We start from the raw sequence: 55227 nt of genomic DNA on the forward strand, positions 1-55227 counted from the left end.
ACGCCATGGTCCACGGTGGCCCCTATCCGGCCACCTCTGACTCGCGCACCACCTCGGTCGGCAGCGCCGCCATCCACCGCTTCCTGCGCCCGGTGTGCTATCAGAACCTGCCGGACGCCCTGCTGCCGCAGGCGCTCAAGGATGGCAACCCGCTGAACGTCAGCCGCCTGGTGGACGGCAAGCGCGAGGCGTAAACCGCCTGGCACACGTCTTCAACCAAGGGTCTTGAACCGACGTAGTTGAAGACATCGCTGAAAACATGGCTGAACACGTAGCTGAAGCCATGGTTGAAGCGAACGGACGGAGGCGCCGATCATCGGCGCCTCCTGTCTCGTTTTCTTTTTCTTGTTCTTGTCATTCTGTCCTGGTCTTTCTGGCCCCGCCTTTCTGTCATCGTCCTTCGGTCCGTATCGCCTGATAAAGACCTGCAGGGAACGATGGCCTTGGCTCATGATTCAGCGACGGCTATTGGCACACTTACCCCCCAAATCACGTCGCTTATCAAGATAGCCTTGAAGACAGTCATCGAGACATCTATCCAGACACCTATCCAGACATCCTCCCGCTACCGTTCCCTCCTGCCTTTGCAATCACACCCAATCCATAATCGGTGACATTTCACGCTTATTCAGCGAATATTCTGGTCATTATTGCCGGCATGAAAAGCCCAACTTATTGGCCAAGACATCCCCGAAACATCCTTTCACGCCCACGATCATTCCTGCCCACGATATTGCTCAGGGCGCATCCTCTTCTCCGACCAGGCTGGCGACAAACTCGGTCAGCAGTTCAGGCCAGGGCTCGCCCTTGCGCGTGAGCACGCCGTAGTAGCCCAGCGGCTCACCGATGGTCAGCGGCAGTACCGCGAAACGGCCTTGAGAGAAGGTGGTCTTGACCACCGAGCTTGGCAACAGCGACAGGGTATCGGTACTCGCCACCAGCTGAAGCGAGGCCTGGGTGGAGGTGGTCTCGATGACGTTGCGCGGCGAGGCGACGCCGGCCTCGGCCAGGGCCGCCTCGAACAACCCGCGCATGGGGCTCGCCATGGGGTGCAGCACCCAGGGCCAGCGCACCACCTCGGCCAACTCAGGCGTCCCCTGACACAGCGGATGGTCGGGTCGTGCCACCACCGACACCGGCTCCTCCTTGAGCGGCAGAAAGTCGAACAGATGACGCTGGGACGGCTCGGTATAGCGGCCGATGACGGCGTCGAGCAGCTTGTATTCGAGATCCACCAGCAGTCGATCGCTGGAGTTCTCGATCAACGAGATCGCAAGCCGCGGCCGGTGCGACTTCAGCTCCGCCATGGCCCTTGGCAACATCACCGGGGCGGCACCGGGTACCGAGCCAAGCGCCAGCCGACCGTGCCCACCTTCGCGCAGTGAAGCCAGTTCTTCGACCAGCCGATCGGTGTCGTTGAGCAGACGCCGTGCATAGCGCAATACCGTCACACCTGCGTCGGTCGGTTCCATCCGCCCGGGCTCACGCAGAAACAGCGGTATTCCGAGAAATCCCTCGATGTCCTTGAGCATCTTGCTGGCCGCCGGCTGGCTGATGTTCAGCTGCCTTGCAGCCGCGTGCATGTTACGACTTTCGTCCAAGGCGACCAGCAATACCATATGCCTGATCCGCAGCCACGTCTTGGCGTGAATACCGCTGTCATGGGGCATGTAGCGCATCATCCCGATGATTGAAAAACACATGATAACCTGAGGTTATCAAATGGCCAAAAACTTGGATTGGCCGTTCTTTTAGCGCTCTGTTTAGACTGCCCTCACTGACAATAGAACGACGGGACAGCAGCGAGAGACAGCAGCAAGAGGTCAGCGAGATAGCAACCAGAGAGGCAGGCGCTTTCCGCAAGGAGCCAACCGCTGATCGACGCCCACAATGCTTTCCCTGGCCACTCGTCGGACAACCAACAATATTCACCACAAGGCCGCCAGCATGACCACCATCACTCGGGTCGACGCCCGCGATATCCGCTTCCCCACCTCACGCCAGCTCGATGGCTCCGATGCCATGAACGAGGCACCGGACTACTCGGCCACCTACGTCATCCTGCACACCGATCAGGAAGACGAGGGCCACGGTCTGAGTTTCACCATCGGCCGCGGCAATGATCTCTGCGTCGCTGCAGTCAACGCCCTGGCACCCACCCTGGTGGGCCGCAAGCTCGAGGACATCACCGCGAACATGGGCACCTTCTGGCGCGAGCTGACCAGTGGCGATAGCCAGCTGCGCTGGCTGGGTCCGGAAAAGGGCGTGATGCACCTGGCCAGCGCCGCCCTGGTCAATGCTATCTGGGACCTGTGGGCCAAGCGTGAAGGCAAGCCGATCTGGAAGCTGCTGGTCGACATGAGCCCGGAACAGCTGGTGCGCTGCCTGGACTTCCGCTTCGTCACCGACGCCATCACCCCCGAGGAGGCCATCGCCCTGCTGCGTCGCAAGGCCGGCACCAAGGGCGAGCGCGAGGCCGAGATGAAGGCCGAGGGCTACCCCGGCTATACCACCTCCGCGGGCTGGCTTGGCTATTCCGAGGAAAAGATGCGTCGACTGTGCCGCGAAGCCCTGGCCGAGGGCTGGCAGCACTTCAAGCAGAAGGTCGGTGGCGACATCGAGGAAGATCGCCGGCGCGCCGCGATCCTGCGTGAAGAGATCGGCGAACAACGCACCCTGATGATGGACGCCAACCAGATGTGGGATGTGGACGAGACCATCGTCAACATGCGCCGTCTGGCCGAGTTCAATCCTCACTGGATCGAGGAGCCCACCAGCCCCGACGACATCCTCGGTCACGCCGAGATCCGTCGTCGCCTCAGGGGCGGCCTGGAAGGTGGCATCGGCGTCGCCACCGGCGAGCACTGCCACAACCGGGTGATGTTCAAGCAGCTGCTGCAGGCAGGCGCCATCGACTTCTGTCAGCTCGACGCGGCGCGTCTGGGCGGGCTCAACGAGGTCATCATCGTGGTGCTGCTGGCGGCCAAGTACGGCGTGCCGATCTGCCCCCACGGCGGTGGCGTGGGCCTATGCGAATACACCCAACACATCTCCCTGTTCGACTACATCGCCGTCTCCGGTTCGCTGGAAGGTCGCCTGCTGGAGTACGTCGACCACCTGCACGAGCACTTTGTCGACCCGGTGCGTATCCGTCAGGGTCGCTACCTGGTGCCCGAGGCGCCGGGCTACAGCATCACCATGAAGCCCGAGTCCCTCGAGATGCATCGCTACCCCGAAGGCGCGGCCTGGCAAGACGCCTGAGCCGCTCCACCGGCCAGCGGCCCCGGGATGAAACGCTTCCCGGGGCCGCTGGCCAGCACGCCAAGCAAGGGCCAGAGCGCTACGCAATGGCCAGCACGCCACGCAAATTGGAGAGAAGCATGACAACAATCACAACGTCCGTCGCCCCCTTCACCCGTCGCCGCCTGGGCGCGGCCATCGCCGCCCTGACCATCGGCAGCCTGACGCTGGGTGGTGTTGCCACCGCCCAGGCCGCCAGCGAGATGCCGCCGATCCCCGAGGTCGACGGACCCGTGGTCGAAGGTGACGGCAACGACTACACCCTCAAGTTCAGCATCGGCACCACCCAGTCCGGCGCCCAGTACCGTGGCCTCGAGTACTTCGAGGACATCGTCGAGGCACGCAGTGACGGCCATATCCAGGTCGAGCTGTTCCACAGCGCACAGCTTGGCGATGACCTCCAGGCGGTCAGCGCGCTGCAGTCCGGCACCCTGGAGATGACCGCGCCGTCCACGTCGCCGCTGGTCAACATGTTCCCGGAATTCGCGGTCTTCGACCTGCCGTTCCTGTTCCCCACTCCGGAAGTGGCCGACGAGGTGCTCGACGGCGAGATCGGTGATCGCATGCTGGAAACCGCCAGCACCAATGGCCTCAAGGCCCTCGGCTGGGCCGAGAACGGCTATCGCCAGCTGACCAACAGCCAGAACGCGGTGGCCTCGCCCGAGGATCTGGATGGCCTCAAGGTCAGGACCATGCAGAACCCGATCCACCTGGATATCTGGAAGACCCTGGGCGCCAACCCGACGCCGATGTCCTTCGCCGAGCTGTTCACCGCTCTCGAGCAGGGCGTGGTCGACGGCCAGGAGAACCCCTGGATCACCATTCAGTCGTCCAAGTTCAACGAAGTGCAGGACTACGCCACCGAGTCCAACCACGTCTACACGCCCTTTATCACCCTGGTCTCCGAGCGCTTCTGGAGCCGTCTGCCCGAGGGCTATCAGGATCTGCTGTCCGACGCCGCCAAGCAGATGGGCGACTACCAGCGTGAAGTCAGCCGCACCCTCAACGACCAGATCAAGCAGGAGCTGATGGACGAGGGCATGAACATCACCGAGCTGACCCCGGAACAGGTGGCCACCTTCCAAGAGACCCTGTCGCCGGTCTATGACGAGTGGCGCGAGAAGATCGGCGGAGAGCTGATCGACGATATCCGCGCTGTTTCCCAGTAAGCCCTAGCCCGACCCCGCCGCTGTCGGCGGCGGGGTCGTCGTCACCACGGAGGTGACCCATGACCACCCTATCCTCCACTTCCACCCCGGGACTCCTGGGGTGGTTGATTACCACGCTGCGCATCGCTGTCGGATTGCTGGTGCTCGGCGTGGTGTTCTGCGTGACCGCCAACGTCTTCGGTCGCTTCGTGCTCAATACCTCCTACGCCTGGGCCGAGGAGCTGTCCCGGGTGCTGTTCATCTGGCTGGTACTGCTTGGCGCCGGGCTCGGCAGCCTCGAGAAGGAGCACGTGGCGGTGACCTACTTCAAGGACCTGGCCCCGGCCGGGCTGCGCCGCATGCTGGGACTGACCGCCGTGGCGGTGATCTACCTCGTCTGCATCTGCATCCTGCTCGGCTTCAAGGAGCTGATCTCCGGCTATACCAGCGCTACCCCCATGCTCGGCATCCCCAAGACCTGGCTCTATAGCGCCATGCCGGTGATGGCAGGGCTGACCCTGATCGCCAACACCCTGGCCCTGGTGGCCCTGCTCAGGAGGTCCGAACCATGATCCTGTGGAGCATCCTTATCGGGCTTGCCATCTGCATCGTCATTGGCATGCCGATCTCGTTTGGCCTCGGCGCCATCAGCCTGTTCATCTTCTTCTATTCCGACTATTCGCTGTCGCCCATCGTCGCCCAGGCAGTCAACGGCCTGGACTCTTTTCCGCTGCTGGCCATTCCGCTGTTCATCCTGGTCGGCGAGGTGATGAGCGAGGGCGGCATCGCCACCCGCCTGGTCCGACTGGCCAGCGCCATGGTCGGCTTCGTCGCCGGTGGCCTGGGTCAGGTGGCGGTGATGACCTCGATGTTCTTCGGCGGCATCAGCGGCTCCGCCGTGGCCGACGCCTCGGCGGTCGGCAGCATGATGATCGAGCCGATGAAGCAGCATCGCTACAGCGCGCCCATGGCCACCGCCATCGTGGTCGCGGCCTCGGTGGTCGGCATCATCATCCCGCCGTCGATCCCGATGATCCTGTTCGGCGTGGTCACCAACACCTCGATCTCCCAGCTGTTCCTGGCCGGCATCGTGCCCGGCATCCTGATCACCCTGGGACTGGCGGCCACCACCTACGTGCAGTCACGCAAGAACGGCAAGGGCCAGGCCTTCTCCTTCCCGGAGCTCGCCAGTGCCCTCAAGGACGCCATCCTGGCGCTGTTGCTGCCGGTGATCATCGTCGGTGGCATCCTCACCGGGGTCTTCACCCCCACCGAGAGCGCCGCCATCGCGCTGGTCTATGCCTTCGCGGTGTCCTTCTTCGTCTATCGCAGCCTGTCGCTCAAGCGCTTCTTCGAGCTGTGCGTGAGCACCGGTCGACTGACAGGTGTGGTCATGCTGCTGCTGGCCTTCGCCAGCGTGCTGGCCTGGCTTCTGACCGCCAACATGATTCCCCAGCAACTGGTAGTGAGCCTGTCCGCCATCACCGAAAACAAGCTTCTGCTGCTGCTGATCCTGTCGGCCTTCCTGCTGGTGGTGGGCTTCTTCATGGACCTGACCCCGGCCATGGTGATCCTGGCACCGCTGATGACGCCGGTGGTGGTCAAGCTTGGCATCGACCCGGTGTACTTCGGCGTGCTGATGTCCTTCATCCTGGGTATCGGCCTGATCACCCCGCCGGTGGGCACCGTGCTCTATGTCGGCTGTGGCGTCGGCAAGGTCGGCATGGAAAGCCTGGTCAAGAGCCTGCTGCCCTTCTACTTCACCCTGGTGGCACTGCTGGTCGTGTTCCTGCTGTTCCCGGGAGTGGTGCTGTGGTTCCGATAACCCCGAACTTGAACAACCCGGGCGGCCCCTGGCCGCCCGCCGAGCGGAGAAGCCCCCGATGAGCGCCAACGACGACCTGCTGACCTTTCTGCGAGAGACCCTGGGCAGCACCGGCGTGCTGACAGACGACCTCGAGCGCTATCGGGTCGACTGGGCCGGCGCCCGCGGCGGTCTGCCGTTGGCGGTGGCTCGCCCGGCGACCTCTGAGCAGGTGGCGCAGGTACTCGGCTACTGCCATCGCCACGATATTCCGGTGGTCCCCCAGGGCGGCGGCAGCGGCCTGGTCGAAGGCGCCCTGCCGGACAGCCAGACACCGGAGCTGGTCATCAGCCTGGAGCGGCTTAATAAAATTCGCTCCATCGATCCGATCAACTTCACCGTGAGCGTCGACGCCGGCTGCGTGCTGCAGACCATCAAGGACGCCGCCGAGGCCGAGGATTGCACCTTTCCGCTGGCCCTCGGCGCCCAGGGCAGCTGCCAGATTGGCGGCAATATCGCCACCAACGCCGGCGGCCTGAACGTACTGCGTTACGGCATGATGCGCCAGCTGGTACTGGGTATCGAGGTGGCGCTGCCGGACGGCCGCCTGCTCGACGACATGAAGGCCCTGCACAAGAACAACACCGGCTACGACCTGAAGCAGCTGTTCATCGGTGCCGAGGGTACCCTGGGCATCGTCACCGGCGCGGTACTCAAGCTCTACCCCCGTCCCCAGGTGACACGCACTGCGTTGATCGGCTGCCCCGACGTGGCCTCGGTGCTGAAACTCTACGCCCAGGCAAGACGCAGCTGCTGCGACCTGCTGACCGCCTTCGAGCTGATTCCGCGGGCCTGCATGGAACTTGCCCTGGAGGCTGATCCCTCACTGCCGGACCCGCTGGATGCGCCCCACTCGGTGTACGTGCTGATGGAAGTCGCCGCCAGCGGTCCTGCCGATCTCGACAGCATGATCGAAACGCTATTCGAGCGAGGACTCGAGGACGGCCTGCTGGAGGATGGTGTGCTGGCCACAAGCGATACCCAGGCGGCCCAGCTATGGCAGCTGCGCGAGGCCATGCTGGAAGGCCAGCAGCGCCGCGGCGAGCACCTGCGTACCGACGTCTCGCTGCCGATCTCCCAGCTTACCGCCTTCCATGACCAGGCGGAGGCGGCGATCACCGAGGCCTCGCCAGACTCTCAGGTCATCGCCTACGGCCACGTCGGCGATGGCAACCTGCACTTCAATATCCTGCCGCCGGCGCATCTGGACGACGACGACAAGCGCAGTCTGCTGCATGAGCTGGAAGAGCAGCTGTTTGCCATTGTCGCCGAGTTCGACGGCAGCATCAGCGCCGAGCACGGCATCGGTCGCGTCAAGCAGCCCTACTTCCTCGAAAGCCTGTCGGCGCCGGAGCACGACATCATGCGTGGCCTGAAGCGCCTGCTGGACCCCCGCGGCCTGATGAGCCCCGGACGCATCCTGCCCAGAATGCAGCGCTGAGCCATCGACTTCCCCTTTTCAACAGATAGAGGCCCTAACATGAGTCCCCGCCTTACCGCCCGCGACATCCTGCCCGACGACGCCGACCGTGCCCTGCTGGTCGGCCGAGTGTGGCGCGACGACCAGCAAGGCCCCGTCCTGGTAACCGTTCGCGATGGCCAGCTTATCGACCTGTCGGCCACCATCAATGTCATGGCCGACCTGCTCGAACGCGACGACGCCGCCGAGCTGATCGCCAACGCCGAGGGCGAGTCCCTGGGTAGCCTGGACAGCCTGCTGGAGAATTCCTGCCAGACACCCCAGCGCGCCCCTCACCTGCTCGCGCCCTGCGACGTCCAGGCGATCAAGGCCTGTGGAGTGACCTTCGCGGTCAGCCTGCTGGAACGCGTCATCGAGGAGCAGGCCGGTGGCGACGCCGCCCGCGCCGGCGAGCTGCGCGAAGAACTCAAGCGCGTGATCGGTGGTGACCTGTCGAAGATCCGTCCCGGCTCCGACGAGGCCATGGCGCTCAAGGCCGAGCTTCAGTCCCGTGGCGCCTGGTCCCAGTACATGGAGGTCGGCATCGGCCCCGACGCCGAGGTCTTCACCAAGTCGCAGCCGCTGTCCGCGGTGGGCCAGGGCGCGGCGGTGGGGCTGCACCCGTCATCGCGCTGGAACAACCCCGAGCCCGAGATCGTGCTGGCGGTGGATGCACAAGGCAACGCCCGCGGCGCGACGCTGGGCAATGACGTCAACCTGCGCGATGTCGAAGGACGCAGTGCCCTGCTGCTGGGCAAGGCCAAGGATAACAACGCCTCCTGTGCCATCGGCCCCTTCATTCGCCTGTTCGATGACCACTTCTCGATCGACGACGTGCGCTCGGCCATGGTCAGCCTGCGCATCGAAGGCAACGACGACGACTTCCTGCTGGAAGACCAGAGCGACATGCGCGAGATCAGTCGCGACCCGCTGGACCTGGTCGGCCAGACCATCGGCGCGCATCACCAGTACCCCGATGGCTTCATGCTGTTCCTCGGCACCATGTTCTCGCCGATTCAGGACCGCGACGGGCCCGGCCAGGGCTTTACCCATCACCTGGGTGATGTGGTCACCATCTCGACGCCTCGCCTGGGCGCTCTGGTCAATCGCGTCGAACGCTCCGACCAGCTGCCCCCCTGGACCTACGGTATCCGCGCCTGGCTCGCCCACCAGCGCGGCTGACACCACGCAAGACCCGCACGAACCGACATCTCCCTTCTGCCTCGCCCTCGGCGAGGCTTTTTTGTTTCAGGCCGCCAACTGTGCCATTACGCGCTGCTACTCAAGCATTTGCGCATGCGGTATGCGAGTTCCCGCGCCGGACATGGCGAGTGACATGGCTCTGACATATACCTTCAAGACCCCTCCCGCCGATGTCAGTCAGTGTTTCGACATATGACGGTTGTTCTTGCGCATGGCGCGTTGCATCGCGAACGCAAGGTCAGGAACAACGCAAGGCCAGGAACAAGACCGGCAACGTCATCGCTGCACTCGCGCGAGCGAGGGGACCAAGGAACATCGACCATCATCAGACAAGGGCCTCAAGGCCCGGATAAAGGACAGGGAGCAAGCCAAAGGCCACCCAAGAAGCCTGCGCCGCCCTTGCCGTGACTCGTCGCCGTCAGCGCAGCACCCGTGGATGGATGCGTCTAGGTGCGCCTCGGTGACCAAGGAGGACAGACCATGCTCAGGATTTCCCGTCTCACCGCCATCGCCGCCGCCATGGGCGCCAGCCTGATCGCCTTCGACGCGGTCGCCGAGACCTACTTCGAGATCACCGACGGGGAGCTCACGCGACCTACCGGTTTCCGCGAATGGGTGTTCGTCGGTACCCCGCTCACGCCCAATGACATGAACAACGGCAAGGCGCCGTTCCCTGAGTTCCACGCCGTCTACATCGATCCGGAAAGCTGGGATCACTGGAAGGAAACCGGTGAATTCCGCGATGGCGCCATCATGATCAAGGAACTGATCAGCGTCGGCAGCAAGCAGGCGGCCAGCGGCAACGGCTACTTCATGGGCGAATACATCGGCCTCGAGGCGACCATCAAGAGCAGCGAGCACTTCCCGGATGAACCCGGCAACTGGGCCTACTACAGCTTCTCGACGCCGGACCACTCGAGCCTCAAGGAGACAGCGGCGCCCTTCCCCACCGCGGCCTGCAACGCCTGCCACGCGGCGGCGGCAGCCGATGACTTCGTCTTTACCCAGTACTACCCGGTACTGACCGCCGGCAAGGGCGCCGGCGACGACGCCGGTGGCGGCACCCAGTCCCAGCTTGGCAACGACGGCTGATCGCCTGTCTGGCCCCGTTCCGACAGTCCAGGGCCTGAACCATCGGCCAGGGAGTCAGAGTCAGGAACGGGGACCATCTGGAATATGGTGCCTAAAGGTGCCAATGAAAGGTGCCAATGAAAGGTGCTATGTAGAAACGTGCGGTACGTGCACATGCGAACCGCAGCCGGCCGTATAGACATATAAACACCCGATACCCAGTAGCACGAAGGCCGGCAAGACAAGCACCTGGCACCACCGAGCATGAAGCGATGACGGTGACCCTGCGTCACCCTATGGCCTTGCAGGGTACGTCTACCGGCGAGCCACTGGATTCGCCCCGGAGTCCAGAAGTGGCATAGGGGCTGCCCCGAGAGAAGGATGTCTCTCGGCAGCGATATCCGCCATCCTTCTTGCGTTCCCTGCCCTCCTGGCGGCCCTCCCCGGCCGCCTTTTTTTATGTTCTCGGCGCCCTCTTCCCGCGGACCAGCGATATCCGTCCCCGCTCTTTGCTATCAGCCATATTCCGCTACCCCGGCACTCTTGATCCCTTGCGACCAAAGTCGGCCCTTGGCGCCAATTGCAATCCAGCCAACCTGCGCCATACTACGGATAACGTCATGCTAGCAGCCTGTCATACCACCTAGCGAAAACCCGCGGCACCAGCAGGCTTCAGCTAGAGGGAGAGCACCAGGCCTTCGTCACTACGACACCTGATGTTTCGCCGCCATGACAACAACCTCGTCGCCCCTGCCAACAGGAGACATCATGCGTCTGTCAGGAAAGACCGCCTTGATCACCGCCGCCGGCCAGGGCATCGGTCGCGCCACCGTCGAGCGCTTTATCGCCGAGGGCGCGGAGGTCCACGCCACCGACCTCGATCCGGCCAAGCTTGAGGATCTGGCAGATCGCCGGGGTGTCCGCTGCCACACCCTGGATGTGACCGACCCTGCGGCGATCGCCGAGCTGGGGGCGAAGATTCCGACACCGACCATCCTGTTCAACTGTGCCGGTTACGTGCATAGCGGCAGCCTGCTGGAGTGCTCCATCGAGGACTTCGATCGCTCCATGGCGATCAACGTCACCGCCATGTACCACACCATCTCGACCTTTCTTCCCGGTATGCTGGAGGCCGGTGGTGGCAACATCATCAACATGGCGTCGGTCGCCAGCAGCCTGAAGGGTGTTGCCGGACGCTTTGCCTACGGCACCAGCAAGGCCGCCGTCATCGGTCTGACGCGCTCGGTGGCGGCGGACTACGTGACCCACGGCATCCGCTGCAACGCCATCTGTCCGGGTACCGTGGAGTCGCCCTCCCTGGCGCAGCGTATTCGCGCCCAGGCCGAGGCTCAGGGACAGGACGAAGCCCAGGTGCGCCAGGCCTTCCTCGACCGCCAGCCAATGGGACGCCTGGGCAGGCCCGAGGAAATAGCCGCACTGGCCGTCTATCTGGCCTCCGATGAATCGGCGTATACCACAGGCACCAGCCAGATCATCGATGGCGGCTGGCTGGCGTGACGACACTGATCGACGCAAAGCGATGACATCGGCGCGATATAACACCATCAACTCAGCAAAAACATCCATCCAATCAACGACAAAGGACACCCCATGAAACTGCTGCGATTCGGCGCCCCCGGCCAGGAAGCTCCCGGTATTCTCGACACCAACGGACGTGTCCGTGACCTGTCCGGCGTCATCGACGACGTTGCCGGAGAGGCCCTCGGACGTGACAGCCTGGCGCGCATCGCCGGCCTCGATCTGGAAAGCCTGCCCGAGGTTCCCGCCGACACCCGTATCGGCCCCTGCGTCGGTCAGGTCGGCAAGTTCATCTGCATCGGCCTCAACTACGCCGACCACGCCGCCGAGAGTGGCGCCGAGGTGCCGCCGGAGCCGGTGATCTTCAACAAGTGGACCAGCGCCATCTGCGGCCCCGACGACGACGTCATCATTCCCCGCGATTCCTCCAAGACCGACTGGGAGGTCGAACTCGGCGTGGTGATCGGCAAGGGCGGTCGCTATATCGACGAAGCCGACGCCCTCGAGCACGTGGCGGGCTACTGCGTGATCAACGACGTATCCGAGCGGGAATTCCAGCTCGAGCGCAGCGGTACCTGGGACAAGGGCAAGGGTTGCGACACCTTCGGTCCCCTCGGCCCCTGGCTGGTGACCCCGGATGAAGTGGAAGATCCCCAGGCGCTGAACCTGTGGCTCGAGGTCGACGGCAAGCGATACCAGGACGGCAATACCCGCACCATGGTCTATCAGGTGGCCTACCTCATCAGCTACCTGAGCCGTTTCATGAGCCTGCAGCCAGGCGACGTCATCTCCACCGGCACGCCGCCTGGTGTCGGCCTGGGCCAGAATCCGCCGGTGTTCCTGCGTCCGGGTCAGACCATGCGCCTGGGCATCGAGGGCCTCGGGGTGCAGACCCAGAAGGTCGTGGCGGATTCGGACGCATGAGCCAGCGCGACCAGCCCATGACCGTGGCGGTGTGCGTCGAACCAGGGCAGATGGCCCTGGAACAGCGCCCCCGCCCCGAGCTTGCCGGCGGCGAGGCCCTGGTGCGCATTTCGCGCATCGGGGTCTGCGGCACCGATATCCACGCCTTCGGCGGCAACCAGCCCTACTTCGACTACCCCCGGGTGCTGGGGCACGAACTGGCCGGTACGGTGGAGGCCCTTGCCGACGACGTGGACGAGGCGACCCGTGCCCGCCTCGAGCACCAGCCGGTGTACGTGATCCCCTACCTGCACTGTGGCGAGTGTCGCGCCTGCCGGCGCGGCAAGACCAACTGCTGTCAGGCGATGCAGGTGATCGGCGTCCATCGCGACGGCGGCATGGCCGAGTGGCTGAAGGTTCCGGTCGATCATCTGGTGGCCTGCCCGGCACTGGAACCAGACGAGCTGGCACTGATCGAGTGCCAGGCCATCGGTGCCCACGCGGTGCGCCGGGCCGCGGTGGAAGCGGATGAACTGGTGGCGGTGGTCGGCGCCGGCCCCATCGGCATCGGCGTCGCCCAGGTCGCGCGGGCCCGCGGTGCACGGGTACTGCTGCTCGATACCAGCGCCGAACGCCTGACCTTCTGCCGCGAAGCGCTCGGCTTCGAGCAGACCCTGGTAGTGGGCGAGGACGATCCGCAGGCGCGCCTGGCCAGTCTCAACGACGGCGCACTGGCCGACGTGGTGTTCGACGCCACCGGCAACCCGAGCGCCATGGAGGCCGGCTTCGGCCTGGCCGGACACGGCGGCCGCTACGTACTGGTCAGCATCGTCAAGTCAGACATTCGCTTTGACGACCCGAGCTTTCACGGCCGAGAACTGACCCTGCTCGCCAGCCGCAACGCCACCCGCGAAGACTTCGACTGCGTCACCGAACTGCTGGAAGAAGGCCGTATCCAGGTGCGCCCGATGATCACCCATCGTGCCAAGCTCGAGGCCCTGCCGGAGACCATGCCGGTGTGGTGCGGCGGTGAGGCCGGCGTGATCAAGGCGATGATTCACCTCGATCGATAAGTCGGCACCAGGACCGGCAAGCCCCCTTCGACGGGCACCGAACACTCTTTCACCAGGCGGCGTACGGCACCCACCGTCATCTGCTGCACCCGATCACCAGGCCGTCACGATAACAACGTCAACGCCTTTGCCGAGGACCGTCCCATGTCCACACAGTCATCGACCACCACGTCATCGACCACCGCTGCATCGAACAAGGCAGCGTCGTCCAACGCGACCATCGCCAGCGACCAGCCCGCCCAGGAAAGCCTGCGGGTCCATCCTGCCGACAATGTGCGTGTCGCCCTGCGCGACCTGCCCCAGGGGCACCGCATCGACGAGGGGGCCGACACCCTGACACTGGTGGAAGCCATCCGCCACAAGCACAAGTTCGCCCTCGAGGATCTGGCCGTCGGTGACACCGTCACCATGTACGGCGTCACCGTCGGCCGGGCCACCCGGGCGATCGCCCGTGGCAGCGTGATCCGCACCGACAACCTGGAGCACTTCACCCACTCGGATACCCCGGTCACCCGCCGGGAACACTGGCAGGCACCGGACGTTTCCGCCTTCGAGGATCACACCTTCGATGGCTTCCATCGTCCGGACGGTGGCGTGGGCACCGCCAACCTGTGGCTGGTGGTGCCGCTGGTGTTCTGCGAGAACCGCAATATCGAGGTGCTTCGCCAGTGTGTGGCGGACGCCCTGGGTGACGACCCTTTCCGCGACTACAAGCAGATGGCACGCCAGATGCTTCATGGCGATAGCCCGAGCCATGTGACCGAGCCTCCCTCCTCGCCCTTTCCCAACGTGGACGGCGTGCGTTTTCTGACCCATACCCTGGGTTGTGGCGGCACCGACGACGACGCCCAGGCGCTGTGCAACCTTCTGGCGGGCTACATCACCCACCCTAACGTTGCCGGCGCCACGGTGCTGAGCCTTGGCTGCCAGAAGGCCCAGATCGCCATGCTCAAGCAGGCGGTGGCAAGCAAGGACCCGCAGGGCCTGCGCCCGGTGCACTACCTCGAGCAACAGGCCAGCACCAGCGAAGACGCCTTGATCGAACAGGCCCTGGGCACCATCTTCGATGGCCTGCGCGAGGCCAACCAGGTGACCCGCCAGCCGGCGCCGCTATCGGCCCTGCGCATCGGGGTGGAGTGCGGCGGGTCCGACGGCTTCTCGGGTCTGTCGGCCAACCCGGTGGTGGGCGGTGTCATCGATCGCCTGGTTGCCCTCGGCGGCAGCGGCATCCTCAGCGAATTTCCCGAGCTCTGCGGAGTCGAGCACGAACTGCTGTCGCGCTGCGTCGACGACACCACCGCCGAACGTTTCTCGTCGCTGATGCAGGCCTACCAGCGCCACGCCGACGCGGTCGGTGCGAGTTTCTCGATGAACCCCTCGCCGGGCAATATCCGCGATGGTCTGATCACCGATGCCATGAAGTCCGCCGGGGCCGCCAAGAAAGGCGGCGACAGCCCGGTGGTCGAGGTCCTCGACTACACCGAGACCGCCACGCGGCCCGGCCTGGCGCTGCTGTGCAGTCCCGGCAACGATGTCGAGTCCACTACCGCTCTGGTCGGCTCCGGCGCCAACCTGGTGATCTTCACCACCGGGCTCGGCACGCCCACGGGTAACCCGGTGGCACCGACCCTAAAGGTCGCCAGCAACTCGGACCTGGCCCGCCGCATGGCGGACATCATCGACTTCGATAGCGGAGCGGTGATCCGGGGCGAGGCCTCCATCGACGAGCTCGCCGATGACCTGCTGGCGCTGTGCATCGAGACCGCGTCTGGGCGCTACACCACCCGCGCCGTGGGGCTGGCCCAGCACGACTTCATTCCCTGGAAGCGTGGGGTGTCCTTGTGAGCGTTCCTGTGAAAGAGCCTGTGAGCGTCCCTGTGAGAGAGCCTGTGAGCGTCCCCGTGAGAGAGCCTGTGAGCTTCCCTTGAGAGAGACTGGCAACATGCAAAACGCAACCACCGTCACCCTGATGCAGTTCGGCATCGGCCGTTTTCTGCTGGCCCACGTCGACCTGTTCGCCAGCCAGGCCCGGGACGAACACGGCAGTGATATCCGTATCATTGCGGTACAGAGCTCGGACCGTGCGGCCGGGCGAACCAAGGCCCACGCCCTGGCCCGGGACCCGGTCTACCCGGTCAAGATGCGCGGCCGACGTGATGGCGAACTGATCGATACCACCCATCAGGTCGACAGCATCACCACCGCGCTGGTTGCCCGCGAAGCCTGGGCAGAAGTGGAGCGGCGTTTTCGCGATGAGGTGACCCACGTGGTCTCCAACACCTCCGAGGCGGGCTATCAGGTCCCGGCGGGCGATGGCCCACGGCGGAACTGCCCCGAGAGCTTCCCCGCCAAGCTGACGCACCTGTTGAAGACCCGCTTCGACGCCGGCCGTCCCGGCGTCACCCTGCTGCCATGCGAGCTTCTGACCGACAACGCCCTCAAGCTCAAGGACGTCATCCTGGAATTGGCACAGGCCCACTACGACGACGATGGCTTCATGGCATGGCTCGAGCGGGACTGCGTGTGGGCGGTGACCCTGGTGGACCGCATCGTCTCCGCCGAGCTGGATCCGGTGGGCGCCGTCTCCGAGCCCTATGGCCTCTGGGCGATTCAGCAAACGCCCGGGCTGGTGATGCCGTTCTCCCACCCGGACGTACATCTGGTCGACGATATCCGTCCCTTCGAGCGTCGCAAGCTGCACCTCTTGAACCTGGCTCATACCTGGCTGGTCGCTCGCGTCATGGATCTCGGTCTCGGCGAGGAGGTGACACTGGTTCGCCAGGCGATAGACGACCCCCGCCTGGGAGACGAACTGGAGAAGATGCTGCGCCAGGAGGTGGTACCGGTACTCGATCAGGAACTTCCGGGCATGGAACTCGAGGACTACGTCGACAGCATTCTGGATCGTTTCCGCAATCCATGGCTGGACCACCGACTGGCCGATATCGCCCAGAATCATCCCCAGAAGCTGGAGCGAAGGCTGGCGCCGGTGGTACAGATGGCCGCCCGCCAGGGTCGGGACGTACCACGCCTGGCCAGCGCTTTCCCCTCGACGGCTTCCGCGTCGACCTCGTCCCTGTCCTCGACCTGACAACGTCCTGGCCAGGCTGGCGGCTCACTCAAACAAGGCACCCTTCAATAACACGCCGCCGCCGGATGTCATCCGGCGGCGGCGTATGGCTTCGGCTCACGCCCTTGGCCCAAGGCCGTTCTCATTGCCCGGTGCAGCACGGGTGCTTCCGCTCCCTCAGGCTCAGGCGTCGTCCTGGCGACCCTTGAGGCGTTGCTTGAGCTGCATATAGGTGCCGTAGTGACGATCGAGGTGCCGTCGCATGGCGGCCTCGGCGGCTTCCGGGTCCCGGGCGGCGATGGCCTCGACGATCTCGGTGTGGGCCTCCAGGGCAGCCAGGTCCTCCCCGGACTGCTGCAGCGCCAGGGCGCGACGGTCATCGAGCCACTCGGATAGTGCCTGATGGATGGCGTCGTAGATGGGGTTGTGCCCGATACTCGCCAGGACGCCATGAAAGTCGTTATCGGCCCGCTTGACGGCGGCTTCATCGCCGATCACCGAACGCTGATGCGCCAGAGCGTCGCGCAACGCCTGGATCTCCTCATCGCTTGCGTGCTGCGCCGCCTGACGGGCCAGCGCGACCTCGAAAAGCGCCCGAGCCTCCTGAAAGTACTGCTGCCCTTCGGGTTTGGCCAACAACTGTCGGGTGACCCCGGACAGCCTCGCCATCACGGCCTCGGCGGTGGGCCGGATAACCCGTGCCCGGGTGCCGCTGTTGATCGCGATCAAGCCTAGCTGCTGCAGGTAGAACAGCGCCTCCCGCACCGCCGGGCGCCCGACCCCGAACTGCTCCATCAATTCACGTTCGGACGGCAATTGATCATTCTCGCCCAGCCGCCCTTCGAGGATTTCAGCCTCCAGTTGTTCGGCCACCTGCTCGGACAGCGTCTTGCGCTCCACCCGATATTTGCTCATCGACGCGGGTCTCCCTCGATCCATCACCCGGAGCGTCTCCGGGACACGGCGCACATGGTACTGCAAGGCGCACCCCCTGGGCAGCAAGGCGTCACTGCGGCACACTCACCCCCCGGGCCAGGCCAAGCCTCGACGGCGCTCGGTCAGTGCTCGGTCAGCGCCGTCAGCGCAAAGCGCTCGGCGATCTGGCGATACTGATCGCGCTGGGCATGGTCCAGGGGAATGCCGGTCTGCTTGCGCTCATCGCGGGTCTGCCACTCGCGATCCCCCGGCGCCAGCACCCGCTGACCCTCTAGCGGCGTCATCTCGCGCAGATCCTTGAGGTACTCGGCCAGGCGACGCTCGAAGGCGCTGCGCTCCTCGAAGGCGCCCGGGTCCATCACCAGAAAGAAGTGGCCGACGCCGCGCGGAGTCGACATGTCCGGCCCGCCCATCGGCAGCAGGCGAAAACCGTGGACCATGTTGGCCAGGGTCGAACTCAGCACCTCGACCATGCCACCGAGCCCGGCCCCCTTGAAACCGAAGCCGGCGCCACCTACCGGCAACAAGGCGCTGACCTGGCGGGCATCGGTGGTCGTGCTGCCGTCGCTGGTCGCGGCGATGTCCGCCGGCAAGGGCCGTCCGATGGCCGCATACTGCTGCACCCGATTCATGGGCACCGAGCTGGTGGCCATGTCCAGCAGATACGGATCCTCGCCGGCCACCGGTGCAGCGAAGGCGATCGGATTGGTGCCGTGGAAGGCCCGCTGACTACCGTGGAGCAGGACGAACGGATCGGAATTGCAAAAGGCCATGCCGAGCATGCCCTGCTCTGCCGCGGCGAGGGCGTAGCAGCCGGCGGCACCGAAGTGCGACGAGTTGCCGACCGCCACCGCACCGATGCCGACCTCCCGGGCCATGCTGACGGCATGATCGATGGCCCGATACCCGGCCAGGTGGCCGAAGCCATCATCGGCGTCCAGTACCGCAGTGCCGGCCAGACGCTGCTTGATGCTCGGCGTCGGGCTGCCCTTGATCCGCCCGCCTTGCAGGGCGTTGAGGTAGTGCGGCAATAGCCTCAGGCCGTGGCTGTCGGTGCCCATCAGCGAGGCCGTGACCAACGCCTTGGCCACCGCTTCCCGGGAGGCCTGATCGGCGCCGGCAGCCGCCAGCGCCTGTTCGATAAAGCGATGCAGATCCTTGTAATCGACCCGACAGGCCTCGTATTGACTGGCACTCATGGGGATTCCTTGTGAGGGGGATAAGGGCCGCAAGGCGCGCGCCGATCGCTCGGCGCCGCCTTGACTCGGCCATACCGCGTCACCGCCGCAGCGGCGACCCGGGACTCAGCGGTAGACCAGCGTCGGCAACCACAGCGAAATCGCCGGAATGAAGGTCACCAGCAACAGCGCCACCACCAGAGGGATCAGGAAAGGCAGGGTGCCGCGCATGCACTTCTCGAAGGAGATATGCGACACCCGCGACAGCACGTAGAGCACCATGCCCACCGGCGGGGTCAACAGGCCGATCATCAGGTTGAGCACCATGATCACACCAAAGTGCACCGGGTCCACCCCGGAGGCCACCGCTACCGGCAGCAGCACCGGCACCAGGATGGTAATGGCGGCGATGGTCTCCATGAAGCAGCCCACCACGATCAGCACCAGATTGATGATCAGGAGCACGGCAATGGGATTGTCCTGGAAGGGTCCCAGCAGTCCCATGACGTGCTGGGTGACCTGGTTGCTGGTCAGGATCCAGGCGAAGATCGAGGCGCCGGCAACGATGAACAGGATCACCGCGGTGGTCTCGATGGTTTCCATGCTGACCTTCAACAGTCGCCGCCAGGTCAGGGTACGGTAGACCAGTCCCCCCAGAATCAGCGCATAGACCACCGCCGCGATCGCCGCCTCGGTCGGGGTAAAGGCACCGGTGACGATGCCGCCGACGATGATCACCGGGGTCAGCAGCGACAGGAAGGCCCGCGAGAACGTCTTGCCCAGCACCGAGACCGAGAACCGTGCATCGCGCTGGTAGCCGCGACGCCGCGACAGCCAGGTGATCATCACCATCAGCGTCAGACCCATCAGCAGGCCCGGCACCAGGCCGGCGGCGAATAGCTGCCCCACCGAGACCGACGCCATCACCCCATAGATCACCATGGGCAGGCTTGGCGGAATGATCGGGCCGATGGTCGAAGACGCTGCGGTGATGCCGACGGCGAACTCCTGATCGTAGCCGGCGTCGCGCATGGCCTTGATCTCGATGGTGCCAAGGCCACCGGCATCGGCCACGGCGGCACCGGACATCCCCGAGAAGACAATGCTGGCACCGACGTTGACGTGGCCCAGGCCCCCACGCATCCAGCCCATCAGCGCCTTGGCGAAGTCAAAGATGCGGGTGGTGATGCCGCCGTTGTTCATCAGGTTGCCGGCGAGGATAAAGAAAGGGATCGCCAGTAGCGGGAAGCTATCGATGCCGTTGACCATGCGGTGCACTACGACCACGTCGGGCACGCGTCCTGTCAGCAGAACGTACATCAGGCAGGAGCCGGCCAGGCTGATGGCGATGGGCACCCCGCAGACCAGCAGGGTAAACAGGGCGGCAAACAGAAACGAAAGGTAGTTCTCGAAAAACGCCAGCGCGATGCAGCCGACGACCGCCAGTGCCGCCACCACCGGAGGCACTGGCGATCCGCGCCGGGCACTGATCATTGCTTCAGTCATGGGGTTGTTCCTTGTTCGTGGCGCTCAGTCGTCATCGTCGCGAAACATCAATTCGCTCTCGCCGGTGCGCCAGTGACGCACCGCCAGCTGGATCGAGCGCACCAGCATCAGCACCACCCCGAAGAGCACCACGTAATAGAGCAGACTCTTGGGCAGGTCCACCGACACCATCATCGAGTTGGTGCGCTGGGCCAGCTGCCAGGTGATCCAGGCCAGCATGCCGAGAAAGGCGATACGCACCAGATCCACCAGGGTCCACATGACCCGGGCGGTGGGCTCCGACAGGTAGCGATAGAAGAATTCCACGGCGATATGCGAGCCCTTGCGGGCGGCCATGGCGCTGCCGAGAAAACCCACCGCTACCAGCAGGTAGCGGGCGATCTCCTCGGTCCAGGCGATGGAGTTGCCGAGCACGTAGCGACTGAAGAACTGAACAAAGACGTCCAACGCCAGAAGCCAGAAGACCACCAGCGTCAGATAGTCCTCGATGCCGTAGTCACCCGGCCGGATCCGGTCGTCGTCATCGGGCACCTCGAAGGCGCTGGTGGTCTCGTGTTCGACGCCAGGGTCACTCACGTCAGATCGGGTCATGAAGGATCTCCCGAGGGAGGGCGCACGGCGCCCTCCCCTCCGTCGTTTACTGGCCGATAGCCTGGAGGCGATCGTAGGTTTCCTGGTCCCAGGTCGCCGCGTCACCGTTGTGAGCCGGCATCACTGCTTCGCGGAACGGTGCGGTGTCGACCTCGTTGACGGTGACGCCCTGCTCCTCGAACCAGGCCACCAGGTCCTGCTCCTGCTGCACGATGTCGGCGGTGATCTTCTCGCCGGCCTCTTCATAGACGTCGCGGAAGATCTGCCGATCCTCTTCGGACAGGCGATTCCACAGCGGACCGCCGGCAATCGTGATCAGGGAGTCGGTGATATGACCGGTCAGGTTGATGACGTCCTGCACCTCGTAGAAGGCCTTGGCCTTGATCGTGGGCAGCGGGTTTTCCTGGGCGTCGACGACACCCTGCTGCAGGGCCAGATAGACCTCGGCGAAGGCGATCGGCGTAGGATTGGCGTCGACCTGCTCGGGGAACATCATGTACATCGGCGCGTTGGGGACGCGGATCTTCAGGTCCTGCATGTCCTCCGGCGTATTGATCGGCTCGTTGGACGTGGTGTGGCGCTTGCCGTAGTAATTCATCGCCAGCGGCACGTTGCCGGTAGCGTCCTCATAGCCCTGGGCGATCTCGGCGAACAGGTCGCTGTCGACGTAGGCCTGCCAGTGATCGAAGTCACGGAACATGTAGGGCGCACCGGCGATGCCGATGGGACCGTAGGAACGGCCGGCGAACTGATTGCCGGTAAAGATGAGGTCGACGGTGCCGAGGCTCAGCCCCTCGTTGATGTCGGCTTCCTTGCCCAGTGAAGAGGCTGGGTGCACCTCCACCGAGTAGCGGCCATCGGTGCGTTTCTCGATCTCTTCGCCGGCCCAGACGGCCCACTCGTGGTAAGGCTCCGAGGTCTCGTAGACGTGGGCGAAGGTCAGCGTTTCCGCCTGGGCGGCCGCCGACAGGCTGACGCCGACCATGGCGGCGATCAGGCTACGACGAATGAAGCGGGCGGGCGGCTGGCAGTGATTGGGGCGCATCTTGTTGTTCTCCCGGGCTCTTGTGGCGTGTGGAGTGTGCAAGGTGGATGCACGCAATCGAATCGACAGGCTCCATGCCTGGGCGACTGTATACGTGTCATACCACCGAGACTGAATCTAGTTGTCCCCACTGGCCCATGCAAGGAAGTGACGACGAGACTTTGGTCGATGCTCCACCAACGTCGGCCATGAAGAGGCACCAGTGCAAGGGAGCTTTGCAGGCGTGTGCGGAAGATCATGGCGCCTACCCACAGGACCTGGGACTTATCCTGCATCGCCCTGACATCACCGGCCTGAGCCTGGTCCCGCAGACGCTCGCCCTGGACGCCAGCAGCCTGCCGTCAGACTCGCTGGCCGGCGAAACGAGGCGACCTCACCTATGCTCCAGTAAGCCACGACGCGATCCCCAGAGGATCCCTTCGACGAGCCCGGAGACACGCCGTGACCGACAATGCCTATCTTGCCCCTCGACTCACCCTGCGCGTGGGCGTGACCGGGCACCGCCCCAAGGACCTGGCGGAGGCCGACCATGATGCGCTGGGCAAGGCGGCTCAGGACATACTCGAACGCCTCGCCACCGAGACGCGCCGGCTGGGAGCACAGGCCGAACCCGGCCTCTATGCCGATGAGCCTGCCTGCATGCGACTGGCCAGCGCCATCGCCGAGGGAGCCGACCGGCTGGTCGCCGAGGCGGCGGCCTCACGTGGCTACGAGATCAACCTGATCCTGCCCTTTCGACGTCGGCAATACGCCGACGACTTCAATGGCGACGCCCTGGCCGACTACTGGCGCTGGTTCGAGCATCCGGCGGTGACCAGCTGTACCGAACTCGACCTCGGCGAGCCCTGCGATCAGCGGGAAGCCGGTTACGAGGCGGCCGGCCATCTGGTGCTGGCGCATTCCGACGTATTACTGGCGGTATGGGACGGCAAGCCCTCCCGAGGGCGTGGAGGTACCGCCGAGATCATCGACGAGGCACGCCTGCGTGGCCTGATCACACTGTGGCTCGACCTGCAGGGCCAGTTGCACCTGTGGGTCCCCCGAGAGCACGTCGTCGAGCCCCTGGACGACGGCGACTGGAAAGCCCTGACGCCAGGTGACATCAGCCAGCTACTGAACGACCGACTCGAACAGCTGCTGTTGCTGGGCCGCGGCCCCGACGACGCCAGCTGCCCGCTCAAGGGCCTTGGCGACTTTGCCCGCCAGACCCCACGGCCGCGCACCCGTCACTGTGTTCATGAGTGGCTGCGCGCCCTGCTGGTGCGCGACGTACCCTTCGCCACATCGGTCGACCTGGGGCTTGAACGTGAACGCAGCGGAGCCTGGAAGGAAACACTCAGAGCCGCACACCATCTTGGCGGTGATAGCTACGAGGCGACCCTGGACCAGCGCCTGCGACAACGCTGGATCGCCGCAGACAATCGCGCCATCGACTACGCTCACCGCTTTCGCAGCGCCTACACCACCAACTTCCTGCTGGCAGCGCTCGCCGTGCTGGTGGGTCTGCTGGCGGTGCTGGCGTGGGACAGCAAGGGCGTCAAGGCGCTGCTGGTCAGCATGGAGCTTGCGATCATCGCCAGCATCCTGCTCATCACCTGGCTCGGGCGTCGTGGGCAGTGGCAGAGCCGCTGGCTGGCCTACCGCAGCCTGGCCGAGGCGATCCGCCCGGCACGGCTATCGCTGCTGATCGGTACCTCACCCGTCGGCGCCGCCGAGCCGCCGGTGGACAACGGTCGCTTCGACTGGATTCCCTGGTACGTGCGCTGCTCACTGCGGGAAATCGGCCCACCCGACGCCGTCGTCTCCGGTGATAGCCTCAGGCGGGCCCTGGACGTGGCCCTGCACGAAGAGATCGACGGCCAGATCGGCTATCACCGAAAAACCGCCGAGCGCCTGGAGACTCAGGACGATCGCCTCGAGTACCTGGCGAAGGGGGCGCTCTGGCTGACGCTGGCCAGTGGCGTCCTGTATCTGGTGTGCTATCTGGTCTACCTCAACGGTCCGGCACTTCCGGCGGAGCTCTACAAGCCCGTAGCCACCCTGCTCGGCGGCTTTCTGCCGGTGCTGGGCGCGGCCATCTTCGGCATCCGCGCCACCGGCGATCTACGTGCCGCCGCTCAGCAGTCCCGGCGCATGAGTCAACGCCTGAAGCGCCTGGGCAGCAAGCTGACCTCTCGCCTGAACACACCGGAGCGCCCCGTGGTCCGTCGTCTGCTCGGTCAGCTGCAGCTGACGATGGCCGACGACCTCAAGGTCTGGAGCATGATCTACAGCGAGCGGGAGCTGGTGCCCGGATTCTAGGCCCGTCGGAAAAGTACCTGCTGACCTGGCCGCCTTGCACACGGGATTCATGATCGAGAGACACCAGATTTTTGCCGCTCTGATTGGCGCCGAAGCCGTTGCCAAGACGACAGCGGCTATCTAGGGTGAAGACAGCCCCCCGGCCCCTGCTGCACCACCGGGGCTTCTGAAGCGGTAGCCCCGATACAGGCGGAGGCCTGCATGGACCGAGATCGCTGGGAGACATTTCTCGAGAAGCACCTCACGCCTGCAGACCAGGCCTTTCCCAGCGTGCCGCCCGTCCCGGGGGACTGGAAGACGCTGTCCCCCGAGGACAGTCTGCCGCTGTTGCTGGACCTGACCCAGGCCCAGCTCGCCGACGATATCCGGCCCACCTGCGAGTGCTTTACCGCCCTGGCGATCCGCGCCATGCCACTGTTGTGCTATCGCCGCCATCTGCTCTGCGACGTCCTGCTGGAGACCGAAGAAGGCCCCGGCCTGTTCGCCTTCATCTATGGCCAGAGCGGTGTCTGGCCGCTGGACCTGACCAGCAAGGCGCTGTTTCGACTGAACAGTGTCTATGGCGATCCTGCCACTTCCCCAGCCGCGGCGCTGGAATACCTGCACCTGTTCACCGGGTTCATCATCGGAGGTGCCGAGAGCGGCCGTTTTCGTGTGCTGGAATCCGCCGACTATTTTCCCTGGGTCGATGCCGATCCGCCGCCTCAGGCGCTCGATGCGGTCCGTCAGGCGCTGTCCAAGGTGAGCTATCCCCCCCGTGTGGTATGCGCCAACGACGAAGCCGACGCGCCAGCCCCCATGACCTTGCACAGCGGGGATCTGGCTGAACAGCGCTCCCTCAACAGCGACGTCGACAGTCCGGTCGTCGCCTGGCACATCCAGGTACCGGTGGTCTACGGGCGCTCGCTGTGGGACTGCGACTTCACGGTGCTGCGCGACGGCGAGGTCCACATGGAAGAGGACCGCACCCTGCTCGACGATCTGCCGCTGCGACTGGAACGCTTTATCGGCGCGGTGCGCCTGCCCTGAATCAGCTTACCTGCGCTGAGCCCCCTTGCCTGCCCACGAGGACCCCACACCATGACCCTGGTACCGGATGATTCGCCTCTGCCCCCTCGTCGCCTGCCGTCATCGGTGGAGGGGGACGGTCTGCTGGTGGGCTGGTCGCTGGAGCAGGGTCAGCCTCATCAGCCGTTCGGTTTCCGCATCGGGGCGCCAAGCACCAACGCGAACCAGGAGCAGCTCGATCCGATCCTGTTCGAGGGCAGCGGCCATCTGATGACCATTGCCCCCACCGGCTCGGGCAAGGGAACCGGCTGCATCATCCCCACCCTGCTGCGTTATCCGGGGCCGGTGATCGTGGTCGACCCCAAGGGCGAGAATGCGGCGGTGACCGCCCGTCGCCGCCGCCAGATGGGCCACAGGGTCATCGTGCTCGACCCCATGGGCATCACCGACCTGCCGGCAGATCGGCTGGACCCCACCGACATCGTCATCCCCAATTCACGCACCGAGCTCGATGACATCGCCATGCTGTCGGAGCTGATGATGGAGTCACACGGCTTCGACGGCCGTGACCGCTTCTGGCTGCAGCGCGCCCAGCAGGTGCTCAATGGTCTGCTGCTCTACCTGATCCGCAGCCAGCCGGAACAGCGCAAGGGGCTGCTCGGCAAGCTACGCAAGATGGTCAGCCAGGATACCGAAGAGCTGGCCAAGCTGGCCGAGCGCATGCGCCAGATGCAGGATCCGGACCTGGAAGCCACCGCCGCCAGTCTGACTCTGCCGGCCGAGACCACCCTGGCCGGCTACATGGCCTTCGCCCAGAACAGTCTCGGCTTCCTGCGCGGTGAAGCGGTACTGGAGGCTACCCAGGACTCCACCTTTTCGCTGGACGACGTCACCCGCGGGGAACTGTTATCGATCTACCTGGTGATTCCCCCGGAGAAGCTCGAATCCCACGGCCGCCTGCTGAGACTGTGGATCGGCGTACTGATCGCGGCGGTGGTGCGCCGACGCCGGGCGCCAGCGCTGCGTACCCTGTTCCTGCTCGACGAGGCACCCCAGCTCGGTCCTCTGCCGCAGCTGCGACAGGCCATCACCCTGCTGCGCGGCTACGGCCTGCAGACCTGGAGCTTCTGGCAGGACATGAGCCAGTTGCGACAGCTGTATCCCCAGGACTGGCAGACCATGCTCAACAACTGTCGGGTGGTGCAGTCCTTTGGCGTACCCAACATGAACGCGGCGATGGACCTGGCGACCCTGACCGGCTTCCCGCGCCCGGAGGAGCTGCTCGACCTGGATTTCGACGAGATGCTTTTGCTGATCGCCGGCGACGAGGCACGCCTGGCCAGGCGACCGGAATACCGCAGCGACCCGCTGTTTCGTGGCCAGTTCGACCGCAACCCCTTGCACGACAGCAGCCGAGAGATCATGCCCCAGGCGCTGCGTCCGCAACGTCGTCTGCGCAGAGTCAGTCCGGCACGGCCAAAGCCTACGCCACCACCGGTGGTCGATCCTGCCTTCCTGGATCGACTGCTGGCGCAGTGGGCCTGACGCCCGGGACAGGACCCAGCCCATGAGCGACGTCTCCCGCGAGCCCCCGAACGCCACAGCGACCGACCTCCCCCCTCCCGGGACAGCCGGTTCATCCGGTTCATCTGAAAACACCTTTCCGTCGCTGAAACACCCCAGCATCTTTCTTGCGTCACCCGGTGACGTGGCCTACCTGCGCCGCGCCTGCAGGGACGAGATCGAGACGCTGCATCACCAGGCCGCCGACGATCACGGCCTTCGGCTCTACGCCTGGGAGGTCGATACCGCCGAAGACGGTTTCGATGATGCGGTGCCGGCCCAGCAGCAGATTCCCCACCCCTCGGATCCCCTCTGCAGAGGGGTGATCTGCCTTTTCGGTGAAAAGGTCGGTAGCCCTCTGGCAAGCCATCACCCCATCGATGACCTGCGGGTCCTCGATCCCATGAAGCCCGACGACGGCGGCGATAGCCCAGGCCTGGTGATTCCCTGGGACAACGCCTGGGCCGACCGTGGTGGATTCGCCCTTACCGGTTCCACCTTTGAACTGCTGGCCACCCTGGCCTACCGCGAGCGACAGCGCCAGGAGGCATCGGCAGGATCTCGCGCACTGCCACTGCTGCTGTGTCTGGTCGGGCCGAGGGACCTGCTGGACACCACCGAGCCACTGAAAGCCGCCTGGGGCAACTATCGTCACTTTCATGAATGCCAGGACAAGTGCGGAACGGATTCAGCCTGCATCACCAGGCGACTGGAAGACCGCACCCAGCAGCTCAAGCAACTGATCAATCTGGTTGCCTTCGTGCAACGTCGCGGCCACGTCATTCGTGTCATCGATTCTCAGGACGCCTTTATCGGCGAATTGAGACGTTTCATGGAGCGGGACCTGAACCTGGCCCTGACGGCGTCGGACCGAGACCCCTTCAAGGGTCTGGAGTCCTACGACGTCGGGGACCACGCGCTTTTCTGCGGGCGCTCCGACCAGCGAAGCACCTTGAGAGAGGAACTCAAGCAGCGCTGGAACCAGCAGGACCGGGTCCCCGTGGTCTGGGTCGAGGGCGGAAGCGGCTCGGGCAAGTCGTCGTTCCTGCGTGCCGGCATCATCGGTGCCCTGGTAGCGGACAGCGCCGATCATCGCTGCCTTGATTGCATATTGCGCCCTTCCGACCTGGCCCCGGATAGCCGAGCCACGGACGCAGGAAGCGGCGACAGATGCGTGCTGACAATGCTCTTCGACGCCATCGTGAAACGCCTGGAAGGCGCCGGCTGGTGCGATGAACCAACTGCCAGGAGAGCTCGCCGTCTGCTGGGAAGGACGTCAACGGACCTGCGTATCGAAGCCCTGAACGAGGAGTTGTGTCTACTGCTGGACGCCGCCGCCACGCGCCTGGCTCGACCTCCTCGTCTGCTGCTGGGGTTCGACCAGTTCGAGGAGATCGTCGACGCTCTGTATGGCGAACAACAGGAAGCCGAGTTCTGGGATCCGCTGGTGCAGTGGCTCCACGCGACCCATTCATGCCGCGCCCTGGCCCCGCGTCTGGGCATCTTTGTCACCCTCCAGGGAAACCGTCAGGAGCTGGTGGAGCGCGACAGTCTGCTCAACGAACTCCATGCCACTGGCCAGGTAACGAGGATGTCGTTTCCTCCTGACAACAGTCTCGACGAAATTATTCGCAAGCCCTTTCGGCTGACCGGACGCCTGGCCATCAGCGACGCCCTGGTAGCCCGGCTCAAGGACAATATCCAGCGGATTCGCGGCCATCATGGTCGAGGCGACGCCCAGGACAGCCTGCTGCCGCTGTTGTCACTGGCGCTGCGCAATCTCTACGAGCACGGCCTGCGGCTTGCCGAGGAAGCCACCATCGCTGACTCGGCGTCCCTGGGTGACGCTATCACCACGAGCTTTGGCCGCAGTGGTGACCGCCAGGACGACAACGACATCCAGGGGCTCGGCACCAGCGCCACAGCAGGCTTCACCGAGAGCGCGTCTGGCTCCGAGGCCTTCCAGGCCACCGGTCACCCTCGTCCCCCCGACGGGGGCGACCGCCAGCGGGAGCCCCCCCTGTGGGTACTGGACACCGCCAACGCCGAGGGCCACGACAGTATCGAAGGCGCCATCACCCAACTCGCCAATGAGGCCTTCGAGCAGGCCAAGGCGGCGTCCGGCGCACTGTGGTCGGATAGCGTCGTCGGTGACCTGCTGCGTCGCCTGGTGGATTGGCGCCAGGTCGGCGAAAAGCATTTTACGCTACCCGCCACGGTCTTCCCCGCGGCGGATGCCACAGACGCCTTTCAATTGGCCCGGGCGTTGCGCGAGCGGCGCCTGCTGATCGATGAACGCCACGGGCGTGTCCGCCTGGTCCACGAAGCGGTACTCCACCACTGGCCCCAGGCCAGCGAGTGGCTGGAACGGGAGCGCCCGGTACGCGAATGCGTCCGCCAACTGGTGGGGGAAGCCGAGCACTGTCTTGCTAGCCCGCCGGACGCCGCGCGCTGGAACGCCTATCGCCTGCTCTACCTGGATCGCGCGGCCCGGGTGCTGGCGATCTGGCATGATGTGCTCGGCGAAGGCCCGCCAACGACCAAGGAGCTTGCCCGCCTGCGGGAGTTCTGCCTCACCCTGCTGCTGCTGGAAGCCGATCCTGCAGCGGTGGTCACCCAGAGCCCTCGCAAGCCGACACACCTGATCCTGGCCACCTTCTACCAGCGCGCCGATATCATCGCGGCAATGGTGGCCAGAAGGCCCGAGGCGGTCGATCTACCGCGCAAGGATGGCCGCACCGCGACCTTCTGGGCGGTCTGGAAAAACCGCCTCGACCTGTTGCAACCGCTGCTGGCGGCCGGTGCCGATCCTGACCACGCCGATGAGGACCACTGGCGCCCCGTACACCTGGCGGCACAGGCAGGAGCCGTCGACTGCCTGCAGCGTCTGGTGGAAGCAGGGGCCAGCCTGGACGCACAGCAAGCGCCCCACGGCCAGACACCGATGCACCTGGCCGCGCTCGCCGGCCAGCACAGGGTGCTCGACTACCTGATACAGCAACGCGGCCAGAGCCCCGACCTCACCAACGCCAACCGTCAGACCCCGCTGGAACAGGCGATCGCCAACGATCGAGCCGACACCATCAGCCACCTGATTGCCCTCGGGGCTGACCCGGCAGCCCCCCATCAGACGCACTGGAGCTATCTGCACTTCGCCGCCCGCGGCAATCATGTGAAGGCCGCCGAGGCGCTGGTGGCCCAAGGACTCGAGATCGACGCCAGGTTGGCCAACGACGCCACGCCGTTGCACCTGGCCGCCTACAATGATCATCCGGAAATAGCCCGCTGGCTGATTGAACGCGGCGCCGACCTCGGTGCCCTCGCGCTCGCCGCGGACTGGGGCAAGGAAAGCAGCGCCCGGGAACGGCAGGATGCCTGGCGCAAGGAAGGCGCAAAGGGAGTCCCGTCAGGCAAGCTCGGCGACTTCGAACACACCCCCTTGCACATCGCCGCCGCCCGCGGAGCCACCAGGGTGGCCGAGCTGTTGCTCGAGCACGGGGCCGATCCCGCCGCGGCGATCGGCGACGGCCGCACAGCGCTGCACCTGGCCGCCGAGCACGGCCACCCGGATACCCTGGCCCTGCTCTGCCATACAACTGCCACACTCGACGCCAGAGACCATCGAGAAGACACCAAGGCAGAGCAACCGATCCATCAGACCGCGCTGCAGGCATCGGTGACCGGTGGTCATGTCGCCTGTGCCGAGGTACTGCTACGCGCCGGCAGCGACCCGAACACCCAATTGCACTGGCCTGGTCGCAGCCCCTTTGCCGGCTGGAACCTGGTGCACCTGTGCGCCGATCAGGGACATGCCGAGCCAATCAGGCTGCTGGCTCGCCACGGGGCCGACATGCAGGCCACCACCCCGGATGGCCGCACGGCGCTTCACCTGGCCGCCCTGGCCAATCGAGCCGAGGTCGTCACGGCATTGCTGGATCTCGGCGGCGTATCGGTGGATGTCCTCGACAAGCACGCCATGAGCGCCCTGCAGCTCGCCTGCCTCAAGGGCGCGAGCGAGGCGGCCAAGGTCCTGCTCATCGGGCAGGGGGTCATCGAGCAGGCGGACATCGAGCAGGCAACCGAGCCAGGCGTTGCCACAAGAGGAAGCGCCAAGGCGCCCCTAGCCCCCACTCTGCTCCACCTGGCCTGTGTCGGCGGAGCGCTGGACCTGGTCGAGACGCTTATCATGGCGGGGGCAGACTGTGACGCCAGCGACGCCGAGGGCTGGCACCCTCTGCACCTGGCCGTACAGTTCAATCACCAAACCCTGGTCGAACGGCTTGTAGCCGCCGGCGCAGAGGTCGATGCCTGCGCAGAACAGCCAGGCGTCACCGCCTTGCAACTGGCCGCCGAAGGCGGTTACAAGGACATCGCTATCGTGCTGGCAGACGCCGGAGCCGATATTGACATGGCCACTCGTGACCGCGATGCACCGGTGCTGATCGCGCTGTCACTAGGCCAGTTTCCACTGGCGCTGGCCTTGATTCAGCGAAACGCCGATGCGGCCATGCGAACTCGCGACGGACGCAGCGTCGCCCAGGTATACGCTGAACGTCTGACCCGGACATGCACTCGCGACGACGCTGGACGCGCCCTCGAGGACGGCCCGGTGGCCGACCCCAGGATACTTGCCTGGCTCGAAGGCGCGGGTCAGTCCACCGCGGTTATCGAGAAAGCGGTGGCGGCCTTGCGCGCCCCTGCGGCGGATGGGGACCAGGAACAGTGCGCAGGCACCTCGCCCAACGACATGGACCCCGATCCAGCGATTGCCCGCGGCGCTCTCGCCCCGACCCTGGAAGGCAACCCCTGGCAGTACCCCTGGCGGCGCTGCAGGCCGGCATTTGTCGAGTCCCACTGGCCCTGCGGCAGCCGTATTGATGGAAAGCATCTCGCCGACAACAGACTGGTGGCCGACGCCTGCCGACTGCCCTGGTACCCCGACGCCACCCTGATACGCCTGCAACATCCCGACTGGATGCAGGGCCTGGCGCTGTACTTCGTCGAGGAAGGCGCTGCTGGAGACCACGTGCCGCGCCCGCTGACCCGGCTGACCGGTACTGCACCGCCGATCCACGAGTTGAACGCTCGCCAGCCGATCCAGCTTTGCGCTGCCAATGCGCTCGGCTACCTGCGCTTCTTCTGCTTCTTCGTCAGGGGGCCGGACGGTCCCTTCTATATTGTCGATTCGCTCGAGGATCCGCTGCTCCCGGTCCATCCCGATATTCAGGCCATCGTCGCCGGAAGCTGTCACGCGCCGCGCCAGGACCCGGCCGATGACGAAGACGTCTATCGCTACCTGGCGACGCTCTACTATGCCGACGCCTTTTTTCTCGCCCGCTTCATGCTGAGCGCCAGCGGCAACATCGAGATGCTCGATGACGAACCCATCGCTGCCGGATTGCCCGAGCGCATCCACGCGCCGCTGGACTGACCAAGCTACGGACGTCAGGACGACGGAACCGAAGAGGCGGTGGCATCTGAACCGCCCCCGGCCATCAGCCGCGATTCGCTCATCGCCAGCGCTTCGGCGATTCGCTCGCCCCCTAGCGGGCCCTTCCTCGAGCGCCAGTACGCCAGAATCTGCGGGAACTGATTGAAGCAAAGCCCCTGTTGACTGACGACCCGCCGATCCAGCGGAAAAAGGCGCAAGCCTTGCTGCATCAGGCCGTCCGCTCGCCCCTCTCCCCTCGCTCTCAGCAACTCGACCAGGGTCAGTGGATCGTCGCTACCGAAGCGTTCTCTGGCGGCGGCTCGCGCCTCCATCACACGCTCCAGCAGGACGCGTGCTCGCAGTTGCAGCCGCCTGTCGAGGCGCGCAGCAAAAATGACGGGGGCCAGCCGATTGAGGTCCGCCTGGGTCACGCCGGGCAGCCACACCAGTACACCGGAACGCATGGAAGGCACCAGATCCAGGCGATTCACCTGATCACAGAACAGACAGGCCGTCACGATATCATCGACATTGCGACTGTCAGTCCCCAGGGTCACCGCCTGCTGATACTTGGCGCTGCGAAAGCCACAAAAGCGACAACGGTAGTCGTCCCTGGCCCAGACCGCTTCGCGCGCGCCTGGCGGGGTGCAAGGTATCCCCGTGCAACGATAGCCAAGGACGTCATAGGCGCTGGTGGGGCGCGCCAGGCGAAAACGCAACTTGTCGGCGAGCAGGGAGTCTTGTTCAGACAGGGGACAGGACATGGCGCAACCTTGGCCAGACTGGCCATCCAGAGGACTCGATCGGGACACGGGGCCGCACTACGCAGCCAGTGCGCACCAGATCAAGGCGTGTCGTGGACGCAATCGTGCTTTCATTGACGCCGGTCAAGTTCAGCATAGCCTGCCGGCGCGTCCGCATGACGGTTTCGCCCGACCATCGCCACGGTCTCGCCGTGGCGGCGCCCGGTTCACGCCTACGACCCTGCACTCCCGCCCTGCGGCTGGTAACATGAAATGACGCGACAGGTGGCATCACATCAAGCCAACCAGGACGTTGGGCCTCATGCAGCAGTCCCGGGCGGCAAGCACCCGAAACCGCGGTGCGCCGCTATCAGAGATATAGCACACTATCAATGCAGCTATGCTGAAAACGCCGTCGCCCCCCGGAGACCCAATTCCCCTTAGGATCAATTTGTGACAGTCTACTGCGAATCATCATGAGAAGACCCCGCAATGAGCATTGGCTCGCCTCGGTCAAATCCATGATCCCAGTTTTCACCTTTTCCAGGAGTATCGGCATTGATCAGGGTTCTTGTCGCTGACGATCATCACCTGGTACGCACCAGCATCGTTCATCTGCTCAATGCAGAGAAGGACATCAATGTCGTCGGGGAAGCCGCGGACGGAGAAGAGGCCATTGCCCAGACTCGCCGCCTCAATCCCGACGTGGTGGTGATGGACATTCGCATGCCGGGCATCGGCGGGCTCGAGGCCACTCGCAAGATCCGCCGACTGACCTCGGACATCCGTATTCTTGTGCTGACGGCCTTTATCGAGGAAGCCTTTGCCCAGCGGCTGCTGGAGGCCGGTGCCCACGGCTTCATCAGCAAGGGTTCCCAGCACGACGAAATGGTCAAGGCCATCCGCGCGGTGTTCGCCGGACAGCGTTTCGTCAGCCCGGAGATCGCTCAACGGCTGGTACTGTCGCGCATCGACCACGAGGAAAATCCGTTCGATCAGTTGTCCCAGCGCGAGCTTCAGGTCGCGATGATGATCGTCAACGCCCAACGCGTCGCCGACATCGCCGATCGCATGTTCCTGAGCCCGAAGACGGTCAACACCTACCGCTATCGCATCTTCGAAAAGCTCGGCGTCAATTCCGATGTCGCCCTGACCCACCTGGGGCTGCGGCATGGGCTTGTCGAAGGCTTCAAGGAAGACTAGAAGCCAGCCTGAGGCTCTTACCCAATGTGCCGTCGGGGACGATACGTCCCCCGCCAGGCTCTGGTAGCATGAGCTCCCTGACGTGATGTGACAGGGTGAGCCTTACCAGACCATGACCTTCGATGCCCGACGCTTTCTCGAGACCGTCAGCGAATCACCCGGTATCTACCGGATGTTCGATGACCAGTCCAATACCCTCTATATCGGCAAGGCTCGCCGCCTGAAGGCTCGCCTGGCGAGCTATTTTCGCGGCGCACTCAATACCAAGACTCAGGCGCTGGTCGCTCGCATCCACGACATCCAGGTCACGGTGACCAACAGCGAGACCGAGGCGCTGCTGCTCGAACAGACCCTGATAAAGCAGCTCAGACCGCCCTACAACATCCTGTTGCGTGACGACAAGTCCTACCCCTTCGTGTTTGTCACCGACCGTCATCCCTTCCCCGCTCTGGAACACAAGCGCGCAAGGACCCGCCACGATGACGGCCGCTATTTCGGGCCCTATCCCTCCAGCGGCGCCGTGCGCGAAACACTATCGCTGATGCAGAAGGTGTTCCGTATCCGCAACTGCGAGGACGGCGTCTTCGCACACCGCACCCGGCCCTGCCTGCAGTATCAGATTCAGCGCTGCAGCGCCCCCTGCGTGGGCTACATCAGCGAAGAAGACTACCGCCGCGACATCGAACACGCCATCCAGTGCCTGGAAGGACGCAGCGAATCGGTCAGCCAGGAGCTGACCCGCGACATGGAGGCCGCAAGCCAGGCCCTCGACTTCGAGGAAGCGGCACGTCTGCGCGACCAGTTGCAGGATCTGCGCCGTCTGCAGCAGCGCCAGGTGGTGGATACCGGCAGCGGAGACGCCGACGCCTTTGCCCTGGCCTCCCAGCCGGGTGCCCTGTGCATCTCGGTGCTGTCGATTCGTCAGGGGCGTCTGCTGGGGGCGCGGCACTACAGCCCCGCCAACAGCCTCGATCTCGGGGAGCCGGAACTGCTGGGTGACTTCGTCAGCCAGTACTACCTCGGACAGGCCCGGGAGATCCCCACCGAAGTGCTGACCAGCCACGCCGTACCCGACGCCGAACTGATCGCCCGGGCGCTGAGCGAGCATGCCGGACGCCGGGTACGCATGACCGACAAGGTCCGCGGTCACCGCGCCCAGTGGCGTGAACTCGCCCGCACCAACGCCGAGCAGCAACTGGCCGGCCAACTGGCCAACCAGACCCAGCTCGCCAAACGTTTCGAAGATCTTCGCCAGGCACTCGAGCTCGACGAGACGCCGCAACGGCTCGAATGCTTCGATATCAGTCACAGCCACGGCGAGGCCACGGTGGCATCCTGCGTCGTGTTCGACCAGGACGGCCCGCGCAAGAGCGACTATCGGCGTTTCAACATCAAGGGAGTCGCCGCCGGCGATGACTACGCAGCGATGCAGCAGGCGCTGACTCGTCGCTTCAAGCGCTTCAACGAAGGGGAAGGCGTATTACCCGACATCCTGGTCGTGGACGGCGGCAAGGGCCAGTTGAACATGGCGCGAGAGGTGCTCGCCGAGCTCGCCATCAACGGCGTGATCCTGCTCGGGGTGGCCAAGGGCACCACCCGCAAGGCTGGCCTCGAGACCCTCTTTGTCGAGACCGTGGATCGCTCTCTGGCGCTGCCACCGACCTCGCCGGGTCTTCACCTTATCCAGCACATCCGCGACGAATCGCACCGTTTCGCTATCGCCGGCCACCGTGCCAAGCGAGACAAGGCCAGGCGCACCTCGACACTTCAGGATATCCCCGGCGTCGGCCCCAAACGCCGACGTGAACTGCTGCGCTTCTTCGGCGGACTCCAGGGCATCAAGCAGGCCACCCGCGATGAACTGGCTCGGGTCCCCGGCATCAGCGCCACCATGGCAGACACAATTCATCGTGCCCTGCATGGATGAGTTGAGGTATCACGGATAGAATGAACCACTTTGACGGGCGCCAACGTCGTCCGTCGCTTCTTGTCGCCCCCCTCCAGCAAGGACAGCGGTATCGATGAACATTCCCAATATTCTGACCCTGGCACGCATCGTCTTCATCCCCCTGCTGGTGGTGCTGTTCTACCTGCCCTTCGAATACAGCATGCTGACCGCCGCCGCCCTGTTCGGCCTGGCCTCCATCACCGACTGGCTGGATGGCTATCTGGCGCGCAAGTGGGACCAGTCGACGCCATTTGGCGCCTTCCTCGACCCGGTGGCGGACAAGCTGATGGTGGCAGTGGCGCTGGCACTGCTGATCGAGCGCTATGACGCCGCCTGGCTGACGTTGCCGGCGCTGGTGATCATCGGCCGCGAGATCGTCATCTCGGCACTGCGCGAGTGGATGGCGGAGATGGGTAAGCGCGGTTCGGTCGCGGTGTCCTGGATCGGCAAGGTAAAGACCACCCTGCAGATGGTCGCCCTGCTGCTGCTGCTGGCCTTCCCTCCCGGCCACCTGATCGCCGAACTGGGCGTTGTCACCCTGTACGCCGCCGCCATACTGACGCTGTGGTCGATGATCCAGTACCTGCGTGCCGCCTGGCCGCACCTTAGCCGCTCGCTGTAGGCAGCGCTCTGGCGATCCGGGGCCTATTCGAAAACTCAGGGAAAAGCGTTTGACAGTCACCGACTTATCCGTATAATACGTCCTCGAGTCAGGCGGGAATAGCTCAGTGGTAGAGCACAACCTTGCCAAGGTTGGGGTCGCGAGTTCGAATCTCGTTTCCCGCTCCATCATCAGACGATGGATGACTCATGAGGCTGGATGGCAGAGTGGTTATGCAGCGGACTGCAACTCCGTGTACGCCGGTTCGATTCCGACTCCAGCCTCCATTTTTCCTTTCAGGTGTGCCCCGCTTCCCAGAAGCCGTGTCCGATCCCTTCGGACCCTATCGCCTTACCTCTGGCGACGTTCCTGCCCGGATGGCGAAATTGGTAGACGCAAGGGACTTAAAATCCCTCGGTGGCAACACCGTGCCGGTTCGAGCCCGGCTCCGGGCACCAATAGTTTCAATGCCTTATGCTACCTAGTCCCTCGACGCCCTCCTCTCTGGTCGCAATTTGGTCGCAAAGCTTCGGCAGCCTGCCAGCCACTTGATCCAGACGCGAGTCGAACATATGCGCGTACCGGCTGGTCACCACCAAGCTGCTGTGGCCAAGTAGCGCCTGCACCGTCGTCATCACCTCCCCCGCCTCAGCTAGCAGGCTGGCGTAGGTGTGGCGAAGGTCATGAAAGCGCAGGTCATCACGCTTTATAGCCTGCCGGGCAGCTTCAAACGCCTTACGCAATTGATGAGCGTCAGATGCGAACGGCAGGTTAGCCACCAATGCCGCACCATCCTCCGGCAGCGGCACGACCCTGGCTTTGCCACTCTTGGTCTGCCCTGGTCGCAACACGATGCGACCACCCTGGATGTTGCCAGGGTCCAGCGACAGGAGTTCGCCGCGGCGCAGTCCCGTCAAAGCAGCCAGCGTGATGATTCGCCGCTCCTCCGGATACTCTTCCGGCACAGCCTCAACCAAACGCCGAATGTCCCCTGCGGTCAGGTAGACATGGCGCTCGTTTTTCGGGGTAGGCTTGCGCAGCTTGCCGTCCAGCGGCTGATCCAGCCAATCCCACTCCCGATACGCCAGGCTCAGCACTCGCTTGACCACCTGGGTCCGGTTATTGATCGTGCTTTGGCTGAGCCGCTTCCTGCGCATATCCTTCTGCATCGACCGGGCGGCATCCAGCACCTCCTGGCCAAGCAGCACGTCTTGCGCGTTCTCGTCGAACCAGCGGGCGACTGCACGAATGCTCGCGCCCTGGCTGTTCGTGTCGTACTCGTCGACCCAGCGCAGAAGACCCTCCATGAAGGTCCTCCGCTCCTGCCGACCCATGAGGCCATTGAATTGAGCCTCGTTTAGTTCAGCCTCTCGCTTCGTGGCGAACTGCCTTGCTTCCTTTTCCGTGATAAACGTTCGCTGATATCTGCCGCGCTCACCCGACTCGGTGACGACCCACCTGCTCCGAGATGCGCGGTATCGAACCGTGATACCCATTTTTGTTGCTCCCCTCGTGAGGGGCCGCGCTTGCAGCTCTCAATGTAAGCGTCGACCGCCTCTCGCTCAAACCGTACGTTGCCGCCCAGGGCGACATAGCCAATCAGGTGCTTGATCGCGTAGACCTTGCGCTCACTGATGGCCAAGAGTTCCGCCACCTCACTCGGCGGCATCAGGGGTGTCATGATCAAGCTCTCCTCAGGGCAAAAGAAAGCCGCCTCGAGGGCGGCATGATGATCGGCAGTTCACTGGCGGTATCGTCGCCGCCATTCAAGGAAGTCGCGCAAACAAGGTTCATCTGCAAGGCGGTAGTACACGGTACGGCCTGACCGATCCGCCTTTACAAGACCTGCTTCGCGCATTTTGGTGAGATGCTTGGTCGTCTGATTCTGAGTCAGAGATAGCACCTCAGAAATCCTAGACACACAGATCGGGTCGAATTTTTGGACCACGTTAAGAATTTCTGCACGAGTAGGGAAAGCGGCTAGATACAGTAGCTCGTCGACATCGAAGGACATAAATGGCTTCCAGTTTTTGCGTTTCCCCTACTATACCCCGCACCCCTTGCTCGGGTGGGCACAATGATGCTCACCAGGCTCACTCTGTTTTCCACGGGCGCCGCTGAACCTATACCTGGCATACTAGGAACCGCACCAGCTAAGGTTCATCGCCTCCTCCCGGCTTCGGCGCCGCTGCGAGCGCCTCTCGCCATCGCCTCGGCGCCGTCACAAGGTGACCAAGGGTGAGAACGTCCAGCATGTCGGCGGTCGCTTCGACCGGCACGCACTGCCACGGCTCGTCCGGCGACGGGATGCGGGGGCCGATTACGGCGAAACAGTCTTCGTCGACCCCGGCGAAGTCCACTCCGTTCCAGTGCCATGCCGCCCAGTTCTCATAGGAATGCTCTTTCACCCAGTACCACCCGGCCTGCCTACTCATCGCCACCTCCCTCGGCCTGCTGGCGGTATTCGTTGGCCACCTCTTGCATCCACGACCGCTGGACACTTCCCGGCGGCCTGCGCAGAGACATTTCCGTCGCCGCTTCCGCCTTTATCCTGGCGTCACGGCGCGCGAGGCTGATGGAGGGCGAGTCGTTGAGTGCCTTAGCGAACTCACATGCTGACTGACCGTCCACCAAGTACGATCCGTCGCTATGGTTCTGAGGCTGTTGGTCAAACAGTGCGCTGATGTCCGCAGACAAGGGTGGCCACAACTGCCTCAGTCGCTCCACATGCGCGGCCAGCGCTGCATGCTCCTGCTTGATCTCGACAGCATCCTCGCCGGCAGCCTGGAGCATGGCGGACACGCTTTCGCACTCCTCGCCCCACTCTTGGGCCTGCTTCTGCCAGCGGTAACGGTCTCGTTCAACGGCCCGGCGATGGTGGCGTTCGGCCTCCAGATCACGGGTAAGTTCGTGGTTCTGTTCTTCCACCTGCTCCAGCCGCTGCTGTAGCGCTTCAATCGAACTATTCATCTGATTTTTCGCGAGATGCCCCGTACTTCTAGTGCGGGTAGGGATAGCGCGTCGTCCGTAGAACGACCCTGCTCTCGCTGCCTCCTTTTAGGCGGTTGCTATCTTACAGGTTTCGGAATATTGTGTGAGAAATGACGAAACGCGCTTACAAATACCGCTTCTACCCAACGCCTGAACAGGAACAGCTTCTGGCCAGGACCTTCGGGTGCGTGCGCTTCGTCTACAATGCGGTTCTTCGGTATCGAACCGATGCCTTCTACGAACGCCGAGAGAAGATCGGCTACGTGGCGGCGAACGCTGAGCTGTCGCGGATGAAGAAGGATGAAGAGACCACTTTCCTCAATGAGGTGAGCTCGGTCCCGCTTCAGCAGTGCCTTCGCCACCAGCAGGCCGCCTTCAAGAACTTCTTCGAGGGTCGTGCCAAGCACCCGAATTTCAAGAGCAAACGACACCGCCAGTCGGCGGAGTTCACTCGCTCGGCTTTCAAATACCGGGATGGCCAGCTGTTCCTGGCCAAGTGCAAGGAACCGCTGCCGATCCGCTGGAGCCGTGGCCTGCCCAGCGATCCGACCACCGTTACCGTGTCCAAGGACTCGGCAGGCCGATACTTCGTCAGTTGCCTGTGCGAGTTCGACCCCGAGACACTGCCCGTTACCCCTAAAATGGTGGGTATCGATCTCGGCCTGAAAGATCTGTTCGTCACCAGCGATGGACATCGAATCGGCAATCCCCGCCATACGGCTAAGTATGCGACCCGTCTTGCCAAGGCCCAGCGTCAGCTGAGCAAGAAGAAGCTCGGTTCGAAGAACCGTGCCAAGGCCCGGCAGAAAGTGGCGCGCCTTCACGCCAAGATCTCCGATTGCCGGACGGACAACTTGCACAAGCTGTCCCGCCAGATCGTCAACGAGAATCAAGTGATCTGCGTCGAGTCCCTGAAGGTGAAGAACATGCTGCGCAACCCGACCCTGGCCAAGTCGATCAGCGATGCCGGCTGGGGTCAGTTCGTCCGGCATCTGGAGTACAAGGCGGCCTGGGCGGGTCGGCAACTGTCGGCCATCGACCAGTGGTACCCCTCCAGCAAGCGCTGCTCGGGCTGCGGGCATGTGATGCCCGAGATGCCGTTACAGGTTCGCGCCTGGACGTGTCCCGAGTGCGCCGCTGAACACGATCGCGACCTCAACGCCGCGATTAACATCAAAGCCGCCGGGCTGGCGGTGTTAGCCCTTGGAGAGAATGTAAGCGGCATGGAGCAAGTCTCCGCGTCCGGTTCTCGGTGAATTGGGAATCTCCTCCCTTCAGGGAGGGGGCAGTCAAACCCTTCTCCTCTGCTCTCTGTACGCCCGCCTCGCTTCTCTAAGGACCAGCGCCCCGCCCGCCATGATCAGCAGGCCGAGAATGATGGCCGCGATCATGTCGCCACCAGGATGATCTTCTTCTCGGGGCCGCAGTGCGCAACACAGGCCCAGGCCTCAATCGTGTCGTACACTCCTGCCTCGCTCTGGTTCGGGGTGTAGCCGCGAGCATCTGGCCGCCACCACATGTGCCATTCGCCAGACCAGATCCGCACTTGGTCGAATCGTCCCAGCTTCTCGGGGTGCTTCTTGAGGTGCTGCTGTGTCAGCTTCATCCCGCCTTCCTCCAAGCTGGTATCCCGTCGAGCGTGCCGTCGCGCTGAATCCGCCCGTGCTCGTGCCACTGCCGGATCGCCTCTTGCGCCGCCTCCGGCGCTTTCACCAACCGGTACTGGCCCATCACGGCGCCGAGGCCCGCCGCCACATGCCGGGCGCTGAACCGCACCGGTAGCCCTTCCCGTACCCTGATCTCCTGCTGCACGGACACCAGGCCGCGCAGTCTGTCTACTCGCTGCATACCCACTCCCTCCACATCTGATCGGCCAGCGCCTGCTCGACAGCCCTGGCGCCGACCTCGCCCCATACCTCGATGTCGTTGATCCACTCGCCTGGTGTCATGCTGATCTCTTTGGTAAGGGCCCCGCAGGGCCCGTCGGAGGATTAGGGATTGAAGGTGCCCAGCAGGCACTCGAGCTCGGGCAGCGCCTCCTCGATGCGGCTGGCGAACTCGCCGGCGATCTGCTGCTCATTGGCATCGAGAGCCATGGCGCGCAGCCGGAAGCCTGGGCCGCCCTTAGTTAGGCTGGCGACGCGCATCTCAAGGTTGCGCTCTTCCAGACCCTCATAGGGCGACAAGCGCCAGATGATCATCGCCGGCAAGCGCTCGGCATTCTTCACCGTGACCTTGCTCATAACACCGACCTGCGAGCTGTGCTCCTGCTTCTCGCTGTCGATACTGGTCAGGTCGTCGATTGAGACCTTGCGGAAGGCGTTGACCACCTTTCCGCGCTCCAGGGCTTCGCCCTTGCTGTTGGTAAAGGTCATCAGATGCCCCCAGTCCTCGATCAGCTCGACCATCCCCTCCTGGTCGAAGGTGCTGCCGTTGGCTCGATGGAAGGCGATGAACTCCGGTGTCTTGGGTAGCGACAGCGTGGCCGCGTGGTCACAGTGCCCTGGAGCGTCATGGCTGCCGATGTCGAGGTAGCACCGCGCCGCCATGTCGTCGCGGTCGATGAAGACTGGAGTGTTCGTTGCGGCGCGCTCGCCGAGATAGCGCGTGAAGTCACCGAGCCCCTTGGTCGAGAACTTTCCGCGGAAGCGCCGGCGCTGTCCCTGGTACTTCTCCATGTCCTGAAGACTGAACTGGTCGCCGATCACCAGGGCGTGGCCCTCGGCGACCTCGATGCCGGTCTTGTGTGACTGCTCCAGGTGCTGCAGTGCGTCTTTGGTCAGGCTCACTGGTCGCTCTCCTTATCCTGCTGGGAAGACTTGCGGTGGTGATGCCCGATCATGTCGAGCTGGTTTTTCGGCTCAAGGGACATCTCGCCACCTTGATTGACGTACATCACCGTCTCGGTGGTGTGGTCTTCGGCGGTAGCGCCATGCGCCGTGGGCACCTTGAAAGACAGCTTGTGGATCACGCCCACTTGGCTGCCAGAGCCGATGTTCTCGATGCTCAGATCCAAGGTCACCTTGGCTTTCTTCTTCGGGTTGTCGGTGGCCGCTGCCGCGGCGTGGCTGAGAATGACGCCAAGGCGTTCAGCCAAGACGCCGCCATCCAGGTCCTCGAAGAACCTGGTCACATCAGTGGGGTGTGACATGCGAGTTTCCTTTGCTGATGAGGTGTGGAGTGCGGGCGATCCGCCTCCACGAAAAAGCCCCGGCGTGTGCCGAGGCTGAAAAGAAATTGCCGCTTTACGTGCGGCACCCGGCTACCCCTGACGCCTCCCGCTTTCGGCGGTACTCACGTCTGGCTTGCACCAGATAGCAAGGGAGGGCGGCGCCCTGGTAGCTGACGGTGTTATATCGCCACCTCCGCCTGGGCTGGGCTCCGGTCATTGGCGCCACCGGGCACGGCGCGTTTATTCATGCCGCCCTGCGGCGGCCTTTGATCCGTGAGCAGACGGCAGCGCGACGCCGGCTGCCATTGCGCTTGGCTCGGTTCTGTACCTCTGTTGGCATGCTGGCGATTCGCCGGTACACGCTTTGAACCGAGACCCTTTTCCCGATGCGGGCCAAGTGCTCAGCGACTTGAGGCACCGTCATCAAGCTGGCCTCGAGACAATCGACGATGATGGTGTCGATATCTGGCCAGTCGTCTCGCCGGTTCCAGAAGCTGGCAGGCCGGGCTTTGGATAGGCCAATGCGCTGAATGGCGCCGCGCACAGACAACAGTTCCCGCTGCATCTCGTCAGCGATGTCTTCGTCATGCCAGCCGCCCAGCACCAGGCGCTCGAGCATGTCGAGATCCTCGCGAGGCCAGCGGTGGTATTTGCGTGGCATACCGCCTCCCACAAAAAAGGCCCCGGTGTGGGGCCTGTTTGATCAAGCGGCGCGAAGATGCTCCATGGCATCGTCATACCCGCTCCAGTTGTCGACGCCGGCGGCTTCCAGCGCATCCAGCTTGTCCCGAGCAGCCAGTAGCGCCTCGTACTCCTTTCGACTGATCGTCACCGTGTCAGGCTGCTCGACTTCGCGGGCTGGCTTGAGTGCGGCACCACGTTCGGCAGCGGCAGCGATCTTGCTGGTGTCGAGGGGGCGGCGCTCCTCGGTAGCGGGCTCTTCCTTGCCGGCGGTGATGGACTTGTCGATGGCTTCCTTGTTGGCCGCCTGTGCCTTCGCCTTGGCTTCTTCCTCCTGCCGGATCTTCTCCCGCTCCGCCTCGAGCCGCTTCTGCTCCTCCTGCTTGTGGTGCGCGATGCGGTTCTCGACCTGAAGCTTGATGAACTCGGCATCCCGCTGGATCAGGTCGCGCCAGTCGCTAAACAGGAAGCCGTAGTCGCCCTGATGCTTCTCGATCAGCGCCTTGTTCTCGCTGATCTGGTTGGCGAGCTGCTGGCACTCGACCTTGGCCCGGGCCACCTCGTCATCGGCCGCAGACTGCAGGGTGGCGATGGTTTTCTTGCCCTTCATGGCGCCGGCTACGTTGAGGCTGTGCCGGGGCTCAACCGGGCAATCCAGCTTGGCCAAGAAGTCGTCAAAGGCCTGGTGCGCCTTCTGCTGGATCTCTAGTCGGCGGTTCTCTTTCTCGGCCTTCACCAGCTTGTCGAGATGCAGGCGCTTCTGGCGCATGGTCTCGCGCAACTCGTCGATGGTGCTGAACAGCTCAGAGATGCTTGCCGTCTGTTCCAGAGCGGCCTTCTTGCTGGCCTCAAGCTGCTTCTCGCCCTTCTGCAGGAACTTCACAGTCTCGGCGGCATCGGCGAAGTGCTGATCGGTAGTCAGCTTGGTGCGGATACCTTCGATCATGCCCATGGCACGGGCCTTGAAGTCGGGCAAGTTACTCGCCTGAACCGCCCCGGTGAGGTTGATCTTGAGCGCCGGCAGTGCTTCGGGCGCCTCGCCCTGGGGCGCGACAGTCTGCTCGGTAGGTTGGTAGGCTTCGAGATCTGCGCTGAACTGCTCCCAGCCGGCGACAAGCTGGCTGGCATGGAAATCATCGAGAGCGACCCAGGTGCTGACCGTGTTTTCCTCGGTACCGTCCGTGACCATGTAGAGCCACTTGTCTGCACCGCTCACTACCAGCTGCTGAACCACCTGCCAGTAGTCCTCTTGCGGCACCTCGCCCGCTCTCACTTCCTCAGCCTTCGAAGCGTTCCACTGCTTGCACTCCCAGCCAACATCCTCAAGCATCGTGATGCCATCGAACGAGGCCAGCAGAGTGCCGTCATCAGACACCGCGGTGACCGGGTAAAGCTCCTCACCAACGATGCGTTCCGCGATGGGGCGAGCCGCGGCCTCGATGCGGTGGCCTTTTTCGAGCACGTTCTTCTGGAACCACGCACTGAACTCCTGCTCTGAGCCGGTAGCCTTCATGTGAAGCAGCTCGTTGCGCTTCACGTTCTTCGAGCAGGCCATCATGATCGAGGCCTCGCTGGCAGTGAAATAGCGGGAGCGGTAGGCGCACCACTCGTCGCTGCCCTGAACCAAGTCGATGATCTTCATGCCGCCACCTCCAAGATCTGCTGTTTCTGTTCTTCGCTCAGCTCGGCTTTGCTGCTGACCATGTTGATGATCTGCTCAGGCGTGCGCTTGCCGGCTTCGATGGCGTCTCGCCACTTGGGGAAGTTCGCGTTAAAGGAGTCGGCGGGATAATGCTCAAGCGCTGGTCGTGCCGGCTCGCTGCCTGCCGGATAGATTTCCCGCTCGGTAGGAATGTCCTGAGCCTCCTCGACGGTGATCAGGCCGCCCAGGGCGTCGGCGAACTTGTCTCGCAACGCATAGCCGCGGGCGCGCCACATGAGCATCCGCTTGGGGTAGGTCTGCCAGGGACCGGCTTTACCCCACAGCTTGGCGCGCTCGGCGTCTGCCTGGCTGAAGGTGACCGTGTGCGGCTTGGCGTCACCCTTGCGCCAAACGGTGCAGGTGGCGGCCATGCTGGCATCGTCGAATGACTCCTCGTGCCCACCGAAAGCTGGATGGCTCTGAACCAGAGCGAGCAGTGCGTCCCCGTAGATCGCCGGCTTGCCGTTGATGACTGCGATGTTCTGCAGCGCCTGAATCGGGTTTAGGCCCAACTCCGACCCCATCATCATGGCCACCAAAGTGTCCTGCGGCTTCTGCTGGTAGGCCTGCGGGACCATCTGGCTGCTAGCCAGCATCTGAGCCATCTCCATGGCCTCGCTCATACTGTTTGGCTGCAGGGCAAAGCCGCCGCCCTTGGGTCGTGTAATTGCATTCATGCTGCTACCCTCTCCTCGATACTGTTGGTATCCGCCCCAGTCCGACCGCCATCGGCTGGGGCTTCTCGTCAGTCAACCCCGTGATGGATTGCCCCTGTGGACTGGATCATCGACCGCATGGCGTCGTAGCCGTGGCGGTGGCTGAATTCCCGGTCGATCGGCTGGCTGCTACAGCCGGCCAGGGCCAGGACGGTGATCAAGATCAGTGCTCGCATGATGTTTACTCCTTTGGCAGCGCCGGCAGCGGCATCCAGTGGGTGTAAGGGGCCGCCTCAGATGGCCCTGACCAGCTGATATCGCTCCCTCCTTTCGCGACACAGCAGTAATGCTCGTAGTGCTCGGAGTGGACAAACCACGCCCCGCTGTCTTGATCGATGTAATCGAACTCCATTCGGATATCTTCGGGGTAATCACCGGGCTGAGGCGGCGTGTAAACCAAAACCAGCTTGTCTGCCTCTGGCAGCCGATCCCGCACGCTGATCCACTCACTCATGCTTCCCTCCTCATGCCGCCCAGGCGTCCCGCTCTCTGCGGTACTCCTCGAGCAGTCGTTCGCTGTCGTCGTCGGTGAGCTTGGCCTCGAGCCACGCCGCCGGATAACCGCGGCGGTCGAGGATGTCGAACTCGAATTCCTCCGGCTCGTCGGGATCGCAATCGCCGTATCCCCAGCCGGTGGTGCGCATCGGCGCTCCAGGGCTGTAGAACGTCACCCGGCACCGGCACGGAATACCGGCAACGGTGGTCATGAACGTCATGCCGCCGCCCTCCTCCGGTAGTGCTGGTCCAGGGCGATCTCGATCGCCGTGTTGACGTCGGGCCCGCCCCGGTACCCGTTGGTCAAAAACGCCTCGACAGCGGCCATGACCAACCGATCCATCGACAGCGGATCGGCCATCAGAATGGCCTTGATGTCGTCATCGATCGGGTGCGCACCAGGCTCTCGGCCAGCGTCTCGCAGAGCCTCAATGTCCCTCGAGTGCTTGCTCCATCCGCTCGTGCACATACCTACCTCCTGCTGCTTATCACAGCGCCGATGAATGCCAGGGAGTAGAGAAGGGCCGCCACCGCGACCCAGCAGTGATCAGGGCTCATACCGCCCTCCAAATCTCGATCGGCGGCGTCACACCCTGGGCCGCTATGGCCTTGCGACGCTGCCAGCGCTCTTTGCGCAACCACCGCTTGCGGTGCTCGCTCGTTATAACCCTGTCGGTCCAGTGCTCACCGACGAGAGGCCGCAGCCCGAGGCGACGGCGTGCTGTGTCTGCGGTCATGCGACCTCCTGGAAGAAAAAAGCCCGCACGGTGGCGGGCAAATGCAGGGAACAGATGGTGATGCGGGTGCATCGGGGTGGCGGCTGCCCTTTCAGGGACGGCTGGGCGCTCCCGGCCTTCTCAACCGCCACTTCGATGGCCCCGTACTCTGGCCCGGGGCGGGGCGCTGGGCCCAACTGACGCATGGGATCGCGTGGTGCTCCGTTGTCACGCCCTGCGGCGCTTACCCTTCTGCAATCTCGTCCCACTCCCGAGGGCATGCGACATGGACGCGATGGCCTGAGTGTTCTTCCATCATGTCGGCCATGAATTCCCTGCGATCCATGAGCTCATAGCCTGGCGCGTGATCCTCGATCTCTCCTTGCAGGCGCTCGATGCGCTCTTGAATCTCTTGGGGCGTTGGGTACTTGCCGGCGCCCATGCCGACTGTCATCACGGCCCGCTGCTCCGTGTCGGGGTTCATCAGATGGACTTTCATCTCGAACACGACAGGACCGTTCATGGTGATCTCGCTGCTCATAGCTTCCTCCCGTTGTCATCCATCAGCCCTCTCGGTGAGAAGGCTGGTGGATGACGCCCCGCTGTGCAGGGCGTCGGAATTCTTAGCGACCACTCTCGCCATACGTGGCGGCCAGCACCCGAAGAAGATTTTTCTCTGCATCCTCAACGCTCCGCGTGGCTTTCTTGTATTCCCGCTCCGCCAGGTCTCTCTCCTTCCACGCTTTCTCTGCGCGCCGGTAGCCCCTGGCCACTTCTGAATTGTCCTTGAGGTCGTCCTCGGTCTTTATCAGGGCGCGATCAAAAGTGACCTCACTCCCAAGGAAGTAGACGTGAACGAACACCTTGTCTGACTGGTAACCAGGGGAAACCACAACGCCGTCAAAGCGGCTCTTGGTGGACTTGAACTTCTCAACCATGATCACCACCTCTTTGCCGACAATGTCGGCGTGTGGATACTTGTAGTCACTCACTGCACTGCCCTCTTGGTTGCTTTCCGAAAGCCCACTCACTGAATGAGCTTTCGGATGCGCCCTGGATTACCAAGGCGCTGAATCCTTTTCTCTCCCGTGACACTGGACTAGCGCCGACTCAAGGCAAGGTTTGCTGTCCCCTGCCCTGGCCTACGCCCCACCTCTCTTAGGGACGCCCGGAACGGTTCCCCTGCTGGGGGATTGCCGCCTGCTACCGGATGGCGTCACGGGTACTTCGTCGAATTCTTAAAGAGCGTGGCCAGGTGGCCGGTGGTGGGCTGCTGCCCTGTCCACGCTTCCAAATATATGCATCTATGCATTCTGCGTCAATGCATCTATGCATATTTCCGGCAAAAAAAATGCGCCCTTTATGCAGGCGCCTGTTTTGCGGGCATAAAAAACCCGCCAACGAGGCGGGTTATTGGTTCTCGCTGGGCTTTGCTACCAGTGGCAAGCCTCGCGGAGCGGAGTTATCTCGCTCTCCAGGTCACTGACGTCGAACGTGACTGTGATGGGCGACTCGTTGAACGGTGTGGCCCGGACTAACAGCTTCTCGGCGCCAAACATAGACTTGATGACGGGGATCGACTGACCGCCGCGAAATAGACCCAGGACCTGGTTATCTGTGGACTCATGCATGCCTATCGTTCTCGCGTTGCGAGCGTCTACCCGAAGATCTACGTCACCCCAGTCCTGATATCTACTACTCACCATGTAGTGCCCATTAAACTCGATGTACAGCGCTGTGGTGTTCTCCATGCATCGAAGCTGGAGCACGGCTGGGGCCGCGCGGCCCGAACGATATTTATGTGGCACCAGCTCCTTGGAGTATGTCGAGAGGAAAACACTGGTCGAATCGTCCATCGGGGACGTGTCCTGCCTCACGAACCAGGGTGAGTTCGGCTCAGCAGGTTTTGGAGAAGCGCCATCTTGATTCCGCTCGCTAGGTTCAGGCGCAGTTTCGGGTGGAGCGCTTCGCGCTTCTGAGCGAAGAGCTTCAGGTTTTTGGCCAAACATCGCCACCAGCATAAGGGCTAGGCCAGAAACACCTATGGTCAAGACGGCATTCTTGCTGGGCACACACCCCTCCTATTTAGAACCCTGGCGTCAAGAGCGCGGCACCCTCAAGCGCAGGTCTGCAACCACCACCCCTATAATCTGGCAGTTGCCATTAATGGCAACCCAAGGGTCCGGCCAGCTCGGGTTGCGCGCCTTCAGCATCTTTCCGCCGCCCGGCTCCTCGACAAACTGCTTAAACGTCGCCTCATTACTGTCAGTGAGCACCGCTACAACGTCATCACCATCAAATGGTAGCACCTCGGGGTCAACGTACACGATTGTGCCCGGCTCATAGCGAGGAGACATTGACTGCCCCTTTACGCGCAGGGCGAAAGTTCTGTCCGAGCAGGCCGGCGGCTTCGGCACCATCTCGTCACTCAGGAAGTCGACATTGCAGACCTCGGTCCATGCGCCCGCCTGCACCCACGAGATGATCGGCACATAGCCCTCCATCCTCGGTGGCGGAGCAACATTGGACTCCTTGAACGCCGGGTGCTCTGAAACGCTTGCAGCACCAGGCTTCAAAGCCTCCCTACCCCGCATCTGATCCCCGGACACGCCAAAGAACTCCGCCAGCTTTGCTATCTGGCGGTCCGTGGGGTGCTCGATCTTGCCGCTCAGGATTCGCGATAGCGTCGACTGCGCCACGCCTGACTCCCGCGCCACGTCGATGGCACGCATACCTGACTCAGCTATGAGCTGCTGAAGAATCTCTCGAACGGGCTTGTTTTGCATGAGTGCAATGATCCCGCGAGGCGGTGCATACGGCAAATGCATTTGCCCTTGACTTAAATGCATGAATGCATATCCTGTGCATATACTCACACCAAGAGGGCTCCGCCATGTTTGGCGAAGAACTGGCCAAGAAGCTGGAGGCCATTCTGGCATCCGGGGCCACCTACAAGGCGGTCGCAGAGAAGGCTGGATGCGACATCTCAACCATCTATCGCATCCGCACTGGCGCGATCGCCAATCCCAGTTACTCGGTTGGCCGCTCCATCGACCTGATGCACTCGAAGCTCAAGAAGCGTGCCGCCTGACCACAACCACAGATTAGCCCAGCCCCGAAGCAGCGGGCAGGTTTTACCACCAGCGAGACATACACATGGACAAACTTACAGCAGCCATTCAGGAAGTCGCCGAGGACTACGGATACAAGCGCCTCGCCGCAGCAGTGGGCTGTCCGTACCAAGTGCTGGTGAATCAGTGCAACCCGATCAACGACCGCCCCATCTCGCTGCGCAAGTTCTGGCTGATGTTCTCCATCACCAAGGACATGCGCCTGCTGGTGGCGTTTCTGGATGAAATCGGGGCAGTGGCCGTGGCCAAGGGTAAGCGCGACGAGGACGCCAGTCTGTTCGATCTGGTGGTGAATCACCAGGTCGCCGCAGGGACTGTCGCCCAAGTGATCCGCCAGGTACTGGATGACGGGCTGATCACCGCCGAGGAAGCGCGGGACATCCGCAATGCCATCCGCGCCGAGATCGATTGTTTGACCGCTCTGGAATCAGAGCTGATGGAAATGGCCGAGCCGAGACTGGCCAAGGCCTGATGCAACGAAGCCCCGCCGGCGACCAACCAGAACGGGGCTTCATCACAACTCAAGGTGATAGGTGAATCATGACAGATACCGCTCAGATATTCCAGTTCCCAAGCGCGCCCGAGGCGCCCAGGGAAAAGAGAGGTGCGCAGTTGGAAGACGGATATGTCCGTACTGCCAACGCTATCGTCGAGGCGCTTTGCAAGGCGCCATTGACGAGTAGAGAGGCCCGTGTCGTCCGTGCAGTAGAGCGAGCCACCTTCGGGTGGGATCGCTCCTCAGCTCGCCTCTCGCAAAGCGTACTGGCCAAGATGACCGGCCTGACGACCAAGCGTTGCAGCGAAGCCGTGAACGGCCTGTTGGCCAAGAAGGTTCTTCGTCGCGATGGCGGCTCGCAGGCACCGATCGGTATCAATACCCGCATCAGCGAGTGGGATTTCTCGGCTCAAAAGTCCCGGGTGTCCCCAAAACGGAAGCATGATCCAACTTGGGGACTCCGACCCCAAAATGGGGACGAAAAACGTCCCCAAGATGGGGACACAAATACAGACACTACAGACACTCTAGAACCTAAAGGTTCTAGAAAGTCCTCGAAGAAATCCTCGCCGAAGAAATGGGGTGAGCCCGTTGATCACGAGATGGCCGCGCAAATGTTCGCCGCCATCAGTGCCGACCTGACCAACCCCAAGCGTCCGAGCATGAGTTCCTGGGCAAACGAGTTTCGCCTGATGCGAACCCGTGACGAGCGCACCGTCGAACAAATCCGCTTCCTGATCACCTGGACTGCCCAACACCAGTTCTGGTCAGGCGTCATCCTCAGCCCCGCCAAGCTGCGCGCCAAGTGGGACCAGCTCGAAATCCAGGTCAAGAAGCTCAAGGAGTCTCGTCATGAAAACCGCATCTCAGCTGGCAACCGTCGCGCAGAGCAGGATCGTGTCGCAGCGAGCCTCGCAGACCCCTACGACACCTCCTGGGCGGAAGGCCTGTTCGACGAAGGAGGAGCGCAAGGAGGAGATTCAGGCGCTGGTGAACCGGGCGTTTACTCGGCTGGAGGCGATTTTTCCGAGGACCTGGCGGATGTCGTTCTCGGCGAACGAGATGCTTCAACTGGCCAAGCGGGAGCTCGGATTTTCGATGGCGAGGTGGTCATCACTGCCGACGATGGAATCGCTCGACATGGCCATTGAAGAAATCAAGCTCGAGGGCGGGAACTGGCCGCCATCCATCGCTGAGCTCTGCCGAATCTTCAAACCGAGCCTGAAAGACTTCGGGCTGCCGGAACCCGAGATCGCCTTCCGCGAGGCTTGCACCTACGCAGGCCGGATTATGGAGCACCACTGGAGCCACCAGGCCGTCATGGACGCCACCACTGCCACCGGCTCGTGGGATCTTCGCCACTGCTCCAGCGAAGGCGAGCGATACCGGCTGCGAAAGGTGTTCTTTGCCGAGTACGAGGCGCTGTGCAATCGACTCCTCGAGGGCGGCGCGCTGGATGACCGGGTAGCCCTTCTCGAAAGCGATGAGATGAAAAGCGATATCCGCAAGGCCCAAGAGGCCAGTGAGCGAAAGGCTCAGCAGGAGGCGGAGGATTTCTGGCGAACCCGTGGCGAAGAGCCGCCGAAGAGCACCGAAGAAACCATCGCTCGAATCAAAGGGATTCTCGCCGAAGGGGGTGATGCATGAGCGGACGCATCTGGACCGAGGCCGAGTTGACCACCCTTCGCCAGCGCCTGGCCGAAGGCGTTACCCACCGAGCCATTGCCGAGGAGCTTGGCCGGACCAAGAGCTCTGTCAACCACAAGGCGTGGGACTTGGGCCTGACTCGCCAGGCCGGCCCCCGCCAACCCTGGACACGCCAGGAGCTGGACAGGCTCGAGCAGATCATTGCCAGCGGTGCCACCTACCAACAGGCAGCCGACAAGCTGGGGCGCTCCCGCATTTCCGTGCGGGGCAAGGCCGCCGACATGGGGCTGTGCAACCCGGAGTGGGTCGGGGCCTTTCGCCGGAAAGACGCAGCCCTGGTGGCCGAGATCCACGACATCCTGGGCGACTGCATCGACTTCAAGGGCATGAACTGCTCCGAGTGCACTGCCTACCTCAATGCCATCGGCTACGAGGTCAGCAATTCGTGGGTCCACAAGCAGATCGGCGTGCTGGGCCCGAACTACCGCCGTTGGGCCCGGGAGAACGCCAAGCGCCGCCGCTCCCTGATCATGAGCATGCGCAGGAGGGCCGCCGCATGAAGTGGACAGCAGAACAAGAAGCCATCCTGACCGAGCTCTACGAAGGCGAGACCCCCGCCAGTGTCATTGGCAAACGGCTCGGTCGCTCGGTGCAAGCCGTCCGGACCCGTGCTTTCAGGCTCGGGCTGACTGATCCGCAGCGCACTCAGAGGGTGGCGAAAATCATGGCAGAGGATCGAGGCCTGGGCGCCTACATCAGCGGGCGTTCAGCAAGGCAGAAGGGGTGTCCAAAGGTCGTTCCGGGCGGACTGCGCCCCGTGGCTCGCGCCTATTGGCTGGCCGGCTGGCACGACGTCGACATGGAGCTTGGGCACAGCGTAATCGCGGAGGGCGCGGCATGACCCTATTCCTGATCGGCCTGTTCATTGGGGCCTCCCTGGGCGTTCTCACCCTGGCAGTGATCGCGGGAGGTAAGGGATGAGCTACGAGATTCTGCATGGCGACTGCATGGAGACGCTGCGGACTCTTCCAGAGCAATCTGTTCACTGCTGCGTGACCAGCCCGCCCTACTTTGGCCTGCGGGACTATGGGCGCGACGGCCAGTTAGGCATGGAGAAGACGCCAGAAGAGTTTGTGGATGCACTGGTGCGCGTATTCCGTGAGGTGCGTCGAGTTCTGCGCGATGACGGCACGGTCTGGCTCAACCTGGGCGATAGCTACGGCGCAGGAAAACAGCTTCACGGCATGCCTTGGCGCGTCGCATTCGCCCTGCAGTCTGACGGGTGGTATCTGCGCCAGGACATTATCTGGAGCAAGCCCAACCCGATGCCAGAGAGCGTGAGGGACCGGTGTACCAAGGCTCATGAGTACGTATTCCTACTGAGCAAAGGGCCGCGCTACTACTACGACCACGAGTCAGTGAAGGAGCCGGCGGCGGAGTCGAGCCTTGCCCGATGGGCGCAAGACATTGACCGGCAGGCAGGAAGCGATCGACAGCCTGGAAAAACCAACGGACCAATGAGGGCAGTCGGCGGGCCAAGGAGCACTCGCGACTCGTTCAGGCGTACCGAGAGTAAGCGGAATGCGGTGATTCCCGGTCAGCGGAAGGGGACCCATCGAAGTGACCGCGACGAGGGAAAGTGGGACAGGGCGATGCGAAATCGCCGAAGCGTCTGGACGGTTTCAACCCGCCCATACAAAGGCGCCCATTTCGCCACGTTCCCGCCCGACCTAATAGCGCCGTGCGTGTTGGCTGGATGCCCCGAGGGAGGCACTGTGCTGGACCCCTTTGGGGGTAGCGGAACGACCGCTGGCGTAGCGATGGCACACAAGCGAAAAGCCATTCTCTGCGAGCTGAATGCCGACTACGCAGAGTTAGTCGAGGGTCGTGTGGCGTGGGTCCTGAGCTACTACGGCATAGACCCGAATGCTGAAGAACAGTTGAGCCTGCTGGAGGCGCTGGCGTGAGCAAAGAACTGACCTACCAGATCGCCACCCTGCGGGACCTGGGCGGCGTCATCCAGATGGCGGCCCGGATGGCGGGCCGGGGCCTGGAGGCAGGACCTGTCGAGCTGGTGCTTCGCCGGCCCAAGAACCAGCGGAGCCTCGACCAGAACCGCCGTCTGTGGGCCGTTCTGTCCGACGTCAGCCGACAGGTTGAGTGGTATGGCCGGTATCTGCCCAAGGAGGCCTGGAAGGACATTTTTTCAGCCGCCCTTGAGCGGCAGGACGTGGTGCCGGGACTGGAAGGCGGCTTCGTCATGATCGGCGGCCGCACCTCGAAGATGACCAAGCAGCGTTTCGCCGACCTGCTGACCCTGATCGACGCCTTCGGGACCGATCACGGCGTCCAGTGGAGCGATCCCGCCCTGCGTGTGCTCGATGAATACCGTGAGGCCGCCGCATGAACCCGACATTCGCCCTATTCGCCTTCGCCATCGTGTCCTGCCTCGGCGCCTGTGCCGCCCTGGCATGGGCGCAGCGCGAGGAGAAGCGCCGGGCCCGCGAGGAGATGCGCAGCTTTCTCGAGCAGATCGACAGGAGGGATTCATGAAGCGCTCAGCCCTCCAGCGGAAGACACCGATCCGCAACCGGGCGCCGATGGCCCGCAAGCCCATGCAGAAAGCCCGCAGAAAGCCGCAGAAGGCGTCGAGCGACACCCGGTGGCGTAGTGAGCGTTACCTGGCGTTCGTCCGGTCCCTGCCCTGCTGCGTTTGCGATGGCCGCGCCACGGACGCGCACCACTGTATCGGGCTGCACTGGGGCCTGTCTGGCATGGCCACCACAGCCCCGGACA

Annotated in this window: 57 protein-coding genes, 3 tRNA genes and 1 pseudogene (1 of these 61 only partly in view); 34 read left to right on the forward strand and 27 right to left on the reverse strand. The window is 63.6% G+C overall.

Annotated elements, in window-relative coordinates; all coding sequences use genetic code 11:
- Window positions 1-194 (forward strand): annotated as a pseudogene (locus KUW00_RS19440) (aldehyde dehydrogenase (NADP(+))); the annotation flags it as partial.
- A 543-nt stretch (window positions 195-737) separates the two neighbouring features.
- On the opposite strand, the gene KUW00_RS19445 reads toward KUW00_RS19440, so the two are convergent.
- Window positions 738-1703, reverse strand: coding sequence for a LysR family transcriptional regulator (locus tag KUW00_RS19445; RefSeq protein ID WP_083970676.1), 966 nt, complete (start codon window positions 1701-1703; stop codon window positions 738-740).
- A gap of 244 nt (window positions 1704-1947) precedes the next feature.
- Between KUW00_RS19445 and KUW00_RS19450 the strand changes: the two genes are divergently transcribed.
- The 12 genes from KUW00_RS19450 (at window position 1948) to KUW00_RS19505 (ending at window position 16651) form a co-directional block, all read left to right on the forward strand.
- On the forward strand, window positions 1948-3261 hold the full coding sequence (locus KUW00_RS19450) for an L-fuconate dehydratase (protein WP_045995055.1): 1314 nt from the start codon (window positions 1948-1950) through the stop codon (window positions 3259-3261).
- A gap of 119 nt (window positions 3262-3380) precedes the next feature.
- A complete protein-coding gene (locus KUW00_RS19455; RefSeq protein ID WP_083970675.1) occupies window positions 3381-4469 on the forward strand; it encodes a TRAP transporter substrate-binding protein in 1089 nt (362 codons plus the stop codon).
- A gap of 59 nt (window positions 4470-4528) precedes the next feature.
- Window positions 4529-5020 carry a TRAP transporter small permease gene (locus KUW00_RS19460; RefSeq protein ID WP_222569916.1) on the forward strand — a complete coding sequence of 164 codons (492 nt, stop codon included), beginning with the start codon at window positions 4529-4531 and terminating at the stop codon, window positions 5018-5020.
- Window positions 5017-6273 carry a TRAP transporter large permease gene (locus KUW00_RS19465; protein WP_124804836.1) on the forward strand — a complete coding sequence of 419 codons (1257 nt, stop codon included), beginning with the start codon at window positions 5017-5019 and terminating at the stop codon, window positions 6271-6273. The genes KUW00_RS19460 and KUW00_RS19465 overlap by 4 nt, the downstream gene beginning before the upstream one ends.
- Before the next feature lie 58 nt (window positions 6274-6331).
- Window positions 6332-7753 (forward strand): FAD-binding oxidoreductase, encoded by a 1422-nt coding sequence (locus KUW00_RS19470; RefSeq protein WP_222569917.1) that lies wholly within the window; start codon window positions 6332-6334, stop codon window positions 7751-7753.
- Window positions 7754-7792: 39 nt separating this feature from the next.
- On the forward strand, window positions 7793-8953 hold the full coding sequence (locus KUW00_RS19475) for a fumarylacetoacetate hydrolase family protein (protein ID WP_222569918.1): 1161 nt from the start codon (window positions 7793-7795) through the stop codon (window positions 8951-8953).
- A 501-nt stretch (window positions 8954-9454) separates the two neighbouring features.
- Window positions 9455-10066 (forward strand): cytochrome P460 family protein, encoded by a 612-nt coding sequence (locus KUW00_RS19480; RefSeq protein WP_124804839.1) that lies wholly within the window; start codon window positions 9455-9457, stop codon window positions 10064-10066.
- Between the two features lie 747 nt (window positions 10067-10813).
- Window positions 10814-11563: an SDR family oxidoreductase gene (locus KUW00_RS19485; RefSeq protein ID WP_222569919.1), complete on the forward strand. Its 750-nt coding sequence runs from the start codon at window positions 10814-10816 to the stop codon at window positions 11561-11563.
- Between the two features lie 93 nt (window positions 11564-11656).
- Window positions 11657-12508, forward strand: coding sequence for a fumarylacetoacetate hydrolase family protein (locus KUW00_RS19490; RefSeq protein WP_222569920.1), 852 nt, complete (start codon window positions 11657-11659; stop codon window positions 12506-12508).
- Window positions 12505-13560 carry a zinc-binding alcohol dehydrogenase family protein gene (locus KUW00_RS19495; RefSeq protein ID WP_253028684.1) on the forward strand — a complete coding sequence of 352 codons (1056 nt, stop codon included), beginning with the start codon at window positions 12505-12507 and terminating at the stop codon, window positions 13558-13560. The genes KUW00_RS19490 and KUW00_RS19495 overlap by 4 nt, the downstream gene beginning before the upstream one ends.
- A 144-nt stretch (window positions 13561-13704) precedes the next feature.
- Window positions 13705-15405, forward strand: coding sequence for a UxaA family hydrolase (locus tag KUW00_RS19500; RefSeq protein WP_222569922.1), 1701 nt, complete (start codon window positions 13705-13707; stop codon window positions 15403-15405).
- A 97-nt stretch (window positions 15406-15502) separates the two neighbouring features.
- Window positions 15503-16651 carry a mannitol dehydrogenase gene (locus KUW00_RS19505; RefSeq protein ID WP_222569923.1) on the forward strand — a complete coding sequence of 383 codons (1149 nt, stop codon included), beginning with the start codon at window positions 15503-15505 and terminating at the stop codon, window positions 16649-16651.
- Between the two features lie 162 nt (window positions 16652-16813).
- On the opposite strand, the gene nanR is transcribed toward KUW00_RS19505, so the two are convergent.
- From nanR to KUW00_RS19530, 5 genes are all read right to left on the reverse strand, one after another.
- A complete protein-coding gene (nanR, locus tag KUW00_RS19510) occupies window positions 16814-17545 on the reverse strand; it encodes a transcriptional regulator NanR (protein WP_222569924.1) in 732 nt (243 codons plus the stop codon).
- 143 nt (window positions 17546-17688) lie between these two features.
- Window positions 17689-18765 carry an Ldh family oxidoreductase gene (locus tag KUW00_RS19515; protein WP_222569925.1) on the reverse strand — a complete coding sequence of 359 codons (1077 nt, stop codon included), beginning with the start codon at window positions 18763-18765 and terminating at the stop codon, window positions 17689-17691.
- 105 nt (window positions 18766-18870) lie between these two features.
- On the reverse strand, window positions 18871-20250 hold the full coding sequence (locus KUW00_RS19520; protein ID WP_108450206.1) for a TRAP transporter large permease: 1380 nt from the start codon (window positions 20248-20250) through the stop codon (window positions 18871-18873).
- 24 nt (window positions 20251-20274) lie between these two features.
- Window positions 20275-20841, reverse strand: coding sequence for a TRAP transporter small permease (locus KUW00_RS19525; RefSeq protein WP_052704549.1), 567 nt, complete (start codon window positions 20839-20841; stop codon window positions 20275-20277).
- A gap of 46 nt (window positions 20842-20887) precedes the next feature.
- Window positions 20888-21886, reverse strand: coding sequence for a sialic acid TRAP transporter substrate-binding protein SiaP (locus tag KUW00_RS19530; protein WP_045995038.1), 999 nt, complete (start codon window positions 21884-21886; stop codon window positions 20888-20890).
- 441 nt (window positions 21887-22327) lie between these two features.
- On the opposite strand from KUW00_RS19530, the gene KUW00_RS19535 reads away from it, so the two are divergent.
- The 4 genes from KUW00_RS19535 (at window position 22328) to KUW00_RS19550 (ending at window position 32189) form a co-directional block, all read left to right on the forward strand.
- Entirely contained in the window at window positions 22328-24187 is a 1860-nt protein-coding gene (locus KUW00_RS19535; protein WP_222569926.1) for a DUF4231 domain-containing protein, read from the forward strand.
- Between the two features lie 201 nt (window positions 24188-24388).
- Window positions 24389-25216, forward strand: coding sequence for a hypothetical protein (locus KUW00_RS19540; RefSeq protein WP_045994185.1), 828 nt, complete (start codon window positions 24389-24391; stop codon window positions 25214-25216).
- A 51-nt stretch (window positions 25217-25267) separates the two neighbouring features.
- Window positions 25268-26740, forward strand: a complete 1473-nt coding sequence (locus KUW00_RS19545) for a type IV secretory system conjugative DNA transfer family protein (RefSeq protein ID WP_045994186.1) — start codon at window positions 25268-25270, stop codon at window positions 26738-26740.
- A 22-nt stretch (window positions 26741-26762) separates the two neighbouring features.
- Window positions 26763-32189 carry an ankyrin repeat domain-containing protein gene (locus KUW00_RS19550; protein ID WP_222569927.1) on the forward strand — a complete coding sequence of 1809 codons (5427 nt, stop codon included), beginning with the start codon at window positions 26763-26765 and terminating at the stop codon, window positions 32187-32189.
- A 14-nt stretch (window positions 32190-32203) separates the two neighbouring features.
- On the opposite strand, the gene KUW00_RS19555 is transcribed toward KUW00_RS19550, so the two are convergent.
- Complete coding sequence (locus tag KUW00_RS19555; protein WP_052704470.1) at window positions 32204-32953, reverse strand: hypothetical protein; 750 nt, start codon at window positions 32951-32953, stop codon at window positions 32204-32206.
- Window positions 32954-33490: 537 nt separating this feature from the next.
- On the opposite strand from KUW00_RS19555, the gene KUW00_RS19560 reads away from it, so the two are divergent.
- From KUW00_RS19560 to KUW00_RS19585, 6 genes are all read left to right on the forward strand, one after another.
- On the forward strand, window positions 33491-34135 hold the full coding sequence (locus KUW00_RS19560; RefSeq protein WP_045994188.1) for a response regulator: 645 nt from the start codon (window positions 33491-33493) through the stop codon (window positions 34133-34135).
- A 112-nt stretch (window positions 34136-34247) separates the two neighbouring features.
- On the forward strand, window positions 34248-36062 hold the full coding sequence (gene uvrC, locus KUW00_RS19565) for an excinuclease ABC subunit UvrC (RefSeq protein ID WP_045994189.1): 1815 nt from the start codon (window positions 34248-34250) through the stop codon (window positions 36060-36062).
- A 94-nt stretch (window positions 36063-36156) separates the two neighbouring features.
- Window positions 36157-36705, forward strand: coding sequence for a CDP-diacylglycerol--glycerol-3-phosphate 3-phosphatidyltransferase (pgsA, locus tag KUW00_RS19570; RefSeq protein ID WP_108133171.1), 549 nt, complete (start codon window positions 36157-36159; stop codon window positions 36703-36705).
- Between the two features lie 92 nt (window positions 36706-36797).
- Window positions 36798-36872 (forward strand) — tRNA-Gly (locus tag KUW00_RS19575).
- 25 nt (window positions 36873-36897) lie between these two features.
- Window positions 36898-36971 (forward strand) — tRNA-Cys (locus KUW00_RS19580).
- A gap of 84 nt (window positions 36972-37055) precedes the next feature.
- Window positions 37056-37142 (forward strand) — tRNA-Leu (locus tag KUW00_RS19585).
- Between the two features lie 6 nt (window positions 37143-37148).
- Here KUW00_RS19585 and KUW00_RS19590 read toward each other — a convergent pair.
- The 5 genes from KUW00_RS19590 to KUW00_RS19610 form a co-directional block, all read right to left on the reverse strand.
- Window positions 37149-37991 carry a tyrosine-type recombinase/integrase gene (locus KUW00_RS19590; RefSeq protein WP_222569928.1) on the reverse strand — a complete coding sequence of 281 codons (843 nt, stop codon included), beginning with the start codon at window positions 37989-37991 and terminating at the stop codon, window positions 37149-37151.
- Window positions 37992-38041: 50 nt separating this feature from the next.
- Window positions 38042-38365: a helix-turn-helix domain-containing protein gene (locus KUW00_RS19595; RefSeq protein WP_222569929.1), complete on the reverse strand. Its 324-nt coding sequence runs from the start codon at window positions 38363-38365 to the stop codon at window positions 38042-38044.
- Between the two features lie 60 nt (window positions 38366-38425).
- Window positions 38426-38698 carry an ArsR/SmtB family transcription factor gene (locus tag KUW00_RS22710; protein ID WP_108450200.1) on the reverse strand — a complete coding sequence of 91 codons (273 nt, stop codon included), beginning with the start codon at window positions 38696-38698 and terminating at the stop codon, window positions 38426-38428.
- A 139-nt stretch (window positions 38699-38837) separates the two neighbouring features.
- Window positions 38838-39119, reverse strand: a complete 282-nt coding sequence (locus KUW00_RS19605) for a hypothetical protein (RefSeq protein WP_108450199.1) — start codon at window positions 39117-39119, stop codon at window positions 38838-38840.
- Complete coding sequence (locus KUW00_RS19610) at window positions 39112-39654, reverse strand: hypothetical protein (RefSeq protein WP_222569930.1); 543 nt, start codon at window positions 39652-39654, stop codon at window positions 39112-39114. Before KUW00_RS19610 ends, KUW00_RS19605 begins: the two co-directional genes overlap by 8 nt.
- Before the next feature lie 131 nt (window positions 39655-39785).
- Here KUW00_RS19610 and KUW00_RS19615 point away from each other — a divergent pair, with 131 nt between their 5' ends.
- The gene (locus KUW00_RS19615; protein WP_222569931.1) at window positions 39786-40931 is read left to right on the forward strand and encodes an RNA-guided endonuclease InsQ/TnpB family protein; all 1146 of its coding nucleotides are present in this window, start codon (window positions 39786-39788) and stop codon (window positions 40929-40931) included.
- A 131-nt stretch (window positions 40932-41062) separates the two neighbouring features.
- Here KUW00_RS19615 and KUW00_RS19620 read toward each other — a convergent pair whose 3' ends face one another.
- The 15 genes from KUW00_RS19620 to KUW00_RS19690 all read right to left on the reverse strand — a co-directional run bounded on the left by KUW00_RS19620 (window position 41063) and on the right by KUW00_RS19690 (window position 49943).
- A complete protein-coding gene (locus KUW00_RS19620) occupies window positions 41063-41281 on the reverse strand; it encodes a hypothetical protein (RefSeq protein WP_222569932.1) in 219 nt (72 codons plus the stop codon).
- The gene (locus KUW00_RS19625; protein ID WP_108133166.1) at window positions 41278-41523 is read right to left on the reverse strand and encodes a hypothetical protein; all 246 of its coding nucleotides are present in this window, start codon (window positions 41521-41523) and stop codon (window positions 41278-41280) included. The genes KUW00_RS19620 and KUW00_RS19625 overlap by 4 nt, the downstream gene beginning before the upstream one ends.
- 143 nt (window positions 41524-41666) lie before the next feature.
- On the reverse strand, window positions 41667-42464 hold the full coding sequence (locus KUW00_RS19630) for a DUF2303 family protein (RefSeq protein WP_222569933.1): 798 nt from the start codon (window positions 42462-42464) through the stop codon (window positions 41667-41669).
- Window positions 42461-42826 (reverse strand): hypothetical protein, encoded by a 366-nt coding sequence (locus KUW00_RS19635; RefSeq protein WP_222569934.1) that lies wholly within the window; start codon window positions 42824-42826, stop codon window positions 42461-42463. The genes KUW00_RS19630 and KUW00_RS19635 overlap by 4 nt, the downstream gene beginning before the upstream one ends.
- A gap of 265 nt (window positions 42827-43091) precedes the next feature.
- Window positions 43092-43466 carry a hypothetical protein gene (locus KUW00_RS19640; protein WP_222569935.1) on the reverse strand — a complete coding sequence of 125 codons (375 nt, stop codon included), beginning with the start codon at window positions 43464-43466 and terminating at the stop codon, window positions 43092-43094.
- Window positions 43467-43550: 84 nt separating this feature from the next.
- The gene (locus KUW00_RS19645) at window positions 43551-45170 is read right to left on the reverse strand and encodes a YqaJ viral recombinase family protein (protein WP_222569936.1); all 1620 of its coding nucleotides are present in this window, start codon (window positions 45168-45170) and stop codon (window positions 43551-43553) included.
- Window positions 45167-45907 carry a recombinase RecT gene (locus KUW00_RS19650; protein WP_222569937.1) on the reverse strand — a complete coding sequence of 247 codons (741 nt, stop codon included), beginning with the start codon at window positions 45905-45907 and terminating at the stop codon, window positions 45167-45169. Before KUW00_RS19650 ends, KUW00_RS19645 begins: the two co-directional genes overlap by 4 nt.
- A gap of 68 nt (window positions 45908-45975) precedes the next feature.
- Entirely contained in the window at window positions 45976-46122 is a 147-nt protein-coding gene (locus KUW00_RS19655; protein ID WP_157033073.1) for a hypothetical protein, read from the reverse strand.
- Window positions 46123-46127: 5 nt separating this feature from the next.
- Entirely contained in the window at window positions 46128-46400 is a 273-nt protein-coding gene (locus tag KUW00_RS19660; RefSeq protein ID WP_222569938.1) for a DUF551 domain-containing protein, read from the reverse strand.
- Window positions 46401-46410: 10 nt separating this feature from the next.
- The gene (locus KUW00_RS19665; protein ID WP_222569939.1) at window positions 46411-46662 is read right to left on the reverse strand and encodes a hypothetical protein; all 252 of its coding nucleotides are present in this window, start codon (window positions 46660-46662) and stop codon (window positions 46411-46413) included.
- A complete protein-coding gene (locus KUW00_RS19670) occupies window positions 46659-46802 on the reverse strand; it encodes a hypothetical protein (protein WP_222569940.1) in 144 nt (47 codons plus the stop codon). Before KUW00_RS19670 ends, KUW00_RS19665 begins: the two co-directional genes overlap by 4 nt.
- Before the next feature lie 599 nt (window positions 46803-47401).
- The gene (locus tag KUW00_RS19675) at window positions 47402-47698 is read right to left on the reverse strand and encodes a hypothetical protein (RefSeq protein WP_222569941.1); all 297 of its coding nucleotides are present in this window, start codon (window positions 47696-47698) and stop codon (window positions 47402-47404) included.
- Window positions 47699-47780: 82 nt separating this feature from the next.
- On the reverse strand, window positions 47781-48149 hold the full coding sequence (locus tag KUW00_RS19680) for a hypothetical protein (RefSeq protein ID WP_222569942.1): 369 nt from the start codon (window positions 48147-48149) through the stop codon (window positions 47781-47783).
- A 441-nt stretch (window positions 48150-48590) separates the two neighbouring features.
- Window positions 48591-49178 carry a type VI secretion system-associated protein TagO gene (locus KUW00_RS19685; protein WP_315901207.1) on the reverse strand — a complete coding sequence of 196 codons (588 nt, stop codon included), beginning with the start codon at window positions 49176-49178 and terminating at the stop codon, window positions 48591-48593.
- 78 nt (window positions 49179-49256) lie between these two features.
- Window positions 49257-49943, reverse strand: coding sequence for a LexA family protein (locus KUW00_RS19690; protein WP_222569944.1), 687 nt, complete (start codon window positions 49941-49943; stop codon window positions 49257-49259).
- Window positions 49944-50050: 107 nt separating this feature from the next.
- Here KUW00_RS19690 and KUW00_RS19695 point away from each other — a divergent pair, with 107 nt between their 5' ends.
- The 10 genes from KUW00_RS19695 to KUW00_RS19740 all read left to right on the forward strand — a co-directional run.
- On the forward strand, window positions 50051-50248 hold the full coding sequence (locus KUW00_RS19695; RefSeq protein ID WP_045993444.1) for a helix-turn-helix domain-containing protein: 198 nt from the start codon (window positions 50051-50053) through the stop codon (window positions 50246-50248).
- 65 nt (window positions 50249-50313) lie between these two features.
- Window positions 50314-50760, forward strand: coding sequence for a phage regulatory CII family protein (locus KUW00_RS19700; protein ID WP_222569945.1), 447 nt, complete (start codon window positions 50314-50316; stop codon window positions 50758-50760).
- Window positions 50761-50828: 68 nt separating this feature from the next.
- The gene (locus KUW00_RS19705) at window positions 50829-51935 is read left to right on the forward strand and encodes a replication protein (protein WP_222569946.1); all 1107 of its coding nucleotides are present in this window, start codon (window positions 50829-50831) and stop codon (window positions 51933-51935) included.
- The gene (locus tag KUW00_RS19710) at window positions 51826-52431 is read left to right on the forward strand and encodes a hypothetical protein (RefSeq protein WP_261392281.1); all 606 of its coding nucleotides are present in this window, start codon (window positions 51826-51828) and stop codon (window positions 52429-52431) included. The genes KUW00_RS19705 and KUW00_RS19710 overlap by 110 nt, the downstream gene beginning before the upstream one ends.
- On the forward strand, window positions 52428-52991 hold the full coding sequence (locus tag KUW00_RS19715; RefSeq protein WP_222569947.1) for a hypothetical protein: 564 nt from the start codon (window positions 52428-52430) through the stop codon (window positions 52989-52991). Before KUW00_RS19710 ends, KUW00_RS19715 begins: the two co-directional genes overlap by 4 nt.
- Complete coding sequence (locus KUW00_RS19720) at window positions 52988-53332, forward strand: hypothetical protein (RefSeq protein WP_222569948.1); 345 nt, start codon at window positions 52988-52990, stop codon at window positions 53330-53332. The genes KUW00_RS19715 and KUW00_RS19720 overlap by 4 nt, the downstream gene beginning before the upstream one ends.
- 76 nt (window positions 53333-53408) lie before the next feature.
- Window positions 53409-54398 carry a DNA-methyltransferase gene (locus tag KUW00_RS19725; RefSeq protein WP_222569949.1) on the forward strand — a complete coding sequence of 330 codons (990 nt, stop codon included), beginning with the start codon at window positions 53409-53411 and terminating at the stop codon, window positions 54396-54398.
- A complete protein-coding gene (locus KUW00_RS19730) occupies window positions 54395-54838 on the forward strand; it encodes a recombination protein NinB (protein WP_315901206.1) in 444 nt (147 codons plus the stop codon). The genes KUW00_RS19725 and KUW00_RS19730 overlap by 4 nt, the downstream gene beginning before the upstream one ends.
- A complete protein-coding gene (locus KUW00_RS19735; RefSeq protein ID WP_222569950.1) occupies window positions 54835-54984 on the forward strand; it encodes a hypothetical protein in 150 nt (49 codons plus the stop codon). Before KUW00_RS19730 ends, KUW00_RS19735 begins: the two co-directional genes overlap by 4 nt.
- Window positions 54981-55227: the 5' portion of a DUF968 domain-containing protein gene (locus tag KUW00_RS19740; RefSeq protein ID WP_222569951.1), read on the forward strand. Its footprint extends 191 nt past the window's final position; 247 of the gene's 438 nt are visible here — the first part of the coding sequence; it begins with the start codon at window positions 54981-54983; the stop codon falls past the right edge of the window. Before KUW00_RS19735 ends, KUW00_RS19740 begins: the two co-directional genes overlap by 4 nt.

The sequence above is a fragment of the Halomonas sp. DP5N14-9 genome (genome assembly GCF_019802175.1).
GTDB lineage: Bacteria > Pseudomonadota > Gammaproteobacteria > Pseudomonadales > Halomonadaceae > Halomonas > Halomonas litopenaei.

Excerpts from the sequence above, each read along its gene's own strand:
- KUW00_RS19445 (WP_083970676.1), bottom strand. The coding sequence starts at position 1,703 with ATGTGTTTTTCAATCATCGGGATGATGCGCTACATGCCCCATGACAGC.
- KUW00_RS19450 (WP_045995055.1), top strand. The coding sequence starts at position 1,948 with ATGACCACCATCACTCGGGTCGACGCCCGCGATATCCGCTTCCCCACC.
- KUW00_RS19455 (WP_083970675.1), top strand. The coding sequence starts at position 3,381 with ATGACAACAATCACAACGTCCGTCGCCCCCTTCACCCGTCGCCGCCTG.
- KUW00_RS19460 (WP_222569916.1), top strand. The coding sequence starts at position 4,529 with ATGACCACCCTATCCTCCACTTCCACCCCGGGACTCCTGGGGTGGTTG.
- KUW00_RS19465 (WP_124804836.1), top strand. The coding sequence starts at position 5,017 with ATGATCCTGTGGAGCATCCTTATCGGGCTTGCCATCTGCATCGTCATT.
- KUW00_RS19470 (WP_222569917.1), top strand. The coding sequence starts at position 6,332 with ATGAGCGCCAACGACGACCTGCTGACCTTTCTGCGAGAGACCCTGGGC.
- KUW00_RS19475 (WP_222569918.1), top strand. The coding sequence starts at position 7,793 with ATGAGTCCCCGCCTTACCGCCCGCGACATCCTGCCCGACGACGCCGAC.
- KUW00_RS19480 (WP_124804839.1), top strand. The coding sequence starts at position 9,455 with ATGCTCAGGATTTCCCGTCTCACCGCCATCGCCGCCGCCATGGGCGCC.
- KUW00_RS19485 (WP_222569919.1), top strand. The coding sequence starts at position 10,814 with ATGCGTCTGTCAGGAAAGACCGCCTTGATCACCGCCGCCGGCCAGGGC.
- KUW00_RS19490 (WP_222569920.1), top strand. The coding sequence starts at position 11,657 with ATGAAACTGCTGCGATTCGGCGCCCCCGGCCAGGAAGCTCCCGGTATT.
- KUW00_RS19495 (WP_253028684.1), top strand. The coding sequence starts at position 12,505 with ATGAGCCAGCGCGACCAGCCCATGACCGTGGCGGTGTGCGTCGAACCA.
- KUW00_RS19500 (WP_222569922.1), top strand. The coding sequence starts at position 13,705 with ATGTCCACACAGTCATCGACCACCACGTCATCGACCACCGCTGCATCG.
- KUW00_RS19505 (WP_222569923.1), top strand. The coding sequence starts at position 15,503 with ATGCAAAACGCAACCACCGTCACCCTGATGCAGTTCGGCATCGGCCGT.
- nanR (WP_222569924.1), bottom strand. The coding sequence starts at position 17,545 with ATGAGCAAATATCGGGTGGAGCGCAAGACGCTGTCCGAGCAGGTGGCC.
- KUW00_RS19515 (WP_222569925.1), bottom strand. The coding sequence starts at position 18,765 with ATGAGTGCCAGTCAATACGAGGCCTGTCGGGTCGATTACAAGGATCTG.
- KUW00_RS19520 (WP_108450206.1), bottom strand. The coding sequence starts at position 20,250 with ATGACTGAAGCAATGATCAGTGCCCGGCGCGGATCGCCAGTGCCTCCG.
- KUW00_RS19525 (WP_052704549.1), bottom strand. The coding sequence starts at position 20,841 with ATGACCCGATCTGACGTGAGTGACCCTGGCGTCGAACACGAGACCACC.
- KUW00_RS19530 (WP_045995038.1), bottom strand. The coding sequence starts at position 21,886 with ATGCGCCCCAATCACTGCCAGCCGCCCGCCCGCTTCATTCGTCGTAGC.
- KUW00_RS19540 (WP_045994185.1), top strand. The coding sequence starts at position 24,389 with ATGGACCGAGATCGCTGGGAGACATTTCTCGAGAAGCACCTCACGCCT.
- KUW00_RS19545 (WP_045994186.1), top strand. The coding sequence starts at position 25,268 with ATGACCCTGGTACCGGATGATTCGCCTCTGCCCCCTCGTCGCCTGCCG.
- KUW00_RS19550 (WP_222569927.1), top strand. The coding sequence starts at position 26,763 with ATGAGCGACGTCTCCCGCGAGCCCCCGAACGCCACAGCGACCGACCTC.
- KUW00_RS19555 (WP_052704470.1), bottom strand. The coding sequence starts at position 32,953 with ATGTCCTGTCCCCTGTCTGAACAAGACTCCCTGCTCGCCGACAAGTTG.
- uvrC (WP_045994189.1), top strand. The coding sequence starts at position 34,248 with ATGACCTTCGATGCCCGACGCTTTCTCGAGACCGTCAGCGAATCACCC.
- pgsA (WP_108133171.1), top strand. The coding sequence starts at position 36,157 with ATGAACATTCCCAATATTCTGACCCTGGCACGCATCGTCTTCATCCCC.
- KUW00_RS19590 (WP_222569928.1), bottom strand. The coding sequence starts at position 37,991 with ATGGAGGGTCTTCTGCGCTGGGTCGACGAGTACGACACGAACAGCCAG.
- KUW00_RS19595 (WP_222569929.1), bottom strand. The coding sequence starts at position 38,365 with ATGACACCCCTGATGCCGCCGAGTGAGGTGGCGGAACTCTTGGCCATC.
- KUW00_RS22710 (WP_108450200.1), bottom strand. The coding sequence starts at position 38,698 with ATGTCCTTCGATGTCGACGAGCTACTGTATCTAGCCGCTTTCCCTACT.
- KUW00_RS19605 (WP_108450199.1), bottom strand. The coding sequence starts at position 39,119 with ATGAGTAGGCAGGCCGGGTGGTACTGGGTGAAAGAGCATTCCTATGAG.
- KUW00_RS19610 (WP_222569930.1), bottom strand. The coding sequence starts at position 39,654 with ATGAATAGTTCGATTGAAGCGCTACAGCAGCGGCTGGAGCAGGTGGAA.
- KUW00_RS19615 (WP_222569931.1), top strand. The coding sequence starts at position 39,786 with ATGACGAAACGCGCTTACAAATACCGCTTCTACCCAACGCCTGAACAG.
- KUW00_RS19620 (WP_222569932.1), bottom strand. The coding sequence starts at position 41,281 with ATGAAGCTGACACAGCAGCACCTCAAGAAGCACCCCGAGAAGCTGGGA.
- KUW00_RS19625 (WP_108133166.1), bottom strand. The coding sequence starts at position 41,523 with ATGCAGCGAGTAGACAGACTGCGCGGCCTGGTGTCCGTGCAGCAGGAG.
- KUW00_RS19635 (WP_222569934.1), bottom strand. The coding sequence starts at position 42,826 with ATGTCACACCCCACTGATGTGACCAGGTTCTTCGAGGACCTGGATGGC.
- KUW00_RS19640 (WP_222569935.1), bottom strand. The coding sequence starts at position 43,466 with ATGCTCGAGCGCCTGGTGCTGGGCGGCTGGCATGACGAAGACATCGCT.
- KUW00_RS19645 (WP_222569936.1), bottom strand. The coding sequence starts at position 45,170 with ATGAAGATCATCGACTTGGTTCAGGGCAGCGACGAGTGGTGCGCCTAC.
- KUW00_RS19650 (WP_222569937.1), bottom strand. The coding sequence starts at position 45,907 with ATGAATGCAATTACACGACCCAAGGGCGGCGGCTTTGCCCTGCAGCCA.
- KUW00_RS19655 (WP_157033073.1), bottom strand. The coding sequence starts at position 46,122 with ATGCGAGCACTGATCTTGATCACCGTCCTGGCCCTGGCCGGCTGTAGC.
- KUW00_RS19660 (WP_222569938.1), bottom strand. The coding sequence starts at position 46,400 with ATGAGTGAGTGGATCAGCGTGCGGGATCGGCTGCCAGAGGCAGACAAG.
- KUW00_RS19665 (WP_222569939.1), bottom strand. The coding sequence starts at position 46,662 with ATGACGTTCATGACCACCGTTGCCGGTATTCCGTGCCGGTGCCGGGTG.
- KUW00_RS19670 (WP_222569940.1), bottom strand. The coding sequence starts at position 46,802 with ATGGCCGATCCGCTGTCGATGGATCGGTTGGTCATGGCCGCTGTCGAG.
- KUW00_RS19675 (WP_222569941.1), bottom strand. The coding sequence starts at position 47,698 with ATGAGCAGCGAGATCACCATGAACGGTCCTGTCGTGTTCGAGATGAAA.
- KUW00_RS19685 (WP_315901207.1), bottom strand. The coding sequence starts at position 49,178 with ATGCTGGTGGCGATGTTTGGCCAAAAACCTGAAGCTCTTCGCTCAGAA.
- KUW00_RS19690 (WP_222569944.1), bottom strand. The coding sequence starts at position 49,943 with ATGCAAAACAAGCCCGTTCGAGAGATTCTTCAGCAGCTCATAGCTGAG.
- KUW00_RS19695 (WP_045993444.1), top strand. The coding sequence starts at position 50,051 with ATGTTTGGCGAAGAACTGGCCAAGAAGCTGGAGGCCATTCTGGCATCC.
- KUW00_RS19700 (WP_222569945.1), top strand. The coding sequence starts at position 50,314 with ATGGACAAACTTACAGCAGCCATTCAGGAAGTCGCCGAGGACTACGGA.
- KUW00_RS19705 (WP_222569946.1), top strand. The coding sequence starts at position 50,829 with ATGACAGATACCGCTCAGATATTCCAGTTCCCAAGCGCGCCCGAGGCG.
- KUW00_RS19710 (WP_261392281.1), top strand. The coding sequence starts at position 51,826 with ATGTCGTTCTCGGCGAACGAGATGCTTCAACTGGCCAAGCGGGAGCTC.
- KUW00_RS19715 (WP_222569947.1), top strand. The coding sequence starts at position 52,428 with ATGAGCGGACGCATCTGGACCGAGGCCGAGTTGACCACCCTTCGCCAG.
- KUW00_RS19720 (WP_222569948.1), top strand. The coding sequence starts at position 52,988 with ATGAAGTGGACAGCAGAACAAGAAGCCATCCTGACCGAGCTCTACGAA.
- KUW00_RS19725 (WP_222569949.1), top strand. The coding sequence starts at position 53,409 with ATGAGCTACGAGATTCTGCATGGCGACTGCATGGAGACGCTGCGGACT.
- KUW00_RS19735 (WP_222569950.1), top strand. The coding sequence starts at position 54,835 with ATGAACCCGACATTCGCCCTATTCGCCTTCGCCATCGTGTCCTGCCTC.